The organism is Phytopseudomonas argentinensis (genome assembly GCF_900113905.1).
Lineage (GTDB): Bacteria > Pseudomonadota > Gammaproteobacteria > Pseudomonadales > Pseudomonadaceae > Aquipseudomonas > Aquipseudomonas argentinensis.
On record NZ_FORC01000006.1, the window covers coordinates 113,130 to 169,045 of the forward strand.

Consider the following 55,916-nt stretch of genomic DNA (forward strand, 5'->3'; position numbering starts at 1 on the left):
CGGTTGGCGCATCAGGCCTTGAGCGGGTCGTGGCCCCAGTTCATCAGCGACTGGCGCCAGCGGCTGTCCTTCACCTCACCGTCCGGGCGCTGCTTGAGATGGCGGTGCACGTAGCCGATCACCTTGCGCATCGCCTGGTAGTCGTCGGTTTCCAGCTCGGCCACGCGTTTACCCTTGATCTCCAGAATGCGCTCGCCCATCTGATGGCCGACCGACTGGCCATCGCCGGCGGACTCGACCTTGCGCCCGCCCTTGGTCATGCCCACGCGCTTGCTGTCGGCAGCCTGCAACCAGCGGCGCAGGCGCGACGGCGGCATGTTCACCGCGGCCTTGAAATCGCTGCGAATGGCTTTCTTCTGCGCCTCGCTCAACTCGCTCATTTGCCGCCCTCCTTTTCCAGCGCGGTAACCAGCTCTTCCTTCTTCATCCGCGAGCGGCCGCGAATGCTCCTGCTCGCCGCGCGCTTCATCAGTTCGGCCTTGGTCAGCCCGCTCGGGGCCGGCGTGCGGTGCTTGGCGGCCTTCTCGGCGACGTCCTCTGGCTGCCTGGAGTGCTGGCGCCCGGCGCGGCTGTCCGCGCGTTTCTTGCGGGTGCTGCGCGCGTACTCCTTGTCGCTCAGTTCATCGCGGGCGTTCCTGGGCAGGTAGCGTTCGCCGGTTTCGCCGGAGGGCTTGCCGGACTGGGTGCCCCAGTCTTGCTCGGTCCACTGCTGCAGGCCGTTGTCCTGGCGCTTGCCGCCTTGGTAGCCGCCGCCCTCCTGCTGGTACAGCTGTACGGCCAGCTGCGCCTTGCGCGCCGACCACTGGCCGGGCTTACCACCCTTGTCGCCCTTGGTGACGCGCTGTTTCACCTTGTTCCACAGTTTGGGGTGGGTCTTCTTCGCGGTGCTGCTCATAGAGCGTCCTCGCCGGTGGCTGTCCTGATAGATGACCGCGCCAGCGCGAACGCTGTTGCCCAAGGCGGACAAACGGAACGCCAGCGACCATGCAGTGCTCTCAAGACACACCAGGTAACAAGTAACGCCAGGCGTGTAGCCGATCCACCGGACTCGGCGACTAGTCTCTTCTGCTTAGCCCTTTTCGCAACGGAGCACGCCATGCCCAGCCGTCGCCATTTCCTGCAGGGCAGCGCTGCCCTGATGACCCTTGCGGCTGGCAGTCAGCTGCTGCCTGGTTTCGCCTTTGCCGCCAACCCTGCTGCCGTGCTGCAGCGCAAGATTCCGTCGAGCGGCGAGAGCCTGCCGGTGATTGGCCTGGGCACCTCGCAGACCTTCAATGCCAGCCTCGACAACGCCAGCCTGAACCCCCTGGACGAGGTGATGCGCGCCTTCATCAATGGCGGCGGCACGCTGATCGACACCGCGCCCAGCTACGGCAGCGCCGAGGCGGTGACCGGCGAGCTGCTCAAGCGCACCAGGACCCAGGGCAAGGCGTTTCTCGCCTCCAAGCTGTCGAGCACCGGCCGTGAGCGCGGCCTGGCGCAGTTCGAGGCCAGCCTCGAGGCGTTGCAGGCCGACAGGATGGATCTCCTGCAGGTGCACAACCTGCAGGACACCACCACCCAGCTGGCCCTGGCCCGCGAGCTGCGCGAACAGGGCAAGGTGCGCTACATCGGCATCACCCATTACATCGAGTCGGCACACGACGATCTGCTGGCGGTGCTCGCCAAGGAAAAGGTCGACTTCGTGCAATTCAACTATTCGGTGGGCGAGCGCAACGCCGAGAAGCGCCTGCTGCCCTATTGTCACGACAATGGCATCGCCACGCTGATCAACCGCCCGTTTCAGCGCGCGCAGTTACTCAGCCGGGTGAAGGGCAAGCCGCTGCCGGAGTGGGCCACCGAGATTGACGCCACCTCCTGGGCGCAGCTGCTGCTCAAGTTCATCCTCGCCGACGAGGCCGTGACGGCGGTGATTCCGGCCACCTCCAACCCGCGCTATGTGATCGACAACCTCAAGGCGGGCCAGGGTCGCCTGCCGGATGCCGCGCAGCGCGAACGCATCGTGCAGGCGTTCAGCTAGGCCCGGTCAAGGCCGGGCGACAGATATTTTCCAAGGCCAGCGCTTGTCACGCCCGCCACGGTGGAGTATCTGTTCACCCGCTGTGCCCTCTGAACCACCACGGAAGTCCTCGATGTCCCCTGACGCGCTCGCACCCGCTGCCACTTCCGGCAAACCGACCGGCCGTATCCGGCAGAAGAACGAAGAAGCGATCATCGCCGCCGCCGAGAACGAGTTCGCCCGCCACGGTTTCAAGGGCACCAGCATGAACGCTATCGCCCAGGCGGTGGGGCTGCCCAAGGCCAACCTGCATTACTACTTCAGCAGCAAGCAGGGCCTGTACCTGGCGGTGCTGAACAATATCCTCGCCCTGTGGGACAGCGCCTTCGACAACCTGCGTGTCGACGACGACCCGGCCGAGGCCCTGGAGCGCTACATCCGCGCCAAGATGGAGTATTCGCGCCGCTACCCCAAGGCCTCGCGGATCTTCGCCATGGAGGTCATCAGTGGCGGTGCGTTTCTTTCCCAGCATGTCGGCAAGGATCACCAGAGCTGGTTTCGCGAGCGCGCGGCAGTGTTCGAAAGCTGGATCGCCGCCGGCAAGATGGATGCGGTCGACCCCGCGAACCTGGTCTTCCTGATCTGGAGCGGCACCCAGTACCACGCCGATTTCGCCGCGGAGATCTGTCGGGTCAGCGCTCGCTCGCGCCTGACCAAGGCGGATTACCAGGCCGCCGCCGACAACATGGTGCGCATCATCCTCAAGGGCTGTGGGTTGAAGCCGAGCGTCTGATGCCTTACCTGCTACTCGCCCCCTGCGACTACCGCGAGGAGATCCGCAAGAGCCGCTTTCTCGCCCAGGCTCGCGCCATCACCAGCGCGGCGGATGCCCAGGCCTTTATCGAAGAGGTCAGCGACCCAGGCGCCACGCACAACTGCTGGGCCTGGAAGATCGGCCAGCAGTACCGTTTCAGCGACGACGGCGAGCCCGGCGGCACCGCCGGCCGGCCGATCCTCGCCGCCATCGACGCCCAGGGGTTCGACGGCGTGGCCGTGGTGGTGACGCGCTGGTACGGTGGCATCCAGCTCGGCACCGGCGGCCTGGCGCGTGCCTACGGCGGCAGCGCCAACAAATGCCTGCAGCAGGCCGAGCGCCAGGAGCAGGTGCCGCGCACCGCCTGCGCCTGTCATTGCGGCTTCGCCGAACTGGCCCTGCTCAAGTCACGCCTGGCCGATTTCGACGCCGTGCTGGAACAGGAAAGCTTCGACGCCGAGGGCGCCGAACTGCAGCTGGCCGTGCCACAGCCGCATATCCCGGCGCTGCAGCGCCTGCTCGCGGACATCAGCCGCGGGCGCAGCATCTTGCGTGTCATCGAATGACCGTCACCCCGCCGACCTGCCATGGAGCCCCTATGAAGCCGCACCTGCTGATTCTCAACCCGCTCAGCGAAAGCAGCCTGGCGCGTATCGCCGAGCAGTATCAGGTGACCCATGCAGCCAATGCTGCGGCACGCGAAGCGGCCATCGCCAGGCACGGCGACAGCGTGCAGGCGGTGCTGACCATAGGCACCATTGGCCTTACCGCCGAGGAAATCGCTCGCCTGCCAAAACTGAGCTTCGTTGGCACCCTGGGAGTCGGTTACGAGAAGGTCGATATCGACGCAGCCCGCGCGCGCGGCATCGCCCTGAGCAACGGCGCCGGCAGCAACGCCGTGTGCGTCGCCGACCATGCCATGGCGCTGCTACTGGCAGCGATACGCGATGTGCGCCGCCTCGACAACGCCTGCCGCGCCGGCATCTGGCGCGATGCCCTGCCGATGACCGAGGGGGTCAGCGGCAAGCGCCTGGGCATCCTCGGCCTCGGCGCCATCGGTCAACAGCTGGCCCGCCGTGCCGCGGCCTTCGACATGCCGGTGGGCTATCACAGCCGCTCACCGAAAGCGGGCAGCCCGCACCGCTACTTCGCCAGCGTGCTGGAACTGGCGCACTGGTGCGACTGCCTGGTGGTCGCCATTCCCGGCGGCGCCGCGACCCATCACCTGGTGAACGCCAAGGTACTCGGTGCCCTGGGGCCCCAGGGTTATCTGGTCAACGTGGCGCGCGGCAGCGTGGTGGACACCGCGGCGCTGGGCACGGCGCTACGCGACAAGCGCATCCGCGCCGCGGCACTGGACGTGTACGAAAGCGAACCACTGCCACCCACCGAGCTGCTCGACCTCGACAACCTGACCATTACCCCGCATGTGGGCGGCAATTCGCCCCAGGCCCTGGAACAGTCACTGACGCAGTTTCTCGACAATATCGGCCGGCATTTCCGCGGCGAGCCGCTGCTGACGCCGATTTGAAGCTGGGCTTTTGTGGGAGAGACAGCGCCACGATTCGCTTTAGCCTCGACGGGGCTGGCAAGGCGTAAAAGCTCGGGGCTAAAGCCCCTCCCACGAGATCGCGAAATGCCGCTTTGTCTTTTTTGAAGTCAAAGCGTTGAAGACGAGCCGAAAGATCGTAGGGTGGATGAAGCTTCACCTAGCCACCGTTCCAATTACCGCATTGGTGGACAAAAAGAGCGTTGTCCACCCTACGCGTCCGACCGGCCATCTCTGCAGGCCGTAGGATGGGTGCAACCCATCACCTAAAATGCCCAGCCCCTAGGGCTGCTCGGGCTGCGTGGGTGCAACCCATCAACAACCACCCACGCCCGATCAAAGCGCCCTACCCGCCCCCAGTTACCTGCAACCCAATCCCCAGCGCCTTGGCCAGCGACAGCGGCAACAGCAGGGTATCGAGCAAGGCGCTGGCTGGCAGGTCGACGGCAGCATAGCGCGGCGCCTCGGCGCCAAAGCGTTCGACCGGGCAGCAACCGCCCTGCAGCGCGTACCAGTCAAGCCGCGTGCCGGCGTACACCACCGGCGCGCCGGGCTTGTTGGCGTCCAGCGTGCGCGCGGTGGCGCAGCCGCCCAGTTGCAGGCAGGCGAGCACCAGCAGCCAGCGCACGCGCCTAGTCATCGCCACTGTTTAGATGATGCTCGCCCCAGCGCGGCAGCATGTCCTGGGGAATGTTCAGGCAGTTGAGGATGCGCGCGACGATGAAGTCGACCAGGTCATCCACCGTCTGTGGCTGGTGATAGAAGCCCGGCGAGGCCGGCAGGATGGTCACGCCCAGGTTGGACAGCTTGAGCATGTGCTCCAGGTGAATGCTCGAATAGGGCGCCTCGCGCGGCACCACAATCAGTTGGCGGCGCTCCTTGAGGGCCACGTCGGCGGCGCGCTCGATCAGATTGTTGCAGGCACCGGTGGCAATCGATGACAGGGTGCCGGTGCTGCATGGCACCACCACCATGGCCGACGGCGCACCGGAGCCGGAAGCCACCGGGGCCATCCAGTCTTCCTTGCCGTAGACGCGAATCTGCCCGTCGGTGGCGCCGGTGTATTCGGTGAGAAACGCCTGCATGGCCTGGGGTTTGGCCGGCAGGCTGACGTCGGTTTCGGTAGCCATCACCAACTGCGCGGCCTTGGAGATCAGGAAGTGCACTTCCCGGTCCTCGCGCACCAGGCAGTCGAGCAGGCGCAGGCCGTACTGGGCGCCCGAGGCGCCGGTCATGGCAAGGGTGATGCGCTCCGGTCCGGCCATGCTCATGCCTCCAGCGCCTTGGCCAGCTTGCCGTGCAAACCGCCAAAACCACCGTTACTCATGATCACCACCTGGGTGCCGGGGCGTACCCGCGCCTTCACGCCATCGATGATGGCTTCCAGGGAATCGCACACCTGGGTGGGGTTGGTGGCGCCGGCAACCGTGGCCGCCAGGTCCCAGCCCAGGTTCGGCGGCGCGTACCAGAACACCGCATCGGCCTGCACCGCCGACTCGGCCAGGCCATCGCGATGAGCACCGAGCTTCATGGAATTGGAGCGCGGCTCGATCACCGCGATGATCTGCTCGTCGCCGACCCGCTTGCGCAGGCCGTCGAGGGTGGTGGCGATGGCCGTCGGGTGGTGGGCGAAGTCGTCATAGACGGTCACGCCGTTTACCTCGGCGACCTTCTCCATGCGCCGCTTGGCGTTGATGAATTTGCCCAGCGCCTCGATGCCCAGCGCCGGCACCACGCCGACATGGCGCGCGGCCGCCAGCACGGCCAGGGCGTTGGCGACGTTGTGCTGGCCGGTCAGTTGCCAGTCCACCACACCCTCGACCTTGCCGTCGAAACTCACTTCGAAGCGCGAACCGTCGGCGGCCAGCAGGCGGGCCTGCCATTGGCCGCCTTCACCGGTGGTCTGCACAGGCGTCCAGCAGCCCATCTGGATCACCCGCGCCAGCGCGCTTTCGCTGGCCGGGTGGATGACCAGGCCTTCACTGGGGATGATCCGCACCAGGTGATGGAACTGCCGTTCGATGGCGGCCAAATCCGGGAAGATGTCCGCGTGGTCGAACTCGAGGTTGTTGAGGATGGCAGTGCGCGGGCGGTAGTGAACGAACTTGCTGCGCTTGTCGAAAAAGGCGCTGTCGTATTCGTCGGCCTCGACCACGAAGAATGGCGTATCGCCCAGCCGGGCTGAAATCCCGAAGTTCTGCGGCACGCCGCCGATCAAGAAGCCCGGCGCCATGCCGGCGTGCTCCAGTACCCAGGCCAGCATGCTCGAGCTGCTGGTCTTGCCGTGGGTGCCGGCTACGGCCATCACCCAGCGGCCCTGCAGCACGTGATCGGCCAGCCACTGGGGACCGGAGACATAGGGCAGACCCTTGTTGAGCACGTATTCCACCGCCGGGTTGCCACGGCTCATGGCGTTGCCGACCACCACCAGATCCGGCGCCGGCTGCAGGTGCGCGGGGTCGTAGCCCTGCATCAACTCGATACCCTGGGCTTCGAGCTGGGTGCTCATCGGCGGGTAGACATTGGCATCGGAGCCGGTGACGCGGTGGCCCAGGTCCTTGGCCAGCACCGCGAGCGAGCCCATGAAGGTGCCGCAGATGCCGAGAATGTGGATATGCATGAAAACCTCGAGAACAGGCGCGCCTGGAGGCGGCGAGCCGCGTTAAAACATGGCCGCAGATTAGCACAGCGGCGCCCTCGGCCTGGAGCGCCAGCACGCAGCGCCAGCAACTTCAGTGGACAGCGGGTAACAGCTGCACACTTGCGACAACGACCCGGCCTGCTTAAGGTGACGCCCACCCTGCAACCGAGCCCTAGCCATGTGGTCGTTTAGCGCCTGGCGCCGCAAGCGCATTCTCTCTCGCAACCCGGTCAGCGCCACTCGCTGGGCCAGCGTGCGCCAACGCCTGCCGATTCTCGACGGCCTCAGCAGCGAAGACGAGCAACGGCTGCGTGAACGCGCCGTGCTGTTTCTGCACAACAAACACCTGACCACCCTGCCCGGCCTGGAACTCGATGGCGAAGATCGCCTGGCCCTGGCCGCGCTCGCCGAACTGCCGCTGCTCGGCCTGGCCGACCTGAACTGGTATGGGGGCTTCCACGAGGTGATTCTCTACCCCGACGACTTCGTCAGCCCCCAGCGCCATCGCGACTCCGGCGGCATCGAGCACGAATGGGACGGCGAGCACAGCGGCGAAGCCTGGCAGCAGGGCCCGGTGATTCTCGCCTGGCCGGGCGTGCAGGCCAGTGGCGGCTGGGAAGGCTACAACCTGGTGATCCACGAACTGGCCCACAAGCTGGACATGCTCGGCGGCGACGCCAACGGCCTGCCACCCCTGCACAGCAACATGGACGTCACCCAGTGGGCCAGCGCCATGCAGGACGCCTTCGACAGCCTCAATGCCGCGCTGGATATCGACGAAGAAGCGCAGACCGCCATCGACCCCTATGCCGCGGAAAACCCCGCCGAGTTCTTCGCAGTCACCAGCGAATATTTCTTCAACGCGCCGGATCTGCTCGACGAGGCCTTTCCCGCGGTCTACGAGCAATTGCGCCTGTTCTACCGGCAAGACCCATTGGCACGTTTGCGCCGCCTGCAGGTCGAACACCCGGACTATCAGCAAGCCACGCCCGCGACTGCCGATACGCCAGATGGCTGTAATGGCAACGACGCGGGAATCCACCTATAATCGCGCCACTTTTTTTGGCCCACATCAGGGAGTCACCCATGAGCTACAGCAAGGTTCCGGCCGGTAAAGACCTGCCGAACGACATCTACGTCGCTATCGAAATCCCGGCCAACCACGCGCCGATCAAATACGAAATCGATCACGACACCGACTGCCTGTTCGTCGACCGTTTCATGGCCACCCCGATGTTCTACCCGGCCAACTACGGTTTCATCCCGCACACCCTGGCCGACGACGGCGACCCCCTCGACGTGCTGGTCGTGACCCCGTACCCGGTCGCCCCAGGCTCGGTCATCCGCGCTCGCCCGGTTGGCGTGCTGCACATGACCGACGAAGCCGGTGGCGACGCCAAGCTGATCGCGGTTCCCCACGACAAGCTGACCACCATCTACAAAGACGTTCAGGAATACACCGACCTGCCCCCGCTGCTGATCGAGCAGATCAAGCACTTCTTCGAGAACTACAAGGATCTCGAGAAGGGCAAGTGGGTCAAGGTCGAAGGCTGGGGCAACGCTGACGCGGCCCGCGCCGAGATCACCAAGGCGGCTGCTGCTTATCAAAAGTAAGCACAACCTGCCTTACGAAAGCCGGCCACAAGCCGGCTTTTTATTGCCCGAAAAAACCATAAACCCTCTCCCCCTGTGGGGCGTTATGGGTCGACGCCGCCTACGTACAACGGAGCAGGTTCCCGTCCATTCAGGGCCTGGGATTGGATGGCTTGAGGGTCAAGGTTCCGTCTTCAGGGCCTCCAGTGCTCGAGCCAGGCTGGCGCGGGACAGTTCACCAAGGTGGCTGCCCAACAGGCGGCCTTCGGCGTCGTAGAACAGGGTGGTGGGCAAGGCCCGCGAGCCGACCAGTTGCCCCAGGGCCCCGTCACTGTCGAGCAGCACGTTGTCCAGTTGCAGCGCCTGGCTGGCGAGATAGGCACTGACCTCGCCTGCGCCCTCGCCCTGGTTGGCGAAAACGAAGGTCACACCTGGATGCGCACGCTGCGCCTCGGCCAGCACCGGCATCTCGCGTCGGCAGGGCGGGCACCAGGTGGCCCAGAGGTTGATCACCATGGGCTGGCCGAGCTGCTCGCCCAGTTCCACCGGTTGCCCCTGGACATCGCGCAGGGCCAGCTCCGGCAGGCGGGTATCCTGCTCCAGGCTATGCAGCACCAGGCTGCTCATGCCCCACACCAGCAGGCCCGCCGCCACGCCACCGGCCAGGGCTCGGCGCATCGCCGCCTGGCGCCACAGGTACCAGGCGCCCAGCAACCCTGCCGCCAGTAAACCGCCCCAGGCGCTGAAGCCGCCGTCACGAATATCGATCACCCGCCAGGGCGCGTCCTGGTAATGCTCGAAATAGCGGACGACGAAGGCCAGCCGCGCGCCCAATAGCGCCGCCAGCAGCAGGCGGAAGATCAGCTTCTCCGGATTGACCTGGTGCCTGCGCCCCAGCCACCAGCCGACCAGGGTGGCCAGCAACAGGCTCACCAACAGCAGCACATGGCCCACGCCAAGCGCCAGCGGCCCTATATCTATCGTCAACATCAACCATGCTCCATAGTGATATTCCAGACCCACAGGCACTGCTACCGAGCTCACCTACGCGAAACGAGCTGCCTGCGCCCGGCCTGCGCCGCAACGCCTGCGCTGAGCAGCCTGGAGGCCGCCGCAGGATCGGTTGCGCGGCCGCCAGTGCTCAGCCGATCAGGGCTGATCGAGTCCCTGTTCCCTGAGCCGTCGATACAGGGTCCGTTCACTGATACGCAGATACTTCGCCAATTCGCTGCGCGTGCCCTTGAATGCCGCCACTGTCTGCGCCAAGGGTCGTTGATCGCCTGCCGCTAACGGCACTCCAGGCAGGGCGGCGGGCGCGGTTATCGCCGGCGGTAGATGGCTGTTGCGAATGACCCCGTCATCGGCGAACAGGCTGGCGCGGTCCAGGACGTTGCGCAACTCGCGGATATTGCCCGGCCATCCATAGCGCTCCAGGCTAGCCAGGGCCTCGGTATCGATGACCAGGCGCCGCTCACCACGCTGCAGGAAGGAGTTGGCCAACAGGCCGATATCCTCCACCCGGTCGCGCAAGGGCGGCAGCTGAATCGGAAAGGTGCTGAGGCGGTAGTAGAGATCCTGCCTGAACGCGCCGCTGCCCATCATCGTTTCCAGCGGTTTGTGGGTAGCGGCTACCAGCCTGAAGTTCGCATAGAGGGTTTCCACGCTGCCGACGCGGCGATAGGTTCCCGATTCGATCAGGCGCAACAGCTTTACCTGCATGGCCAGGGGCACGTCACCGATTTCGTCGAGGAACAGGGTGCCGCCCTGGGCGATGTCCACCAGGCCCGGCTTGCGGGCCACAGCGCCGGTGAAGGCACCCTTTTCGTGACCGAACAATTCACTCTCGAACAGCGTCTCGGTCAACCCCGAGCAGTCGACCACCACGAACGGCCCCTCGGCCCGTTCGCTGTTCTCGTGGACGGCACGGGCGAACAACTCCTTGCCGGTACCCGACTCCCCCAGCAAGAGCACCGGCAGCAGGGTGGTGGCCACGCGCTTGAGTTCCGACAAGGCCAGGTTGAACGCGGGAGAACACCCCACCAAACCGTCGTTGCTGGGCCGCGCCGAGGCGCTGCGCACCAGGGTCAGGCGCTCCACGTAGGCCCTGATGGCGCCTCCCTCGTCGAAGATCGGTCGCAGTTCGACGTCGACGTGTTCAGGGCCCCGGGGCGTGTGATGGACATGCAGTACCCGGTCCGGGCCATTGAGTTCCTGCGCCTTGCGCATGGGGCAGTGCTCACCGGCCTGATCGCAGGGGACGGAATAGCGGTGCGAGACCGCATAGCATTTGCGCCCCAAAACAGAGGTGTCGGGGCTGGCGAACTGACGTTGATAGGCCGGGTTGGCGGCGAGGATGTTGTAATCGGTATCGAGCACGATCATCGGCTGCGGCTCGTGTTCGAGAAACGAAACCAATGACCGCACATGATCCGAACTGGCGCCTGGATCGCTGGGTTTAGCTGACATGCTGTCTATCGCTGATGCTAGGGAGTGCCAGCATCCTGCGTGGCACTGCCAACACTGTCAATTGGCAGTGCCTGACATGACAGATGGCATGCCCCGCCAGGCCCTATCGCCTCTGCATCCATTCCGAAGCCTCAAGAAGCTCTAGGAATTCCTTTTAAATCAGATAGCTGGAGCGATTCCATGGCAGCCGTCGGCTTGGCATAGCTGTTGCTGTTGTCCTGCTCACCATGCCAGGAGCCAGGACATGCTTAGAAAACTCCAAGTCGAAGCCTTCCACGACAGTGCCACCGGTACCGTCAGCTATATTGCCCTCGATCTCGGCACCAACCGCTGCGCCTTGATCGACAGCGTGCTCGATTACGACGCCAAGACCGGCCGGACCAGCACGGAGTCCGCGGACAGGCTGATTGCTCGGGTGGCCGAACTCGGGGCGCACGTCGAGTGGATACTGGAAACCCATGTTCATGCGGATCACCTGACTGCAGCGCCCTACCTGCAGGCGCAGGTGGGCGGCAAGATCGGCATCGGCAGTCATATCGCCAGGGTCCAGGATGTGTTCGGCAGCCTGTACAACGCCGGTGCCGACATGCCCCGCGACGGCAGCCAATTTGATCACCTGTTCATCGACGACGAGGCGTTCAGCATTGGCTCCCTGGCCTGCCGTGCCCTGCATACCCCGGGGCATACCCCCGCTTGCATGGCCTACGTAATAGGCGATGGGCAGGACACAGCCGCGTTCGTGGGCGATACCCTGTTCATGCCCGACTTCGGCACGGCACGCTGCGACTTTCCCGGCGGCGATGCACGCACCCTGTTCAGATCGATAGGCAAGGTGCTGAGCCTGCCTGCCGACACCTTGATCTACGTCTGCCACGACTACCCGCCGGAAGGGCGAGAGGTGCAGTACGTCAGCACGGTGGCCGAACAGCGCGCGCTCAATATCCACGTACGCGATGGCATCAGCGAAGAACAATTCGTGGCCATGCGCACCTCCCGCGATGCCACCCTGGCCATGCCCACGCTGATCCTGCCTTCGGTGCAGGTCAACATGCGCGCCGGGCATCTGCCAGCCCCCGAAACCAACGGCGTGCGCTACCTGAAGATACCGCTCAACCTGATTTGAGCGCCCCTATAAAAATTATCCGTGCACATCTTCTTCCCGAGGTCTTTATGGACATTCGCAGCCTTGCACCTGGCCTGTCAGTCACCGGACAACTCCACCCGGATGACGTGGTAGCTCTCAAGAACGCCGGCTACCGGGCCATCATCTGTAACCGGCCCGATGGCGAAAGCGGCGACCAGCCGTTGTTTGCCGACATCGAGCGGGCCGCCCAGCAACACGGCATGCAGGCCCATTACCTGCCTGTCGACACGGGCAAGGTCAGCGATGAGCAGGCCGAGCTGTTCGGCAAGCTGCTCGAGACGCTGCCCCACCCCCTGATTGCCTATTGCCGTTCCGGCATGCGCTCGACCACCCTGTGGGCGCTGTCGCAGGCAGGGGCACAACCACTGGAGCAGATCGTCGATGCGGCAAGGGAAGCCGGCTTCGATATGGCCTCGGTAGCCCGCAGGATTGCCAATCAGGGGCGAACGCCCGTGAACGTGGCGGAGGCCGCGCATCAGGTGGTCATCGTCGGCGGCGGTGCGGCGGGTATTGCGACGGCATCGAGCCTGCTGGCCCGCGAGCCCGGGCTGGATATCGCCATCATCGACCCCGCTGATGTGCACTACTACCAACCTGGCTGGACGCTGGTCGGCGCCGGGGTCTTCGAGGCGCCGCAAACCGCCCACAGCATGGGCGCGACAATGCCTCGCGGCGTGCACTGGATCAAGTCGGCAGTGGCTGCCTTCGAGCCGGAGCGCAATGCGCTGATCCTCGATGGCTGCCGGGTGGTCAGGTACCAGCAGCTTATCGTCTGTCCCGGCCTCAAGCTCGATTGGCAGGCCATCGAGGGCCTGAGCGAGACCCTGGGCCGTAATGGTGTGACCTCCAACTACCTGTATCACCTGGCGCCCTATACCTGGCAGCTGGTGCAGCAGCTTCGCGGTGGGCGGGCGATCTTCACCCAGCCACCGATGCCGATCAAATGTGCCGGCGCGCCCCAGAAGGCCATGTACCTGTCGGCCGACCACTGGCGCCGTAGCGAGGTGCTGGGCGACACGCAAATCGAGTTCTACAGCGCCGGTGCCGTGCTGTTCGGCGTTGCCGACTACGTACCGGCGCTTATGGAATATGTCGAGGCTTACCGGATCGACCTGAACTTCGGCCATACGCTTACCCGGGTCGATGGCGCAGCGCGTACCGCCACCTTCAGGTGCGTGGCGGCCGATGGCAGTACCGGCAGCGTTACCCGCCCGTTCGACATGCTCCATGTGGTGCCACCGCAGGTCTCTCCCGACTTCGTGCGTGCCAGCGCCCTGGCCGACGCCGCCGGTTGGATCGATGTAGATCCCGCGACGCTGCGCCACAAGAGCTGGGAAAACATTCACGCCCTGGGCGATGCCGCCAACACCAGCAATGCGAAAACCGCCGCCGCCGCACGCAAACAGGCGCCGGTGGTTGCCCACAACGTGCTGGCCGCGCTGGGCAGAGCCAAGGGCACGGCGCTGTATCACGGCTATGGTTCCTGCCCGTTGACGGTCGAGCGCGGCAGGATCGTGCTGGCCGAATTCAGCTATGGCGGCAAGGTGACCCCCAGCTTCCCATCCTGGCTCATCGATGGCACCAGACCCTCCCGCCTGGCCTGGCTGCTCAAGGAACGGATTCTGCCGCCGCTGTACTGGAAAGGCATGCTCAAGGGCCGCGAGTGGCTGGCCAAGCCGGAGCTGGCGGACCTATGAGTGGCCCTCTAACGGCGAGGGCGCGGCAATGATCACGATCATCCTGCTTGGCCTGCTGGTCGGCGTGATCCTGGCCCTGACCGGTGCGGGCGGCGGCATACTGGCGGTGCCACTGCTGGTTTTCGTGATGGGCCTGGACATTGCCGAGGCAGGCCCGATCGGCTTGCTGGCAGTTGGCCTGGCGGCCAGCCTCGGAGCAGCGATGGGCCTGCGGGATGGCATCGTTCGCTACAAGGCCGCCCTGCTGGTGGCCGTTGCCGGGATTTTCTGCTCGCCGATCGGTCTGTGGGTGGCGCAGCGCCTGCCCAACCGCCCGCTGATGGGGATCTTCGCGCTGGTGCTCCTGTACATCGCCTGGCTGACCTGGCGCCGCACCCAGGCCTTGCCGCAAGGCCGGTCAGCCTTTATGGCCAAGCCACCGCCCTGCCAACTGGACGTCAATCGCGGCAAGCTTAACTGGACCGGGCCCTGTGCCTGGGCCCTTACCTTATCGGGCCTGGTAGCCGGTGCACTGTCCGGCTTGTTGGGGGTCGGTGGCGGCTTCGTGCTGGTGCCCGCCCTGCAGCGCTACACCAACCTGACTGCGCAATCGGTGCTGGCCACCTCGCTGGCGGTGATCGCGCTGATTTCCGCCGCCGGCGTCGCGGCAAGCTCGGTTGCCGGCCATCTGGACTGGCGACTGGCGACGCCGTTTTGCCTGGGCGCCCTGGCCGGCATGCTCGGCGGGCGAATAGTCGCGGGCAAGCTCTCCGGCACAGCCTTGCAACGCGGCTTTGCACTGGTATCGGCGGCGGTGGCCGCCGCGCTGTTGATCAAGGCTATGCTTTAGGGCTTATCCTGGATTTTCCCGGCGGGTACCAGGCTCACCTGCAAAAGGCGCATCGGCTGGCCTTGCGACCAGCCCTGCACGGGCACGGCCCGATCAGCAGCCCGGGGCCAAAGCAGCGCTGTCAGTCACGCGCCAAGGTGCGCTCGAAAAACGCCAGCAACTGCTGCCAGCCCTGTTCGGCAGCGGCTTCGTCGTACACCGGGAAGTCGGGCTTCATCCAGCCGTGCTTGGCCGGGTAGGTTTCCGAGCGGAAGGTCACGCCGGCGTCAGTCAGGGCCTTCTCGAAACGCTCGGCCATTTCCGGCGGGTAGCTGCCGTCGTTTTCCGCCGCGGCGATATAAAGCTCGGCCTGCAGGGCGGATGCAGCGCGATGCGGACTGTCATCTGCATCGGTGGCCAGGTTGCCGCCATGGAAACTGGCCACGGCCGCGAAGCGTTCGGGCCGCTTTCCTGCTGCCGAGATCGCCATGCCGCCGCCCATGCAGAAGCCCACCGCGCCGATACGCTTGCCGTGCACGTCGCTGCGCCCGTCGAGGTAGGCGATATAGGCATCGATATCCGCGGCTGCCTTGGCATTGCCGGTGGTGGCCATCAGCGGCCCGAGGATGACGCGAAAGTCGCCCTTGAACACTTCCTTGGGATCGAATGGCCCGTAGGCGCCATAGCGGTAATAGAGATCCGGCAGCAGCACCACGTAGCCGGCATTGGCAAGCCGCTCGGCCATGCCCAGTTCGGCGGGGCGAATGCCGCCGGCATCCATGTAGAAGATGACCGCCGGGCCGCCCTGCCCGTCAGCCGGCGTGAACAGGTGGGCCGGGCACTGGCCGTCCGGCGTGGTGATGACGATTTGCTCGTGAGCCATTATTGATCCTCCGATTGGATGCTTGCCGCCAGCACTGGGTGCTGGCGGCATGACTAGGTATTGGTCAACAGAATGGCCATCGAGTGCCGCAGACTCCGCAACCTCGACAGCGCCCACAAAAAAGCCAGGGTATCGACCCTGGCTCCTCTGCACCGCCTGCTTCACACCGCCTTGAGCCGTAGCTCCTTGGGCATGGAGAAGGTCACGTTCTCCGGGCGGCCATCGAGTTCCTGGACGTTGCTGGCGCCCCACTCGCCCAGCTTGTCGATCACCCCGCGCACCAGTACTTCCGGGGCCGAAGCGCCGGCGGTGATGCCGATGCCCTTGGCGCCGTCGAACCACTCGCGCTTGAGATCCTCGGCGCCGTCGATCAGGTACGCCGGAGTACCCATGCGCTCGGCCAGCTCGCGCAGGCGGTTGGAGTTGGAGCTGTTGGGACTGCCCACCACCAGCAGCACATCGCACTCGTCGGCCAGTTGCTTGACCGCATCCTGGCGGTTCTGGGTGGCATAGCAGATATCGTCCTTGCGCGGCCCGCCGATAGCGGGGAAGCGTGCGCGCAGGGCATCGATGACCTTGCTGGTGTCGTCCATCGACAGCGTGGTCTGGGTCACGAAGGCCAGGTTATCGGGATCGCGCACCTGCAGCTTGGCAACGTCCTCTTCGTCTTCGACCAGGTAGATGGCGCCGCCATTGCTGGCGTCGTACTGGCCCATGGTGCCTTCGACTTCCGGGTGGCCTTCATGGCCGATAAGGATGCACTCGCGGCCATCGCGGCTGTAGCGCACCACTTCCAGGTGCACCTTGGTGACCAGCGGGCAGGTGGCGTCGAACACCTTCAGGCCGCGGTTGGTGGCTTCGTTGCGCACCGCCTGGGAAACGCCGTGGGCGCTGAAGATGACGATCACGTCATCGGGCACCTGATCGAGCTCCTCGACGAAGATCGCCCCGCGCGAACGCAGGTCTTCGACCACGAACTTGTTGTGCACCACTTCATGGCGCACGTAGATCGGCGGGCCGAACACCTCGAGGGCGCGGTTGACGATCTCGATGGCGCGGTCGACACCGGCGCAGAAACCGCGGGGATTGGCGAGTTTGATTTGCATGGCACGCTCGGCACGGAAAGCTTGAGTGGAGAGTCTATCCCACGAGCCGCAATGAGCTCATGGGGTAGACAGCGCGTTCACGAGTAATGTCCGCCTGCGACTGACGCCCGGTCAGATCGCCTGAACGTCGATGATCTCGACATCGAAGGTCAGCGTCTTGCCGGCCAGCGGGTGGTTGAAGTCGATGGTCACCTGGGCGTCATCGAACTCTTTGACCACGCCTGGCAGTTCGGTATTGGCAGCGTCGTTGAAGATCACCAGCAGCCCTTCGGACAGCTCCATGTCCTGAAACTGCGAGCGCGGCATCACCTGCACGTTCTGCGGGTTGTGCTGGCCGAAGCCCTGCTCGGGCTGCACGGTCAGGCTGCGCTTGTCACCGGCCTTGAAGCCGTACAGCGCCGCCTCGAAACCCGGCAACAGGTTACCGTCGCCAACCTTGAAGGTGGCCGGCTGTTTGTCGAAGGTGCTGTCGACCACATCGCCGTTATCCAGCTTCAGCGCGAAATGCAGGGTCACCTGCCGATCCGGGCCGATACGTACATCAGTCACGTGCCACCTCTTCTTCGGGCTTCTTGCTCTTGAACATGTCCAGCGCCAGCAGCACGGCGCCCACGGTAATGGCGCTGTCGGCGATATTGAAGGCCGGGAAATACCAGCTGCTCTGCCAGTGCACCAGGATGAAGTCGACCACATGGCCGAAGATCACCCGGTCCACCAGGTTGCCCAGGGCGCCGCCGAGCACCAGGGCCAGGCCGACGGCCAGCCAGGTTTCGTCAGGTTTGAGGCGCTTCATCCACACTACCAGCACCACGCTGACCACCACGGCGATCAGGGTGAACAGCCAGCGCTGCCAGCCGGACGCGCCGGCCAGAAAGCTGAAGGCCGCGCCGGTGTTGTAGGCCAGGGTCCAGTCCAGCACCTGGGGAATCACGGTGATGCGCTCGTACATCTGCAGGTTGTTGTCGAACCAGAACTTGGTGATCTGGTCGATCACGAACACCACGACGCTGAGCCAAACCCAGCCGAGTTTGCCGAAACGCGCGCTCATGGTTGCATCCCCGCGCTGCGGGCCAGGGCGTTACGCATGGTGGCGCACCTCGCCCGAACCTTCGATGTTGCTGATGCAGCGGCCACACAGCTCCGGATGCTCGGCGTGAGTACCGACGTCGGCGCGCAGGTGCCAGCAGCGGCCACACTTGGCGTGGGCGGATTTGACGATCTTCAGCTTCAGGCCTTCGACCTCGGTGACCACGGCATCGGCCGGCGCCTCGCTCAGCGGCGCGGTGGCAGCAGCGGAGGTGATCAGCGCGAAGCGCAGTTCGTTGCCGAGCTTGGCCAGGTCATCACGCAGGGCGTCGTCACCGAACAGGGTGACCTCGGCCTGCAGGCTGGCGCCGATGGCCTTGCTCGCGCGCAGGTTCTCCAGCTCCTTGTTGACCGCGCCCTTGACCGCCATGACGCGCTCCCAGTAAGCGTTGTCCAGTTCGAAGCCTTCCGGCAGACGGGCCAGGTTCTCGTACCAGGTGGCCAGCATCACCGACTCGGCGCGCTCGCCCGGCAGGAACTGCCAGATTTCCTCGGCGGTGAACGAGAGGATCGGCGCGACCCAGCGCACCAGTGCCTCGCAGATGTGGAACAGCGCGCTTTGGCAGGAGCGGCGGGCGATGCTGTCCGGCGCGGTGGTGTACTGGCGGTCCTTGATGATGTCCAGGTAGAAGCCGCCCAGCTCCTGCACGCAGAAGTTGTGCACCTTGGAGTAGACGTTCCAGAAACGGTATTCGCCGTAGGCCTCGGTCAGCTCGTCCTGCAGGCGCGCGGTGGCGTCCACCGCCCAGCGGTCGAGGTCGAGCATCTGCTCGGCCGGCAGCAGGTCGGTGGCCGGGTTGAAACCATTGAGATTGGCCAGCATGAAGCGCGCAGTATTGCGGATGCGCCGGTAGGCGTCGGCACTGCGCTGCAGGATCTGGTCGGATACCGCCATCTCGCCGGAATAGTCGGTGGAGGCCACCCACAGGCGCAGGATATCGGCGCCCATGCTGTCGATGACCTTCTGCGGCGCGACCACGTTGCCGAGGGACTTGGACTGCTTGCGGCCCTGCTCGTCGACGGTGAAACCGTGGGTCAGCAGTTCCTTGTACGGCGCGTGGCCGTCGATGGCGCAGCCGGTCAGCAGGGAGGAGTGGAACCAGCCGCGGTGCTGGTCGGAGCCTTCCAGGTACAGGTCAGCCACCGGGCCGCTGCTGTGCGCCAGCTCGGCATGGGAGCCTCGCAGCACGTGCCAGTGGGTGGTGCCGGAGTCGAACCACACGTCCAGGGTGTCACGGCTCTTGTCGTACTGGTCGGCCTCGGCGCCCAGCAGCTCGGCGGCGTCCAGCTTGAACCAGGCTTCGATGCCCTGCTGTTCGACACGCTTGGCCACTTCTTCCATCAGCTCGACGGTGCGCGGGTGCAGCTCGCCGCTCTCCTTATGGGTGAAGAACGGGATCGGCACGCCCCAGTTGCGCTGACGCGAGATGCACCAGTCCGGGCGCCCGGCGATCATGCTATGCAGGCGCGCCTGGCCCCAGGCCGGCACGAACTTGGTGTCTTCGATGGCCGCCAGGGAGCGTTCACGCAGGGTGCCGCCCTCCTTCGGCTTGGTGTCCATGCCGACGAACCACTGCGCGGTGGCGCGGTAGATCAGCGGCGTCTTGTGGCGCCAGCAATGCATGTAGCTGTGGCTGATGGTGGCGTGCTTGAGCAGCGCGCCCACCTCTTCGAGCTTGGCGACGATGGCCGGGTTGGCCTTCCAGATGAACTGGCCGCCGAACAGCGGCAGCGAGTCGGCATACACGCCGTTGCTCTGCACCGGGTTGAGAATCTCGTCGTTGCTCATGCCGTACGCCTTACAGGTACGGAAGTCGTCTTCACCGTAGGCCGGCGCAGAGTGAACGATACCGGTGCCGGCACCCAGTTCGACGTAGTCGGCCAGGTAGATCGGCGACAGACGCTCGTACAGCGGGTGGCGGAAATTGATCAGCTCCAGCGCGGCGCCCGGTGCGGTGGCAACCACCTGGCCTTCGAGGGCGAAGCGTTGCAGGCAGCTTTCGACCATTTCCTCGGCCAGCAGCAGCAGGCGGTCGCCGACGTCCACCAGCGCGTAGGTGAATTCCGGGTGCACGTTCAGCGCCTGGTTGGCCGGGATGGTCCAGGGTGTGGTGGTCCAGATGACGATGGCGGCCGGCTTGCCCAGGTTGGCCAGGCCGAAGGCGGCGGCCAGCTTGTCTGCATCCTCGACGGGGAAGGCCACGTCGATGGCTTCGGATTTCTTGTCCTGGTACTCGACCTCGGCCTCGGCCAGGGCCGAGCCGCAATCGAAGCAGAAGTTGACCGGCTTGAGGCCCTTGAACACGAAACCCTTCTTGACCATTTCTGCCAGGGCACGGATCTCGCCGGCCTCGTTGGCGAAGTTCATGGTCAGGTACGGGTTGTTCCAGTCACCCAGCACCCCGAGGCGGATGAAGTTGGCCTTCTGCTCCTCGACCTGCTCGGCCGCATAGGTGCGGCAACGCTCGCGGGTCAGGTCCGCTGGCTGGTTCTTGCCAAAGGTGGTCTCGACCTTGTGCTCGATCGGCAGGCCGTGGCAGTCCCAGCCTGGCACGTAGGGGGCATCGAAGCCGGCCAGGGTCTTGGAACGGGTGATGATGTCCTTGAGGATCTTGTTCAGCGCGTGACCGATATGGATGCTGCCGTTGGCATAGGGCGGGCCGTCGTGCAGCACGAATTTCGGGCGGCCTTCACCGGCCTTGCGCAGTTTTTCGTACAGACCAATATCAATCCAGCGCTGCAGGGTCTGCGGCTCGCGTTGCGGCAGGCCAGCCTTCATCGGGAAGGGAGTATCGGGCAGGTTCAGCGTGGCTTTGTAATCGGTCATGTCGGGCTCTTCATCAGCGGTTGGCGCTGCCAGTGGTCGCGGGCAGCGGCAATGTCGGCCGCAATGGCCGTCTTCAGTGCCTCGAGCGAGGCGAAACGCTGCTCATCGCGCAGCTTGTGGTGGAAAGCCACCGTCAAACGCCGGCCATACAGGTCACCGGCAAAATCCAGCAGGTGCACCTCGAGGTGGGCGCTGCCATCGCCGGCCACGCTGGGGCGCACGCCGATATTGGCGACGCCCGGCCATGGCTGGCCGTCTATTTCCACGCTGACCAGGTACACCCCGGTCAGCGGTACACGTTTGCGCTTGAGCTGCACGTTGGCGGTCGGCGCATTGAGCTGGCGGCCCAGCTTCTGGCCATGCAGCACCCGCCCGACGATGCGAAACGGCCGACCCAGCATGCGTTCGGCAACCGTGAAATCGCCGCTGGCCAAGGCCTCACGCACCCGCGTGCTGCTGACCCGCTGCCCGTCGATCTCCACGGTCTTGGCCGCTTCGACACTGAAGCCTACGCGCTGCGCGGCCTCGGCCAGAAAGGCGAAGTCGCCGGCACGGTCGCAACCGAAACGGAAATCGTCGCCCACTTCCAGGTGCAGCACACCAAGGCCGTCGATCAGCGCACGCTGCACGAATTCGGCGGCGCTGAGTTCACGCAGGCGCGGGTTGAAGGTCAGGCACAGCACCCGGTCGACGCCTTCGGCGGCCAGCAGGGCGAGCTTGTCACGCAGGCGGCTCAGGCGTGCCGGGGCGCCCTCGGGGTCGAAGTACTCACGTGGTTGTGGCTCGAACAGCACCACGCAGCTGGGCACACCCAGTTCCGCCGCGCGCTCACGCAAACGCGCCAGAATCGCCTGGTGGCCACGGTGAACGCCGTCGAAATTTCCGATGGTGGCGACACAGCCCCGATGCTGGGGCCGCAGATTATGAAGGCCTCGAACCAGCTGCATAACGCGCTTCTTGCTCACAAAGTGGCCAATTATACGCACAGCGGCAGGCGCCGGGTAGCGGATCCGGCGCTCTCTTGCCGGCGCCGGCCGTCAGCACCAATGGTGCTCAGCCCACCGAGCGCCGGGAAAAGTCGCGCAACCGGAAACCGAGAATGCCCAGCACCGCGAAATAGCTCAGCGCGCCGGCCACCACCAGCGCCCCCAGGCGCAGCAGGCGCGCCAGCATGTTGCCGTCGCTCCAGGCCGGCATCAGCCAGAGCATGCCGACCAGCACCACCACCATCACCAGCAGCGCCGCCAGCAGCTTGCTGGCGAACATCGCCCAGCCCGGCTGCGGCTGATAGAAGCCGCGGGCGCGCAGCTTCCAGAACAGCAGGCCGGCATTCAGGCAGGCCGCCAGGCCGATGGACAACGCCAGACCGGCATGGGCCAGGGGGATGACGAAGATGAACAGCAGGTTCATCACCTGGGTCATCAGCAGGGTGAACATGGCGATGCGCACCGGCGTGCGGATGTCCTGGCGCGCATAGAAGGCCGGCGCCAGCACCTTGACCAGCAGCATGCCCATGAGGCCCAGCGAGTAGGCCAGCAAGGCGCGCTGGGTCATCTCGGCATCGGTAGCGGTGAAGTTGCCGTACTGGAACAGCGACACCACCAGCGGCTCGGCCAGCAGCGCCAGGGCCAGGGCACAGGGCAACGCCAGCAGGATGCACAGGCGCAGGCCCCAGTCGAGCAGCTTCGAGTAGGCGGCCGGGTCCTCGGCGGCGTGGGTCTTGGCCAGCGACGGCAGCAGGATGGTGCCCAGGGCAACGCCCAGCACGCCGGACGGCAGCTCCATCAGGCGGTCGGCGTAGTACATCCACGACACCGAGCCGGCGACCAGAAAGGAGGCGAAGATGGTGTTGATGATCAGCGAGATCTGCGCCACCGACACACCGAGGATCGCCGGGCCCATCTGCCGCAGCACGCGCCATACGCCGCTGTCGCGCATATTGAGGCGTGGCAGCACCAGCAGGCCGATCTTGCGCAGGTGCGGCAGCTGGTAGAGCAGTTGCAGCAGACCGCCGACCAGCACCGCCCAGCCCATGGCCATGATCGGCGGGTCGAAGTACGGGGTCAGGAACAGCGCAAAGACGATCATGCTGACGTTCAGCAGCGTCGGAACGAAGGCAGGTACCGCGAAGCGGTTCCAGGTATTGAGCAGGGCGCTGGCAAAGGACGACAGGGAAATCAGCAGAATATAAGGAAAGGTCACCCGCAGCAGATCGCTGGTCAGCTCGAAGCGCTCGGGGTTGTCGCTGAAGCCCGGCGCCGAGGCCCAGACGATCCAGGGTGCAGCCAGCACGCCGAGCAGCGTCACCAGGGCAAGGATCAGGGTCAGTTGGCCAGCCACGTAGGCGACGAAGGTGCGGGTCGCCTCCTCGCCCTTCTGCGTCTTGTACTCTGCCAGGATCGGTACGAAGGCTTGGGAGAATGCGCCTTCGGCAAAGATGCGGCGCAGCAGGTTGGGCAGTTTGAAGGCCACCACGAAGGCGTCCGAGGCGATACCCGCACCGAAGATCCGGGCCATGATGGTGTCGCGCACGAAACCCAGAACCCGCGACAGCATGGTGATGGAGCTGACCGCAGCCAGCGACTTGAGAAGATTCATTCGGCAGAGAGGCTCAATCGGCGATTACATGATCTGGCGCGACGCTCGTCACGCGCCAGCAACAGACCCCGACATCGCACGAAGGTGCGGTGTCGCAAGTGGGGCCGGAAGTGTAGAATCGCCGGCCCGATAAAGCATCCTTTCTTGCAGGACGCCCCGCGACGACTGACAGAGGTTCGACCTTGACAAGTGCTTCGCTCGCCTGCATGATTCGCGGCCTTATTTGTCTGTAACCCCTTAGTTTTCGAGGAGCTTGACGGTGGCCAATACACCTTCTGCCAAAAAACGCGCAAAACAGGCTGAGAAGCGTCGTAGCCATAACGCCAGCCTGCGCTCCATGGTTCGTACCTACATCAAGAACGTAGTCAAGGCTATCGACGCCAAAGACCACGAAAAAGCACAAGCTGCTTACGTTCTGGCTGTGCCTGTTATCGACCGTATGGCCGACAAAGGCATCATCCACAAGAACAAGGCCGCTCGTCACAAGAGCCGCCTGAACGGTCACGTCAAAGCACTCAGCCAAGCTGCTGCTTAAGCGTCCCGTTTCATGAAAAACCGACCTCAGGGTCGGTTTTTTATTGCCTGAAGAAAAGTACCGCCTCTTCCAGAGCGACGAGACTGACGCACAACGATCCCAGCATCTGACCCCAAGGGCGCCGCGTCATGAAAAATGGAGACGACCGCTCGACCAGCAAGCAGCCAAGGGACAGGGAGCTGCCGGCGCAACCAATCCCGGCGCTACCCGAATAGCCATGCGCCGAACGCGCGTGAAATTCGAGCACCGGCGGCGAGTGCCGCCGACTCAGCCGCCCTTCGGCCAGGGCAGGATCGGAATGGCGGTCACCGCATTCTGCGGACTGCCCTCGATGATGCGGTCGCTGTAGACCAGGTACACCAGGGTATTGCGCTTCTGGTCGAAGAAGCGCACGACCTGCATGGTCTTGAACACCAGCGAGGTACGCTCACGGAAGACTTCATCGCCATCCTTGAGCTCACCAGAAAAGCTGATCGGCCCCACCTGGCGACAGGCAATCGACGCCTCGGCACGATCCTCGGCCAGACCAAGCCCGCCCTTCACGCCACCGGTCTTGGCCCGCGACAGGTAGCAGGTCACACCCGCCACCTTGGGATCGTCGAATGCCTCGACGACGATCTTGTCGTTAGGCCCCAGCCATTTGAAGACCGTGGAAACCTGGCCGATTTCCTCGGCCACAGCACCAAGAGGCAGCGCCATCAACGCCGCAACAGCCAACACAAGCCTACGCATTGCCACCTCCCGGAGGACTCACTGGACCAAAATCAGATTGTCGCGATGCACCAGCTCCGGCTCATCGACATAGCCGAGCAGGCGCTCGATCTCGTCCGAAGGACGGCCGATGATCTTCTGCGCTTCCAGGGCACTGTAGTTGACCAGGCCACGGGCGACTTCGCGGCCATCCGGCGCCACGCAGACCACCATCTCGCCACGGCGGAAGCTGCCCTGCACGGCCTTGACGCCAACCGGCAGCAGGCTCTTGCGGTCGGAGACCAGCGCCTTGACCGCGCCATCGTCCAGCACCAGGGTGCCGCGGGTCTGCAGGTGCCCGGCCAGCCACTGCTTGCGCGCCGCCAGCATGCCACGCTCGGGTACCAGCAGGGTGCCAAGCAGCTCGCCGGCCTTGAGACGCGCCAGCACCTGTTCGATGGCGCCGCCGACGATCACCGTGTGCGCACCGGAACGGGCCGCCAGGCGCGCCGCGCGTAGCTTGGTCTGCATGCCGCCGCGCCCCAGGGCACCACCCACACCACCGGCCACGGCATCCAGCGCGGGGTCATCGGCACGGGCTTCGTGGATCAGCTGAGCATCGGGATTGTTGCGCGGGTCGGCATCGAACATACCGTCGCGGTCGGTGAGGATCACCAGCAGATCGGCCTCCACCAGGTTGGCCACCAGCGCGGCCAGGGTGTCGTTGTCACCGAAACGGATGCCGTCGGTGACCACGGTGTCGTTCTCGTTGATCACCGGCACCACATCCAGCTCGACCAGGGTGCGCAGGGTGCTGCGCGCATTGAGGTAGCGCTTGCGATCGGACAGGTCGTCATGGGTCAGCAGAATCTGCGCAGTACGCCGCCCATGCTCGCCAAAGCTCGACTCCCAGGCCTGCACCAGGCCCATCTGGCCGATCGCGGCAGCGGCCTGCAGCTCATGGATGGCGCTCGGTCGCGCCGTCCAGCCGAGACGACTCATCCCCGCTGCCACCGCGCCGGACGACACCAGCACCAACTCGACGCCCTGAGCCCGCAAGGCCACCATCTGCTCGACCCACACCGCCATGGCGCCGCGATCCAGGCCCTTGCCATCGGCGGTCAGCAAGGCACTGCCGATCTTCACCACCCAGCGCTGCGCACCACTCACCTTGTCACGCATGTTTTCCAACCCCAGCCAGAAGCACATTTTCGCAAGCCATCGCCGGCGGCAACGGCCAAACCTACAAAAACGCCGCTAAAAAGCGGCGTCTGTCGTCCAATCAATCCCGGACGTAAATGATTTCCGGGCCGTCCTCTTCATCTTCCTCGTCCCAGAAGCTGTCATCTTCATCGACTTCGCCGGCCGGCCGGACACCGGAGCGACGCAGCGCACGCTTGTCATCCAGGGCCTGCAACTGGGCACGTGCTTCATCTTCGATACGCTGATCGAGCTCGGCAAGCTCGGCGGCGTATTCGGGGTTCTCCTGAATGCGCTCGGCACGCGCCTCGAGGAAGTCCATGATGTCGTAGCACAGCTGCTCGGTGCCTTCGCGCGCCAGGGCGGAGACCACATACACCGGCCCCTCCCACTCCAACCGCGCAACGATCTCGGCGACCCGCTGCTCCTTCTCCTCATCGAGGATCTGGTCAGCCTTGTTGAGCACCAGCCAGCGCTCGCGCTCGGCCAGCGCCGGGCTGAACTTGGTCAGCTCGGCGACGATGGTGGCCGCAGCCTCGGCCGGGTCGGTCAGATCCAGCGGCGCCATGTCGACGAGGTGCAGCAGCAAGCGGGTACGCGCCAGGTGCTTGAGGAAGCGAATCCCCAAGCCGGCACCCTCGGAAGCGCCCTCGATCAAGCCGGGAATGTCGGCGACCACGAAACTCTTGTAGCGGTCGACACTGACCACGCCCAGGTTCGGTACCAGGGTGGTGAACGGGTAATCGGCGACTTTCGGCTTGGCCGCCGACACCGAGCGAATGAAGGTGCTCTTGCCCGCGTTCGGCAGGCCGAGCAGGCCGACATCGGCCAGCACCTTCAACTCCAGCTTGAGGTCACGCGCCTCACCCGGCTTGCCGGGCGTGGTCTGGCGCGGGGCGCGGTTGGTGCTGGACTTGAAGCGGGTGTTGCCCAGGCCATGCCAGCCGCCCTGGGCGACCATCAGGCGCTGTCCGGCCTTGGTCAGGTCGCCAATCACTTCCTGTGTACCGGCATCGATCACCGTGGTGCCTATCGGCACCGGCAGGATCAGGTCCTCACCCTTGGCGCCGGTGCAATCGGTGCTGCCGCCCTTCTCGCCATTGGGCGCCTGGAAGCGGCGGGTATAGCGGTAGTCCACCAGGGTATTGAGGTTGGCCATGGCCTCGATATAGATCGAGCCACCATCACCACCATCACCACCGTTGGGGCCGCCGTTCTCGATGAACTTCTCACGACGGAAGCTCATCATGCCGTTGCCACCATCACCGGCCTTTACAGAAATCGATACTTCATCGACGAATTTCATGGCTACACCTCCCGCCTAAAACGCGGGTCACTGAAACAGGAAACACCGGGTGCTTGCGAAATTGCCCTGAAACCGCCCGCGTAAACCCAGGACAGTTTGGCAAGAACCCACAGGATGCGCGCATGCGCGGCCGGAATCCGACGAAGCTGAGCGCAACAGGATACAGAAACAAAAAAGCCCCGTCGCAGGACGGGGCTTTTCCAGCAACTTCGCGATTAGGCCGCGACGACGCTTACGTAACGGCGGTTGAACGCGCCTTTTACTTCGAACTTGATCACGCCTTCGATTTTCGCGAACAGGGTGTGATCCTTGCCCATGCCAACGCCGTAGCCAGCGTGGAACTGGGTGCCGCGCTGACGCACGATGATGTTGCCAGGAACGATTTTCTGGCCGCCATACATCTTCACGCCAAGGCGTTTGGCTTCTGAGTCGCGACCGTTGCGGGTACTACCGCCAGCTTTTTTGTGTGCCATGAGTTCAATACTCCTATAAAGGGCTCAAGCGAAATGAATCAGGCCTGAATACCGGTGATTTTGATCTCGGTGAACCACTGACGGTGGCCCTGACGCTTCATGTGGTGCTTACGACGACGGAACTTGATGATGGTGACCTTATCGTGACGACCTTGCGAAACGACTTCAGCCGATACCTTGGCGCCTTCGACGACAGGAGCGCCGATGGTGACGTCATCACCGTTGCCAACCAGCAACACACGGTCGAAAGTCAGAGCTTCGCCAGTGGCCAGCTCCAGTTTCTCGACCTTGAGGAATTCGCCTTCGGTGACTTTGTATTGCTTGCCACCAGTAACAATTACTGCGTACATGGTAAATCTCCGTTGATCCTGCTCACCCAGCGCTTTATAGGAATAGTGTCGGCTGGCATGGCTGCTCGGGGCCGGATGGACACCCTTGCAATTGCGTAAGGCAGGGAAATACCCAGGGGGAAGTTCAGGGTGCGCGATTGTACGCAAGCCATTGAAACAGCGCAAGCGCCGCCTGCCATTGCCTTGACAGCCCCCACCCTGCCCCCTAGCATGCCGCGCAAACTAGGGTCTATTACCGTCAATAGGCCTACTAGAGGAGCATATGTCGCTGATGCAACCCCAGGCTTTCTACAGTGTGGTAGCGGATGATTTCACCGCTGTTGACGGCATTATCCGTCAGCAACTGGTGTCCCGCGTCCCGCTGGTCGAGAAGATCGGCGACTACATCATCTCCGCCGGTGGCAAGCGCCTGCGTCCGCTGCTGGTGCTGCTCAGTGGCAAGGCCCTGGGCCTGAACGACGAACGCCTGCGCCTGCTGGCCGCCACCATCGAGTTCCTGCACACCGCCACCCTGCTGCACGACGACGTGGTCGACATGTCCGACATGCGCCGCGGTCGCAGCACCGCCAATGCGCAATGGGGCAACGCGCCCAGTGTATTGGTCGGCGACTTCCTTTATTCACGCTCGTTCGAAATGATGGTCGAACTGGGCTCCATGCCGGTGATGCAGATCCTCTCCAAGGCCACCCGGGTGATCGCCGAGGGCGAGGTGCTGCAGCTGTCGAAGGTTCGTGACGCCAGCACCAGCGAAGAAACCTACATGGAAGTCATCCGCGGCAAGACCGCCATGCTGTTCGAGGCCTCGACCCAGAGCGCCGCCGCCCTGGCCGAGGCGACTGCCGAGCAGAACGAAGCGCTGCGCCTGTTCGGCGACCATCTGGGCGTTGCCTTCCAACTGGTCGATGACCTGCTCGATTACAAGGGTGATGCCGCCACCCTGGGCAAGAATGTCGGTGACGACCTGGCCGAAGGCAAGCCGACCCTGCCGCTGATCTACACCATGCGCGAAGGCAGCGCCGAGCAAGCCGCCCTGGTGCGCAAGGCCATCCAGAAAGGCGGCCTGGAAGACCTGGAAAGCATCCGCGAAGCGGTGCAGGCCGCCGGCGCCCTGGACTACACCGCCAACCTGGCACGCGAGTACGCCGAACGTGCCATCGCCTGCCTGGAAGTGCTGCCTGCCAGCGCCTATCGCGACGCACTGGTCGAACTGAGCCACTTCGCCGTGGCCCGTACGCACTGATTCAACACAAGCGCGCGTGACCCGAAGCCCGTCCCCGCGACGGGCTTTTTCATGCCCGTCATTTATCCAAGCCGAGGGTAACGCCGACCGTTCGACGAAAGGCGCGATTAACACTTGCTATTAACGTAATAAGAATTATTCTCATATCTACCAATCACTCAGGGAGATGCGAGCATGACTTATCTGATAGACGCCTGGCTGGACCGCCCCCATCCCTACTTGCGCATCCTGCACCGCGAGACTGGCGAAGTCTGCGCCGTACTCGAGGAAGAAGCACTGGATGAGCTGCGAAAACAGGGCGATCTGGATCTGCATGAACTGAGCTCGAGCGAGCCGCTGATCCTCAAGGAACTGGTGCGCAGCCTGTTCCTGTACTGCTATGCCCGGGCCTTGCGCCCGTGACATTGAGGCGGCATCTAAAGGCTCGCGAGCTAGAGCATTGCAAGGCAAAAATCGCCGAGGAAGCGGCCGGGGTCGCGACCGACTGTACTTTTGTACATGAGCATTACTCGCTCCGCTCGCCCTTCAGGCCGCGCTAAAGCGCGTTAGCCGCAAGCGGCTTTCCTCGACGATTTTTAACGCCGCAAGGCCGACGCGCAGCAGCCTTTAGCGATTACAGGATGTCGAGCAGCTCGACATCAAACACCAGCACGCTGTGCGGCGGGATGCTGCCAACGCCCTGGGCGCCGTAGGCCAGCTCGCTCGGCACGTACAGTCGCCACTTGCTGCCGGTGCCCATCAGTTGCAGGGCCTCGGTCCAGCCGGCGATCACGCCACCGACCGGAAATTCCGCCGGCTGGCCACGCTCGTAGGAGCTGTCGAACACGCTGCCATCGACCAGGGTGCCGTGGTAGTGGGTGCGCACGCTGTCGTCGCGCGACGGCTTGGCGCCCTCGCCTGCGGTCAGCACTTCGTACTGCAGACCGGAGGCCAGCACGGTGACGCCCTCACGCTTGGCGTTCTCGGCCAGGAAGGCCAAGCCGGCACCAGCGGCAGCATCGGCCTTGGCCTTGGCTTCGGCCTGCATGACATCACGGATGACCTTGAAGCTGGCCGACAGCTCGGCTTCGCTGACCCGGCTCTGCTGGCCGGCGAAGGCATCGGCCAGGCCGGCCAGCACGGCATCCAGGCTCACGCCCGGCGGCGGGTTGTCACGCAGTTGGCCACCCAGTTGACGGCCAATGCCGTAGCTGACGCGCGCTTCGTCAGTGGAAAGATCGAGTTCGGACATGTCGCCGCTCCGCTAGCAGGAAAAAAGGCCGGCTAGCCTATCATGCTTCCTGCCCGGCCCCGTGGCTTACCAGCGGCTGCGCAAGGCGACCGGCACACGCAGGGCGTCTCGCGTGCCGCCTGGCAAGCCGCACATCTCGTCGTAGGCCGAGGCATGCACCAGAAACAGCGGTATCTGGGGCAGCTCTTCGAGCAGGTCGCGAGCATGCTCAACCGAGCGCAGGTGCAGGTTGCGCCCTGCCTCATCGCGCAGGTAGGCGCGTTGCTCTGCACCGAGAATCTGCAGCAGGTAGATGCCGCCTTCCAGGGAAATCAGTTCGAGCTCGCTCACCGCGCCAGCGCGCGCCGCTTGCAGCAATTCAGGCAGGGTCATGGCATGTCCTCGCAGGCAAGAGGCACCACTATACGATTGTCGGGCTGCGGATAACAAAACGCCCGGCGCGCAATCCGCGGGCCGGGCGTCTGTTTATTGGCAGCGCGGATCAGTGCTTGGTCAGCTTGTCCAGGTAGCCCATGGCGAAGGCCGACACCACGAAGGTCATGTGGATGATCACGTACCACATCAGGTGCTCGGGGTCATGGTTGCGCGCATCCATGAACACCCGCAGCAGGTGGATCGAGGAAATCGCCACGATGGACGCCGCCACCTTCATCTTCAGCGAGCTGGAATCCATCTTGCCGAGCCAGGCGAGCTTTTCCTTGTGGTCGTCGATATCCAGCTGGGAAACGAAGTTCTCGTAGCCGGACATCATCACCATCACCAGCAGGCCGCCGACCAGCGCCATGTCGACCAGCGACAGCAGCACCAGGATCAGCTCCGCCTCGGCCATGGCGAAGATATTGGGCAGGATATGGAAGATTTCCTGGAAGAACTTCAGCGCCAGCGCCAGCAGGCCAAGCGACAGGCCGAAATAGATGGGGGCCAGCAGCCAGCGCGAAGCATACATCGCATTCTCGATAAAGCGTTCCATGGACTCTCACAGGTAATTGACAGGCGAGCGAGTATACCCAGCGGCCGGACACAGACAAGCCATGCGCCATCGCCGAGCCGCCGTGCGGCGAGCGCAGAAGGCCCGTCGCAGCATGAAAAGCATTTGTGGATAAGATTTGCAGCCTGGCGCCTCAACTGACTGACTGGTCGCCCCACGAACGGCTCACCCGTCTGTCGCTCAACTATCAGGCAAGGACAGGGAAATACCTCGGGGGGCTGCCCGTGTACCGTTCAACCGACGCAGCTGCGCCTGGGCGTGCAGGCGCCAGATCAGTGGTTGATGACAGATGCGGTAGCCCTGGCCGGAGAGGCTTTCGGCGATATCGTCGAGCACCTGCTCGACCACCAGAGGCCCGTGGAATGGGCCTTGTGCCTTGACGGCGGACGGTTGGCGGGCGTCCAGGCCGGCGACGCAGATCAAGGTCCACAGCCCCTGATCCCCCACCAGGGGCAGCACCGTACACTCGATGCGGGTGGTCACGCCAAGACACTCTCGGGTCAGGCAGAGGCTACGCGACATGGCGGCAATCCTCGCAGAGACAGACCTGCAGCCTACACCCGTAGCGCCTGCCGGCAAAGCCGGCTTATACACCAGAGCTGTGGATAACCTTGTGCATGACAGGTGCGCAAGCACCTGTATGCAGCCTGCTGAACGGCAGCGCGCGAGCCGATCAACGATTGATCAGCCCGCCCTGCCCACTACTCAGCTATGGGCTTTTTCACCCGGGGTGTTTTCGGCAGGGCGACGGTGAGCGCTTCCTTGGCCTGCTCGGGCTTATCCTCTTCGCCCATGCCGATCTCGGCGATCTCGCGCAGGCGCTCGACCACCCGCGCATTGACGCTGCCAGCAGGAAAATGCCCCTTGGCGTCCGGGGTGCCAGCGTCCTGCCCGACCAACAGGCTGAGCGCCTCGTCCACATGGCGCACGGCATACACATGGAACTGCCCGGCGCGCACGGCCTGCAGCACACGCTCGTCGAGCATCAGGGTGGAGACGTTGGAGTGCGGGATGATCGCCCCCTGCTCGCCGGTCAGCCCGCGGGCTTCGCAGAGGCGGAAGAAGCCCTCGATCTTCTCGTTGACCCCGCCGACCGCCTGCACCTCGCCGAACTGGTTGATCGACCCGGTGATCGCGAAGCACTGCTTGAGCGGCGTGCGCGACAGCGCCGAGATCAATGTGCACACCTCGCCGAGCGAGGCGCTGTCACCATCCACGTAACCGTAGGACTGCTCCAGGGCGATGCTCGCGGAAATCTCCAGGGGGAATTCCTGGGCATAGCGGCTGCCGAGAAAGCCGGTGAGGATCATCACGCCCTTGGAGTGGATCGGCTGGCCGAGGTTGACCTCACGCTCGATGTCGACGATGCCCGAGCCGCCCGGATAGACGGTGGCGGAAATCCGCGCCGGCACGCCGAAGGCCGAATCGCCCACCTCCAGCACGGTCAGGCCGTTGCACTTGCCGATGGCCGCACCAGCGGTGTCGATAAGGATGATGCCGGCCAGCATGTCGTCGATGATCCGCGCCGAGACGCGCCCGGTGCGGGTGGCCTTGGCTTTCAGCGCACGCTCGATATGGTCGGCATCGGTGACCGCTTCACCGGCCAGGTTGCGGATGAAATCCGCTTCGCTGACCAGCTGGAACAGGTCGCCGATGCGCGCCGACAGACGCCCCTGGTGCTCCGCCAGGCGCGCACTGTAGGTGGCCAGGCGCGCCACCGCCGCGGCGGTGAGCGGCGCCATGCCCTCCTCGCTGGTGCGGGTCTTCATCAGTTGGGCGAACTGTTCCAGGCTGTCGTCGGCCAGGGGAATGTCCTCGTCGAAGTCGACCAGCACGCGAAACATCTCCTGGAAGTCCGGATCGGCGTCCTGCAGTGCGTAGTACAGCTGGCGCGAACCAATGATCACCACCTTGAGCTGCAGTGGCACGGTTTCCGGGTTCAGGGTCACGGTGGCGATGCGACCCAGGTCGGCCAGCGGGGATTCCATCTTCAGCTTGCGCGACTGCAGGGCGCGCTTGAGCGCTTCCCAGACGAACGGCTCGCTGAGGAACTTCTCCGCCTCGAGAATCAGGAAGCCGCCATTGGCGCGGTGCAAAGCGCCGGGGCGCAGTTGGCGGTAGCTGGTGTAGAGGGCGCCCTGGTCGGTGTTGTATTCGATGCGGCCGAACAGGTTGTCGTAGGTCGGATGAGGCTCGAACACCACCGGCGCGCCGCCATCGACGTGGTGGCCGACGATCAGGCTCGGGTAGTACAGCTCTTCGAGCAACTTGCGGGTCTGGGCGTCGGGCTTTTCCACCTCGATCAACAGGTCGATCACGCTTTTCAGCAGATCCACCTGCATGGCCTGCAGGTAGGCGCACACCCCGGCGTTCTCGGCATACTTTTCCGACAGCGGCGCCAGCAATGGCTGCAGGGCGACGGTGATGGTTTCCTCGTTGAGCTGGCGCAACTGGTTGCTCGATTCGCGCTTCCACTGCGGCAGGCTGGCCAGTTCCTCGTTGAGGCGCTCCTCCAGGGCGGCGATGTCGGCATGGAAGCGCTCGCGGTCGGCCTCCGGCAACTGGGCGAATTCGGCCTCGTCCAGTGCCTTGCCATCGAGCATCGGCGTGAAGGCGATATTGGTGCTGTCGCGGTACAGGGCGATGCCGCGCTCCAGCGATAGCTTCTCGATCACGTCCAGGGCCTGGTCGTAGCGCTTGTTGAAAGCGCGGTCGATGGCGCTCTTCTTCTGCTGGAACGACGGGTGCTCGAAGACCGCCGGGAAGGTTGCCAGCAGGTTGTCGATCAGGGTGTTGATGTCGGCGATGAACTCGCTGGCGGTGCCGGCTGCCAGCTCCACTGCGCGCGGCTCGCGGGGCTCGTCGAAGTGGTTGACGTAGACCCGGTCCGGCGGCGTTTCCAGGCGCTTGCCCTCGGCCTGCAGGTAGCGTTTGACGAAGGAGAAACGGCCAGTGCCCGGCTCGCCCATGACGAACACGTTGTAGCCGGGGCGCGGCATCGCCACGCCGAACTGCAGCGCCTGTACGGCGCGCTCCTGGCCGAGCACACCGCGAAAGGGCTCCAGGTCATCGGTGGTGGAGAAGGCGAACTGCTGGGGCGAGAAGGGACGGGTGAGTGCATCGGGCGCCAGGCGCAGGCCGGCTGCAACGGGATCGGGCATCGGGGATCCTTAAATACCGCGGAGAAGTGCCTGCATTCTCGCGCTGCCCACTTCCCCCTGGCAAGGCACCAATGGCGGCGTACACCAAACCCACGACGCAGAAAGCAAAACGCCCGCAACGGGTGCGGGCGCTCGGCGTGCAGCAGGGCTTACAGGTAGAAGGATTTCAGCGGCGGGAAGCCGTTGAACTCGACCGCACTGTAGCTGGTGGTGTAGGCCCCGGTGGACAGCCAGTACAGGCGATCACCGCTGGCCAGGTTCAACGGCAGGCCGTACTTGTAGTGCTCGTACATGATGTCGGCGCTGTCGCAGGTCGGCCCGGCGATCACCACCTCTTCCATCTCGCCTTTCTTCTCGGTCCAGATGGGGAACTTGATGGCCTCGTCCATGGTTTCGATCAGACCGCTGAACTTGCCCACGTCGGTGTACACCCAGCGCTCGACGGCGGTACGCGACTTGCGCGCCACCAGCACCACTTCGCTGACCAGGATGCCGGCGTTGGCAATCAGCGAACGGCCCGGCTCGAGGATGATCTCCGGCAGCTCGTCGCCGAAGTCGTCCTTGAGGAAGCGGATGATTTCCTCGGCGTAGGTTTCCAGGCTGTTGGTGCGGGTGATGTAGTTAGCCGGGAAGCCACCGCCCATGTTGATCATCTGCAGGATGATGCCGTCTTCTTCCTTGAGGCGCTCGAAGATCACCTTGACCTTGGCGATGGCGGCGTCCCACACGTCGATGTCGCGCTGCTGCGAACCGACGTGGAAGGAGATGCCGTAGGGCACCAGGCCCAGCTGCTTGGCGAGGATCAGCAGGTCCATGGCCATGTCGGTCTGGCAGCCGAACTTGCGGCTCAGCGGCCAGTCGGCCGAGGTCGAGCCTTCGGTGAGGATGCGTACGTAGATCTTCGAGCCCGGCGCGGCCTTGGCGATGTTGCGCAGGTCGGCCTCGGAGTCGGTGGCGAACAGGCGCACGCCTTTCTCGTAGAAGTAACGAACGTCGCGGGCCTTCTTGATGGTGTTGCCGTAGCTGATGCGCTCGGGGCCGACGCCGCAGCTCATGACCTTGTCGAGCTCGTAGATCGAGGCGATGTCGAAGTTCGAGCCCTTGTCGCGCAGCAACTCGATGATCTCGATGGCCGGGTTGGCCTTGACGGCGTAGTACACCTTGGCGAATTCGAAACCGGCGCGCAGGTCATCGTAGGCCTGGCTGATGATCGCGGTGTCGATCACCACGAACGGGGTTTCCTGCTGGTCGGCGAAGGCCTTCATTTTGTTGAAGGTTTCGCGCGGATAGTAATCTTCGACCTTGATCGACATGCGGGTCTCCAAATGGCTAAACCATGAACACTAGGATTCGGGCAGTTGAACCGGGCACAGGTTCAACGTTGGGGGCGACCGATCATGCAATCGGCCGGAAAGCCTGTTGCCAGGCCAGGAACGTCTGATCAGTTTCCCCACTTTGGTTCGCCTACTTCCCAAGGCATGTCGCCGAGAATTGCCTGACCGGAAAAACCGGCCGGGCAACCTCTCGTCGTCAGTACTTGAGCCGAATGGATCGTTGCCAGCATGGACGTTCGGGCGCGGACTTTAAGACCATGACTCGCTCAGATCAATCAAAAACTGCCCTTGGCGAGCACTGATTTCGCGGACGTTTCGGATTCCGCACGAACCGCCGTGAAATGCTGCACAGCTGCGGTTTGCACGCGCACGCCCCAGGCCAGGACAAAAGCCTGGCACAGGTTGCTTTGCATGATGATGACGCAAGCTTTGACGAGCCCACGACGGGGCCCGGAGAGCGGCTGGCGCCTACGGCGCCAGCTATGGAGAGGCCGACTGCGGCGAGAGGTCTAGCGGAAGCGCTCGACCTCGCGGTGCAGGTCGGCGGCCAGCGTTTCCAGCTCCTTGGAGGTATGCGCCAGGTTGGCGATCACCTCACGCTGCTCGTCGTTGGCCTGGGCGATGCTCTGCAGGTTGCTGCTCAGCACCGTGGCGGTGCTGCTCTGCTCGCTGGTGGCGGTGGTGATGGCGGCGAACTGCTCGCCGGCGGCGCTGGTCTGCTCGGCGATCTGGGTCAAGGCGGCGGCAACCTTGGCGTTGAGCTCCAGGCCGTTCTGCATCAGTTGGCGGCCCTGCTCCATGGTGCTGATGGCGCTGCTGGTTTCACCCTGGATGCTGCCGATCATGGTGGAGATTTCGGTGGTGGCCTCGCGGGTACGTCCGGCCAGGCTGCGCACTTCATCGGCGACCACGGCGAAGCCACGGCCCTGCTCACCGGCACGGGCAGCCTCGATGGCGGCGTTGAGCGCCAGCAGGTTGGTCTGGTCGGCGATCGAGGTGATCACGCTGAGGATGCCGCCGATTTCCTGGGAGCGCTGGCCGAGGCTGTCGATGACCTTGGCGGCGCTGTTCACCGACTGAGAAATCTGCTCCAGAGCGGCGGACGCCTCTTCCATCGAGGTGCGGCCGATACGCGTCTGGCTGGCGTTCTCGCTGGCCATGCGTTCGGTGCTGCGCATGTTGTCGGCGATGTTCAGCGAAGTGGCACTGAACTCCTCCACCGCGCCGGCCATGCTGCTGATCTCTCCGGACTGCTGCTCGATGCCTTCATAGGCACCACGCGACAGCCCGGACAGCGCCTCGGCACGTTGACTGACGTTGCCCGCGGCGCCGCGAATGCGCGCGACCATGGTCGACAGCGCCTCACTCATCTGGTTGAAGCTGCGCGACAGTTCGCCGATCTCGTCATGGCTGCTGACCTGCAGGCGCACGCTCAGATCGCCGGCGCCCAGGGCCTGGGCCTGTTCGACCAGATCGCCAAGCGGGCGCAGCTTGCGGCGCAGCAGCCAGATCACCGCCAGCACTGCCAGCACCAGGGTCACCAGGCTGCCGATGGCCAGCTGGCTACCGACCCGCCAGGTCACGGCCTGGATCTCCTTTTCCGGCATGCTCGCCACCACCGTCCACGGGCCACCGGCGAACGGCACGGCAACGCTGTAGAAATCCTCGCTGCCGTCGCTCCAGAAACCGCCCTTGCCTGGCATGCCCAGCACATTGGTCATGTTGTCCGTCAATTGCTCGGGGCGCTGCGCACCATAAGGCGCTACCAGCCACTTGTTCTGGTCGTCGAGCAGCGCCAGAGAGCCGGTGCTGCCGATGCGGAAACGCTGCAGGTTGGCGAACTGGGCATTCTGCGCGTCGGTGTAGTCGAAGCCGACGAACAGTACGGCGATGACCCGCCCGTTCTGGTCGCGCACCGGTGTGTACTGGGTCATATAGAAGCGCTCGAAGAGCAGCGCCCGGCCCACGTAGTTATTGCCGGCGAGCAGCCGTGCGTAGGCCGGGTGGTTGCGATCCAGCACGGTGCCGATGGCGCGCCCCCCGTCCTGCTTGGTCAGCGAGGTGGTGACGCGCACGAAGTCATCGCCATCGCGCACGAAGATGGTCGCCACGCCAGCGGTAAGCTGGCGAAACTCGTCGACTTCGGCGAACTCGTTGTTCAACCGCGTGCTGCCCAGATAAAGCGCGGGCGCCTGCAGTGAGCCGACGGCAACGCGTTCGTCCGGGCTGACCCGCAGGCCGCCACTGAAGCGCCGCTCGAACAGCCCTGCCAGGCGCTGGGTGCTTTCGCGCAGGCTGTCATGAAAGGTACTCAGCTGGTCAGCCAGCAGACGCGCTTCGCTGCCCAGGTGTTCTTCACGGGTGACCAGGTTGGCGCTGCTCAGCGAGCGCAGGGCGAATATGGTACTGACACTGATCAGCAGTACCAGCATGGCGGCAAGGGCCGTCGCCAGCTGCCAGGCAATACGGGAACGAGGGGGGGTCATGGGGTATCTCCATATCTCCACATGTCCTTATATGGAATCATTGATAAGCCGCCTTTTTCGGCGAGCGCGGAGAATACTTGAGAGTTTTAGTGCGTCAATGGCCACCGCGACGCGGTCACCACATTTTTTACGCGGAGTAATGAAAAAACCTCGCCGTTGAGACTTTTCAGCGCTTTTCTAGCGCCGCAGCTGCACGTCGGGCAACTGCATGCCGGCCACTTCGGCGAGCAGGAACTCGGCCAGCCGCTCGAAGCGTTCCTGGCCAAGGCGAGCCTTTGGCCACACCAGATAATAGCTATCACCACTGGATACGGCGCTCGGCCAGGGCAGCGCCAGGCGGCCCAGGTGCACATCTTCGGCGACCATCGCCAGGTCGCCGATCGACACACCGTAGCCGCGTGCTGCGGCGACGATGCCCAGTTCCAGGGTGTCGAACACCTGGCCGCCCTTGAGCGACACCTGGTCAGCCAGGCCCATGGCCTGCAGCCAGCGGCGCCAGTCGCGGCGATCGGGCGTCGGATGCACCAGCTCGGCCTGCTGCAGACGGCTGACGTCCCAGGGCTGCTCGCCGAGCACCGCGGGCGCGCAAACCGGGATCAACCACTCCTCGAACAGCCGCACGCAGTGCCATTCGTCACTGAAGGTGCCGGCGCCGAGCAGCACCGCACAATCGAAAGGCTCATGCAGAAAATCCACCCGGTCGACGTCCATCCAGGCACTGGTGAGCTGCACCTCGAGGTCGGCATGCCGGGCCCGAAACAGCGACAGCCGGGCGAGCAGCCAGCGCATGGTCAGGGTCGAGGGTGCCTTGAGGCGCAGGATGCTGTCCTCCACCCGCAGGGTCGCGCAGGCCCGCTCCAGGGACTCGAAGCCATCGCGCACCCCCGGCAGCAGCAGGCGTGCCGGCTCGGTCAACTGCAGCGCCCGCCCGCGGCGTTCGAACAGCCGGCAGGCGAAGTGCGCCTCCAGGGTACGTATATGCCGGCTGACGGCGCTCTGGGTGATCGCCAGCTCATCGGCCGCCCGGGTGAACGAGCCATGCCGGGCCGCTGCTTCGAAAGCGCGCAGGGCATACAGCGCGGGCAGGCGCCGACTCATTGACCTGAACCATGAGTTTTGCTCATGCCTGGCATGGCTATTTTCCTTTTGTGAACGCTTATTACAAACCGCAGAATACCTGCTATTGCTCATCTCCCGACAGTCTGGGGATGCTTACCCTGCCGGCGTTTTACTCATCATGAAAAATCCCCTTGGTCACGAACTGGGTGCCCTGCTGCGCCTGGCCGGCCCGCTGATCTCCGCGCAGCTGGCCCATGCGCTGATGATCTTCACCGACACGCTGATGATGGCCATGCTCGGCCCCGGGCAGCTGGCCGGCGGCGCGCTGGGCGCTACCTGCTACTTCATCTTCTCGATCTTCTGCACCGGGGTGATCGCCGCCGTGGGTAGCCTGGTCGCCATCCGCCATGGCGGCGGTGACCCGGCCGGCGTCACCCGCCTGCTCCGCAATGGCCTGTGGCTGGCCATGCTGCTGGGCGTCATCAGTGCGCTGTGCCTCAATGGCCTGGGCCCACTGTTGCCGCACCTGGGCCAGGACCCGGCCGCGGCCAGCCAGGCCATGGCGTTCCTGCGCCCGCTGTCGCTGGGCCTACCCGCCTACCTGTGCTTCATGGCCCTGCGCGGCTTTACCAGCGCCATCGGCCATCCCGGCCCGGTGATGACCATCAGCATCATCGGCACCATTGCCAACTTCGTCATCAACTATGCGCTGATCAAGGGCTGGCTGGGCGTAGACCTGGGCCTGAGCGGCATCGGCCTGACCACCGCGCTGGTCAGCAGTGCCACGGCGCTGGCCCTGGCGCTGTATATCCTGGTTTCGCCGACCTACCAACGCTACAAGCTGCGCGGCGGCCTGGGTCGCCCGCAGCGCGCCGAACTCCGCGCCCTGCTGCGCCTTGGCCTGCCCATTGGTGGCACCTATGCGGCCGAGCAAGGGTTGTTCACTTTTGCCACCCTGTGCATGGGCGCGCTGGGCAGCGTGCAACTGGCGGCGCACCAGATCGCCATGCAGTCGGTGGCCCTGGCCTTTATCGTGCCCCAGGGCCTGTCCTATGCGGTGACCTTTCGCGTCGGCATGCACTACGGCGCAAACCGCCTGAACCTGTCGCGCCTGGCCGGCCACCTGGGCATGGGCCTGGGCGCCGCGCTGATGCTGCTGTTCGCCCTGCTGTTCTGGCTGCTGCCGGAGTGGATCATCGGCCTGTTCCTCGACCGTAACGACCCGGCGTTCGCCGATATCATCACCCTGGCGGTGAGCCTGCTGGCGATTGCCGCCTGGTTCGAGCTGTTCGACGGCTTGCAGAGCATCGCCATGGGCGCGATTCGTGGCCTCAACGACGGCCGCATCACCCTGGTGATCGGCCTGACCGGTTACTGGTGCGTGGGCGCGCCGCTGGCCTGGTTGCTGGCCTTCCCGCTCGGCTGGGGCGCCCATGGCGTCTGGTGGGGCCTGGCTGCAGGACTGGCGGTGACGGCAACCGGCCTGGTGCTGGGCTTTCAATGGAAGACCGCGCGCCTGCAACGGCCAAAGGCTGGCGAGACAGAGGCCTGCCTGTCGTAGCCTGGCGTCGCCTCAGGCGTCCCGCTGCCGTGAACCGGGCGGAGATGACTGCGCCCGGGCCAGCACAGCCTCGAGCTCGGCGCGCGACACTGCGCGGCTGATCAGGTAACCCTGCACCTGGTCGCAGCCGAATTCGCGCAGCAGGTGCAGCTGTTCTAGGTTCTCCACACCTTCGGCGACCACCTGCAGGTCGAGGTTGTGGGCCAGGCTGATCATCGCCTGCACCAGTTGCTGGCTCTGCGGACGCAGTTCCATGCCGCTGACGAAGCTGCGATCGATCTTCAGCAGGGCGATGGGCAGGTTGCTCAGGTGTTCGAACGACGAGAAGCCGGTGCCGAAGTCGTCCAGGGAGAAGCGCACGCCCAGGTGGCCCAGGCGGCGCATGGTCTGCAGCACGTAGTCACTGCGGCGCATCACCGCGGTTTCGGTCAGTTCGAACTCCAGCCAGTGGCTGTCGACGCCACAGCTGCCGATCAGCCGCTCCAGGGTCGGCAGCAGCTGGCTGTCCTGGAACTGGCGGAACGACAGGTTGACCGCCATGTGCAGCGGCGGGTGGCCGCGCTCGAGCAGCCACTGCATGTCACGCATGGCGCGGTCGATGACCCAGTAGCCAAGCGGCACGATCAGCCCACACTCCTCGGCCAGCGGCACGAACTCGCCGGGCAGCAGCAGCCCGTGCGTCTCGTGCTGCCAGCGCACCAGCGCCTCCAGGCCGACGATGGCGCCACTGTGCAGGCACAGCCGTGGCTGATAGTGCAGCTGCAACTCGTCCCGGCGCAGTGCCCGGCGCAGCTCGCGCTGCAGGTCGACCTGGCTGCGCATGCCGTGATCCAGGCGTTCGTCGTACAGGTGATAGGTACAGCCATGGCGGCTTTTCGCCTGCTGCATGGCGATATGGGCGTGCCACATCAGGGTATCGGCGGTGCTCGTCGGCTTGGCCAGGGCCACGCCGAGGCTGCAACCGAGCAGCAGGCTCTCGCCCTCGAGCCAGTAGGGCTCGCCCAAGGCCTCGAGCAGGTGCTGCACCCGGGTAAGCAGTTGCTCGACATCCTCATGGCAGTCGACCAGCAGGGCAAATTCGTCGCCGCCCAGCCGCGCCATCTGCTCGCCGCGGCTCAGGTATTGCTTGAGACGGGCCACCACTTGCTGGATCAACTGGTCGCCGGCGCGGTGGCCGAGGGCATCGTTGGCCTGGCGGAAGTTGTCCAGATCCAGCTGGATCAGCGCCAGGCCACGCCGGCCCTGCTCATCGAGCCGCGCCGCCAGCAAGGTATGGAAGCCCTGGCGATTGGCCACGCCGGTCAGCGCATCCTGCTCGGCCAGGCGCTGCAGGGTCAGGCGCAGCTGCCCCTGCTCGCGCACGTAACGCAGGCTGCGGCGCAGCACATGCGGGCTCAGTTGGTCACGCACCAGCCAGTCGCAGACCTGCGCCGGCGCATCGCTCGGCTCGCTTTCCAACAACAGGATGATCGGCGAGGTGCAGCGCCTGGAGTCGGCCAGATGCGCTGGCGTGGTGAGCAGTACGGCGTCCTCGGCATCGTCGAGCAATCGTTGGGCATCCCCCCAACTGGCGCAGCTCAGCGGTATCGGCCCGCCCAGCGCTTCCAGCCCCTCGCGCAGCAACTCGCCCCACTGCGGCGTCTCCGCCAGCAGTACCAGGCGCAACGGCTCGACGACTGCGCTCAAGAAAGATCCCCCGATGCACGAAAAAGACAAGCGCTTGCCGCGCTTTTAGGAGCGCCATATCCGGCGTCAAATCAACCACTTCCGTGTAAATCGCCGGACATCCTGCGACAAAACCCCGGTAACCGACAAGCCCCGAGCGCGTAATGGGTGTGCAGGCGCTGGCCCGCCACGCGGTTGTCGGCTGCCGCAGCAAAGCCACCAAATGGGCGACGACTTTGAGCTAAAATGCGCGGCCATTTTCCTCTGCGATAGACACGATGTCCCGACTCAACCCCCGGCAACAGGAAGCCGTGAACTACGTCGGCGGCCCTCTTTTGGTGCTCGCCGGCGCAGGCTCCGGCAAGACCAGCGTGATCACCCGCAAGATCGCCCACTTGGTGCAGAACTGCGGCATCCGCGCCCAGCACATCGTTGCCATGACCTTCACCAACAAGGCCGCCCGCGAGATGAAGGAGCGCGTCGGCACGCTGCTCAAGGGCCCCGAGGCCCGCGGCCTGACGGTGTCGACCTTCCATAACCTGGGCATGAACATCATCCGCAAGGAATACGCGCCCCTGGGCTACAAACCCGGCTTCTCGATCTTCGATGACGGCGACATCAAGGCGCTGCTCACCGACATCATGCAAAAGGAGTATGCCGGCGACGATGGCGCAGACGAGGTCAAGAACTACATCGACAGCTGGAAGAACGACCTGATCCTGCCCGACGAGGCCCTGGCAGGCGCCCGTAACCCCAAGGAGCAGACCGCCGCCATCGTCTACCTGCACTACCAGCGCACGCTCAAGGCGTACAACGCGGTGGACTTCAACGACCTGATCCTGCTGCCGGTGAAGCTGTTCCAGGAGCATCAGGACATTCTGGAAAAGTGGCAGAACCGCATCCGCTACCTGCTGGTCGACGAATACCAGGACACCAACTCCAGCCAGTACCTGCTGGTGAAACTGCTGGTAGGCATGCGCAACCAGATCACCGTGGTCGGCGACGACGACCAGTCGATCTACGCCTGGCGCGGTGCGCGGCCGGAGAACCTCAACCTGCTCAAGGAGGATTACCCGTCGCTGAAGGTGGTGATGCTCGAGCAGAACTACCGCTCCACCAGCCGCATCCTCAAGTGCGCCAACACTCTGATCGCCAACAACCCCCACGCCTTCGAGAAGCAGCTGTGGAGCGAGATGGGCATGGGCGACGAGATCCGTGTGATCCGCACCCGCAACGAAGACGCCGAGTGCGAGCGCGTGGCATTGGAAATCCTCACCGAGCACCTGCGCACCCAGCGCCCATACAGCGACTTCGCCATCCTCTATCGCGGCAACTACCAGGCCAAGCTGATGGAGCTCAAGCTGCAGCACCACCAGATTCCCTATCGCCTGTCCGGTGGCACCAGCTTCTTCGCCCGCCAGGAGGTGAAGGACCTGATGAGTTACTTCCGCCTGCTGGTCAACCCGGACGACGACAACGCCTTCCTGCGGGTGATCAACGTGCCGCGCCGCGAGATCGGCTCCACCACCCTGGAAAAGCTTGGCAACTACGCCAACGAGCGCAAGATCAGCATGTACGCTGCCAGTGACGAGATCGGCCTCGGCGAGCACCTGGACAGCCGCTACACCGAGCGCCTGGCGCGCTTCAAGCGCTGGATGGACGGGGTGCGCGAGCAGTGCGTGATCAACGAGCCGATCGCCGCGATCCGCAGCATGGTAATGGATATCGACTACGAGAACTGGCTGCGCCAGAACGCCTCCAGCGACAAGGTCGCCGAGGCGCGCATGGGCAACGTTTGGTTCCTGGTCGACGCCCTGAAGAACACCCTCGACAAGGATGAAGAGGGCGACATGACCATCGAGGACGCCATCGGCAAGCTGGTGCTGCGCGACATGCTCGAACGCCAGCAAGAAGAGGAAGAAGGCGCCGACGGTGTGCAGATGATGACCATGCACGCCTCCAAGGGCCTGGAGTTTCCGTCGGTGTACATCATCGGTTTCGAGGAGGAGATCCTCCCCCACCGCTCCAGTATCGAGTCCGACACCATCGAGGAGGAGCGGCGCCTGGCCTACGTGGGCATTACCCGCGCCAAGCGCAACCTGGCCCTGACCTTCGCGGCCAAGCGCAAGCAGTACGGCGAGATCATCGAATGCACGCCAAGCCGCTTCCTCGACGAGCTGCCGCCGGAGGACCTGGTCTGGGAAGGCCAGGAAGAGGCTCCCGTGGAGGTAAAGGCCGCCCGTGGCAACGACGCCCTGGCCAGCATGCGGGCAATGCTCAAGCGCTGAAAGCATGAACCGGTCGCCAGGGTCGAATGTAGCGACACCCGGGAAATCGACCTGGGTATCGCATAGCTCAACCCAGCCAACCTTTTCACCGAGCCCACCATTCCGACGGGCACCAGTGCAACATTTCGTAGTCAGAGTGAGAGGCCGGCTCCAGCAGCCGGCCTCGTCATCGTCAGCTCCCTTTGCAAAGAGGCCCGGCACCATGCGCACGCTCACTCTCGACCTCGACACCCTCACCCAACTGATCAACGGTCGCGAAACCCTCGAGCACTGGCTCGACATGGAGGCCGGCACGGTGCTGACCCTGTCGCCGGACGATGACGGCAGCGACGAGCGCCAGCAGGTGCAACTGCACCCTGAGCGCTACGCCCATGTGCCGAATCTCGATGTCGCTCAGCGGGTGGCAATGCGTGAATCCTTCCTGTTCACCCTCAACGATCTCAACGCTCACCCGCTGCTCAGCGCCGCGCTGACGGGCCGCAAGCCGCTGCGCGCCTTCGATTACGAGATCGATTACTTCCCTGCCCTGCGTCAGCAGTGGCATGACTACGAGCACAAGCAACTGCGCGAATACGCCCTCAACTGGCTGTTCGAACTGGGCCTGGAGCCCGCGCCGGACAAGCTGCCGCTGGATACGCGCGGCATTCCCCGGGACATTCTGCGCCGCCTGACGCGCAGCGCCTGAGCGCCCGGCGGGGCCAGGCAATGGACGAGCGGATGGCGCGCATTGTGTTTTCGCTACAAATGATCAGCATTTTGAGCGAAAATCCGCCGCTTTGCTCTAGAGCCCAGAGGATCGATCGTGGAGTCGTTGAAACAGAAGATATGCAGTGAAGGTACCGTCCTCTCCGAGCAGGTGCTCAAGGTCGATGCCTTTCTCAATCACCAGATCGACCCACAGTTGATGCAGGAGATCGGCCACGAGTTCGCCGAGCGTTTCAAGGGTCAGGGCATCACCAAGATCGTCACCATCGAGGCCTCCGGCATCGCCCCGGCGGTGATGGCCGGCCTGGAACTGGGCGTGCCGGTGATCTTCGCACGCAAATACCAGTCGCTGACCCTCACCGACAACCTGTATATCTCCAAGGTGTTCTCGTTCACCAAGCAGACCGAGAGCACCCTGGCGATTTCCTCCAAGCACCTGAACGCCAATGACCACGTGTTGCTGGTCGACGACTTCCTCGCCAACGGTCATGCCGCCAAGGCGCTTATCGACCTGGTCGGCCAGGCCGGCGCCAGCATCGCCGGCATCGGCGTGGTGATCGAGAAGTCGTTCCAGAGTGGCCGCGCCGCGCTGGACGCCCAGGGTTATCGCATCGAGTCCCTGGCGCGCATCAAGTCCCTGGAAGGCGGCAAGGTCACCTTTCTCGAGTAGCTTGCAGCCCTGCCAACAGCAGACGCTGGTACAGCTCTTCGCGCAATCCGTCGGGCTGCTCCAGGCCCATGCGCTGCAGGGCGGCAGGAAACGCTTCGGCAGGTGGCGCATCGAGCGCCGCCTTGCCCAGTTCCAGCACCTCGCTCAAGCGAAACTTGCCCTTCAGCCAGGTCAGGGCGCGCAACAGCGCCTGCTCCTCGGCACTGAAGTCGCTGCCCAGCGGATACTCGGCGAACATCGCCCGATGGCGTCTGGCAAGCTGCTCAAGGCGCTCGGGGGTGTTGTCGGTGTAACGGGCGTCGAGGCGGAAATCCCTGGGCAGTTTGCCGGCCTCGATGGCCTGCTGCATCAGCTCTTTCTGGAAGCGTGAATCGGCCACCGCCAGCAGCGCCTCGATCACCTGGGCATCGGTTTTGCCCCGCAGGTCGGCGATGCCGTATTCGGTGATCACCACGTCGCGCAGATGGCGCGGGATGGTCACATGGCCGTATTCCCAGACGATATTGGAGCTGACTTCGCCGGCCGATTCGCGCCAGCTGCGCAGCAGCAGGATCGAGCGGGCGCCAGGCAGCGCATGGCCCTGGGCGACGAAGTTGTACTGCCCGCCTACACCGCTGAGCACCCGGCCGTCCTCGAGCTGGTCGGCCACCGCCGCGCCGAGCAGGGTGACGGTGAACGCGCTGTTGATAAAGCGCGCATCCACGCGCTGCAGACGCTTGAGCGATTCCTGGCCGTACAGCTCGTTGATGAAACCGATGCCGGTCATGCCAAAGCGACTGCGCTGCTTGGCGGTCATGGCGTTGAGCCGCTCATAGAAGGATTGCGGGCCGAGAAAGAAGCCGCCATGCACCACCACGCCGTGCCCGGCAGGCGTCAGATAATCGCGCAGTGCCGCCTGGCTGAGCGGGTCGGACAGATCGGTGGAGCACTGCTGATCGGTCGGTAGCAGCAGGTTCTCGCCCTGCAGCTTGAGGTTGGCGTCCAGCAGCCCGCCCTCCTGCAGCCAGGCCAGCGTGCCCTCGTCCAGGCGCGTCGGCAGCCCGGCTTCGAGCAGCGCCTGCACGCTGCGCGGCTGGCCGCTGGCATCAAGTGCGCCCGCACTGGCCAGGCGTTGCACGCGCACATCGGGATACACGACGCGGCGAATCACTCCGGCGTCGGCCAGGGCCAGCAAGCCGTTGACGAACATCTCGCTGCAGCCGTACAGCCCTGTTTGAAATGGCTCCAGCCCGCCCAGCAGGGCACTCAGGGGGTGTTGCCCGCCGCTCTGCAGGTCATCGAGCACGGCGCGGTACGCCGGATTATCCCCATGGCGCTGCAACAGCGCGGCGCTGACCGCATCGCCCATGGCGCCGATACCGATCTGCAGGCTGCCGCCGTCACGCACCAGGGTGCTGGCATACAGGCCGATGCAATGGTCCTGCACGGTGACCGGCATGTTCGGGGTGGAAAACAGCGTGCTGGCTTCGCTTTCCTGCAACTGGATATCGAAGACCTCCCGGGCCAGCTCGGCATCGCCCGCCATATAGGGCAACTGCTCATGCACCTGGGCCACACAGAGGATGGTTTCGCCGCGCGCGCGCCGCTCCTCCAGCATCGGCAGCAGGTCGAGGGTGATGTCCGGGTTGCAGCTGAGGCTGAAGTGCTGGGGCCGCGCCGGGTCGACCGCGACCAGCTGGGCCACCACGTTGACGCCCTTGGCGTTCAGGTCGCGAGCGGCATGGCTGTAGTTGCTGCTGGTGTAATCCTGCTGGGTCGGTGCACTGTCGAGCAGGCTACCGGGCTGCAGAAAGAACTGCTCGATGCGCACGTTGGCCGGCAACTGGTCGGCCTGCAGGTCGGCGAGGAAATCCAGCTCCGGGTAGTCGCCATAGACGCGCTCGACGAAGGGTTCGAGAAAGCGCTGCTGCAATTCCTGCCCGGCTCGCGGCCGCCCCAGGCACAAGGCGGTGTAGATGGTCAGCTGCCGTTCGGGCATCTGACGCAGCCGCGCGTACAGCGCGTTGACCCAGCGATTGGGCTTGCCCAGACCAAGGGGCAGACCGAGATGAATCGGCCCCTCGATGGCGTCCAGCACGTGGTCGACAGCTTGCTCGAGGGTACGGGATTGGGGCATGCGGTTCTCCAGGCCAACGGTCGGGATCGTCCGCGTTGGACTCCCCCGCAGCGCCTTTTGCTGCATGTTGTCATCACCCTGAAACAACAAAGCCGCCTTTCGGCGGCTCTGTCAGATGTTGAGAACGCGATTCTACAGACCGGACATCTTCTGGATGGCGGCGCGCAATTCGTCGTCCGAGCAATCGCCGCAGGTGCCCTTGGGCGGCATGGCGTTGATGCCATTGATGGCCGCGGCGAGAATGCCGTCCAGGCCGCCCTGGTGGTCGGCGCGGTCCTTCCAGGCTGCGGTATCGCCGATCTTCGGCGCGCCCATTAGGCCGCTGGAGTGACACGCGGTACAGTGCTTGGCAATGATGTCGTCGGCGCTGCGAGTGGCACCGCCAGCTGCGACCGCAACGGCCTCGATGCCTTCGCACGTCTGCCCGGCGATGCACACCTGCCCGACGGGCTTGATCCGCTCGGCAATCGCCTCGTCGGTGTTCGCCTGGGCCGTCACGGCCCATAGCGCCAGGGCGATGGCCGGCGCTAGCAGCATGCTTCTCATTGGGTTCACTCAGATGCCCTCATGGGTGGCTAATCACGCTCGCGGCCAGGGTCTCGCAAGCCGGCAAAGTATACCGGCTGGCCCCTACGGCGGGATCGGCCAACCCATGACGCAGATCAACGGTGGCGCAGATTGCCGGGCCGGTTCAGAAGTTGGCGGGCGTGGTGGCACTGATCAACCGCGCCGGCTGATCGAAGGGATTGCGGAAGCGGTGCGGCTTGCTGCTCTCGAAGTAGTAGCTGTCACCGCTCTCGAGGATGAACACCTCGTCCCCCACGGTCAGCTCCAGACGGCCCTCGACCAGCATGCCGGTTTCCTCGCCCTCGTGGGCGTACATCTCCAGGCCGGTATCGCTATGCGGCGGATAGGTTTCGTCGAGAAAGCAAATGGCCCGGCTGGGGTGCGCCTTGCCGATCAGCTTCATGGTGATCGCGCCGCTGTGGATATCGGTCAGCTCACTGGCGCGGTAGACCACCTGCACCTGATTGTCCTGCTCGGCCTCCAGGGAAAAGAACTCCACCAGTGACATGGGGATGCCGGCCAACACCTTCTTCAGTGAACTGATCGAGGGGCTCACGCTGTTCTTCTCGATCATCGAGATGGTGCTGTTGGTAACCCCCGCCCGCTTGGCGAGTTCGCGCTGGGAAAGCCCCTTTTGCTTGCGGATCGATTGCAGGCGAAGACCGACGTCCAATGTTGGATACCCCCAGTGAAGCCATGAAAAGTGCTCTTATCATGGCGACAGTGTTCAGTATTTACAACAGCCCGAACACTTCGGGTCGCACTGTGCCTAGGCTTCGCTGTAGATCAGCGGTACGCGCCGAACGTTGCAGAACAGCTGGTAGGGAATGGTGCCGGCGGCCACGGCAACATCGCTGGCCAGCACGCCGCGGCCCCAGAACTCGACGCGGCTGCCCAGGCCGGTGCCCGGCAGATCGCTGAGGTCGACGGTGAGCATGTCCATGGACACACGGCCAATGATGCGCGACGGCTGGCCGTCGACCAGCACCGGCGTGCCGGTCGGCGCATGGCGCGGGTAGCCGTCGGCATAGCCCATGGCGACCACGCCGACCCGTGTGGGGCGCTCGCTGACGAAGCGCGCGCCGTAGCCGACCGGCTCGCCGGCCGGCAGATCACGCACGCTGATGACCCTGGACTCCAGGGTCATTACCGGCTGCAGCCGCGCAGCGACTTCCTGGGCCTGCTCGAACGGCGTGGCGCCGTAGAGCATGATGCCGGGCCGTGACCAGTCGCTGGGTATGTTCGACCAGCCCAGCAGGGCCGGTGAATTGCGCAGGCTGACCTCGGCGGCCAGGCCTTCGCGGGCCTGCTGGAACACCGCCAGTTGTTCGTCGCTGCGGCTGCTGTCGAGTTCGTCGGCCCGGGAGAAGTGGCTCATCAGCACGATCTTCGCCACCTTGCCGCTGGCCAGCAGGCGCCGGTAGGCCGCCTGATAGTCGGCCGGGTGGAAACCGACGCGGTGCATGCCGCTGTCCAGCTTGAGCCAGACGTTCAGCGGGCGCTTCAGGTCCGCCTGCTCGATGGCTTCCAACTGCCACCCGGCGTGCACCACGCACCACAGGTCATGCTCATCGATCAGCGCCAGCTCGCTGGCCTCGAAGAAACCCTCGAGCAGCAGGATCGGTGCGCTGATGCCGGCCGCACGCAGCTGCAGCGCCTCTTCGATACAGGCCACCGCGAAACCGTCGGCAGTCTCCTCCAGCGCCTGGGCACAACGCACTGCGCCATGCCCATAGGCATCGGCCTTGACCACCGCCAGCGCCCGGGCGCCAGCCAGTTCACGGGCCAGTTGGTAGTTGTGACGCAGGGCTTGCAGGTCGATCAGGGCACGGGCGGGACGCATGGTTATCTCGAAGGGCGGGAAATCACAGAGCAAGATGAACGGTCAGTGGAGTGCTTTTGTGGGAGCGGGCATGGACGAAGCGCCCCTCCGGCTTCCACAAGTCGGCCAGTTCTCAGGCCAGGCGTGCTGCGAGCCTCAGGGCAACGCAGCGATCACTGTCATTTCCACCAGCACATCCGGCGAATACAGCTTGGCCTCGACGCAGGCGCGGGCGGGCGAATGGCCAGCGGGAACCCAGGCGTCCCAGACCTTGTTCAGGCCTTCGCGGTCATCGATGTCCTTGAGGAAGATGGTGATCGACAGAATGCGTGTCTTGTCGGTACCGGCTTCGGCCAGGAAGGCATCGATGCTGTCCAGGGTCGCCTTGGTCTGCGCTTCGATGCCGTCACTGTGGTTCTCATCCAGCTGGCCGGCCAGGTAGACGGTGCCGTTGTGAATGACGATTTCGCTCAGGCGCGGCTCAGTTCGCAGGCGCTGTATGGACATGGTTGTTCAACTCCTTGGGGTTACCGTAGCGGGAAATATCCAGGCCTTCGCTGCTGATCTGCGGGCGCTTCTTGGCGATCAGGTCTGCCAGCAGGCGACCGGAGCCGCAGGCCATGGTCCAGCCTAGGGTACCGTGTCCGGTGTTCAGAAACAGGTTTCGATAGGGGGTGGCGCCGACGATGGGTGTGCCATCGGGGGTCGCCGGGCGCAAACCGGTCCAGAAATCCGCCTGGCTCAGGTCACCTCCCTGGGGATACAGATCACCGACGATCATCTCCAGGGTTTCGCGACGACGCGGATTGAGGCTCAGGTCGAAGCCGGCGATCTCGGCCATGCCGCCCACGCGGATACGCTGGTCGAAGCGGGTGATGGCGACCTTGTAGGTTTCGTCGAGAATGGTCGAGGTCGGCGCCATGTCCGGGTTGGTGATCGGCACGGTCAGCGAATAACCCTTGAGCGGATAGACCGGCGCACGAATGCCCAGCGGCTTGAGCAGTTGCGGGCTGTAGCTGCCCAGGGCGAGTACGTAGCGGTCGGCGGTTTCCAGCTTGCCGTCGATCCACACGCCGTTGATGCGGTCACCGGCGACATCCAGGCGCTGGATGTTCTGCCCGAAGCGGAACTGGACGCCCAGCGCGGTGGCCATTTCGGCCAACTTGCGGGTGAACAGCTGGCAGTCGCCGGTCTGGTCATTGGGCAGGCGCAGGGCGCCGGCGAGCTTGTCGGTGACACCCGCCAGGGCTGGTTCGACCTTGGCGATACCGGCACGGTCGAGCAGCTCATAGGGCACGCCGGACTGCTCCAGCACCGAGATATCCTTGGCGGCGTTGTCCAGTTGCGCCTGGGTGCGGAACAGCTGGGTAGTGCCGAGCTGGCGCTCTTCGTAACCGATGCCGGTTTCCGCGCGCAACTCGTCCAGGCAGTCACGGCTGTACTCGGACAGGCGCACCATGCGCTCCTTGTTCACCGCATAGCGCGCAGCGGTGCAGTTGCGCAGCATCTGCGCCATCCACAGGTACTGGTCGATATCCCCGGTCATCTTGATGGCCAGCGGTGCGTGCTTTTGCAGCAACCACTTGATGGCCTTCAGCGGGATACCCGGCGCCGCCCAGGGCGAGGCATAGCCTGGCGACACCTGACCGGCGTTGGCGAAGCTGGTCTCCATGGCGGGACCGTTCTGACGATCCACCGCCACCACTTCGAAACCCTGGCGGGCCAGGTAATACGCACTGGCCGTACCGATCACACCGCTACCGAGCACCAGAACCCGCATGTTGTTCTCCTCGCCGCGACGATGCACTGGCGTTTTACGATTTGAGAAGTCGATGCGTACAGTATAGAAAGTGGAAGGCAGTGCTTTTCACTGTATACACGCCTATATTTGAAGAGAATTCTGGCCTTACGAGCCTTTAACGGAGGGTGCCGAGCATGCGTACGCAACACCAGAGCCGCCGCGAGCTGGACAAGATCGATCGCAATATCTTGCGCATCCTCCAGGAGGACGGGCGCATCTCCTTTACCGAACTGGGTGAGCGGGTCGGCCTGTCGACCACCCCGTGCACCGAGCGGGTTCGCCGCCTGGAGCGCGAAGGCATCATCATGGGCTACCACGCCCGCCTCAACCCACAGAATCTCAAGGCCAGCCTGCTGGTATTCGTGGAGATCAGCCTGGACTACAAGTCCGGCGACACCTTCGAGGACTTCCGCCGTGCGGTGCTCAAGCTGCCCCATGTGCTGGAGTGCCACCTGGTGTCCGGCGACTTCGACTACCTGGTGAAGGCGCGCATCAACGAGATGGCCAGCTACCGCAAGCTGCTCGGCGACATCCTGCTCAAGCTGCCCCACGTGCGCGAGTCAAAGAGCTATATCGTGATGGAAGAAGTGAAGGAGAGCCTGGCACTGCCGGTACCGGAGTAATTCTCTAGGGTCTGTTGCCGTTTCACGCACGGCCGCGCCGGAGCCCCTTTTGTCGCGAGGCAAGGCACGAGCCGCGAAGTTTAGCGAGCTAAATGAGCCGGCGAGAAACGCCGCATCGCGCCAAAAGGGGCCCGGCCCTACGGGCTGTGCGGGAAATCTCGCCATGCGTCGTTGGAGGACTTGGCAAGGGAAACGCGGACGGCTAGTCCATTACCTGCGTCCTCCGCCTAGCGGATCGCCGCCCGGCCTGGCGAGATTTCTCGCGACAACGCGGCTCGCGCTGAAACGGCAACAGACCCTAGACGAGCACCTGGCGGGTGCTGGCGATCAACTGGTGCACCTGGCGCTCCACATGGGCTTCGATGGGCTGCTCGGGGCCGCGACCATGGGGGCACGGTAGCCTAGGCGTGGTGCCGAACAGCCGGCAGATCAACGGGCGCTGGTCGTACACCTGGCAACCGTTCGGGCCCAGGTGCACGCAGTTGTAATCGGCCAGGGCGGCGTCCTGCTCGGCGCGGGTCTTGCGCGGCAGGCGCGACATTTCCTCCGAAGACGCGGTCACCGGGCCGCAGCAATCGTGGCAGCCGGGCACGCAATCGAAGCGCGGAATCTGGCGGCGCAGCAGGTCGATCTTGCGGCTGGTACAACTCATGGTCAGGGCTCGGCAACGGCAGACGAGCATGGTACAGGCCGGCCCGAACGCCGCAAAGGCTCGGTCGCCCGCACGGGCGCTGGTTGGCTCGCAGCAAACTCTGGGCTTATGCTTCGTCGATTTTTACCCATACCGAACTCAGGATTTCGCACATGACCGCCCGTGCCCACCCGCCGGTTCATAGCGCCGAGCATGCGCCCTCCTACTACGCCGCCAGCGTCAACCAGCCGCTCGACTTCCCGGCCTTGCAAGGTGAGCAGCACGCCGATGTGTGCATCGTCGGCGGCGGCTTCTCGGGCCTCAACACCGCCATCGAACTGGCCCAGAAAGGCCTGTCGGTGGTGCTGATCGAAGCCCATCGCATCGGCTGGGGCGCCAGCGGGCGTAACGGCGGGCAGCTGATTCGCGGCGTCGGCCATGGCGTCGAGCAGTTCGAAGCGGTGATCGGCAAGGAGGGGGTGCGCGAGCTGAAACTGATGGGCCTGGAGGCAGTGGAAATCGTCCGCCGGCGGGTCGCGCAATTCGAGATCGCCTGCGACCTGACCTGGGGTTACTGCGACCTGGCCAACAAGCCCCGCGACCTGGCCGGCTTCGCCGAGGATGCCGCCGAGCTGCAGGGCCTCGGTTATCGCCACGAGCTGCGCCTGCTGCAACCGGAACAGATGCACGAGGTGGTCGGCTCACAACGCTATGTTGGCGGCATGATCGACATGGGTTCGGGGCATTTGCACCCGCTCAATCTGGCGCTGGGCGAGGCTGCTGCTGCACAGAGCCTGGGGGTACGCCTGTTCGAGCATTCGCCCGCCACACGAATTGACTACGGCAGCGAAATCCGCGTGCACACCGCCCAGGGCGTGGTGCGCGCCGGGCAGCTGGTGCTGGCCTGTAATGCCTACATCCGCGACCTCAATCCGACCCTGGGCGGCAAGGTGCTGCCGGCCGGCAGCTACATCATCGCTACCGAGCCGTTGAGCGAGGAGCAGGCCAGCGCGCTGATTCCGCAGAACATGGCGCTCTGCGATCAGCGGGTGGCGGTCGACTACTATCGCCTGTCCGCCGACCGCCGCCTGCTGTTCGGCGGCGCCTGTCGTTACTCCGGCACCGACCCGGCGGATATCGCCGCGTACATGCGCCCGAAGATGCTCGCCGTGTTCCCGCAGCTGCAGCACGTGCGCATCGACTACCAGTGGGGCGGGATGATCGGCATCGGTGCCAACCGCCTGCCGCAGATCGGCCGGCTCAAGGATCAACCCAACGTGTTCTATGCCCAGGCCTATGCCGGTCACGGCGTGAACGCCACGCACCTGGCCGGCAAGCTGCTCGCCGAGGCGATCGCCGGGCAGGCCGGCGGCGGCTTCGAGCTGTTCGCCAGGGTGCCGCATATGACCTTCCCCGGCGGTCGCCACCTGCGCTCGCCGCTACTGGCGCTGGGCATGCTCTGGCACCGCCTCAAGGAACTGACCTGACACGCCGGTAGCCTGCGGTTGAACGCTGTGCCATCCAGACAGTTGCTTCTGAGTACCGCTGCGTTCATGCCGGGCTACAGGAAACCCTTCTAGAGTTTCCAGAACGGTAGCGTGGCTTCACGCCGTGCCTGCTCGCGGCTCAGGCCGATGTCCTGCAGCTGGGCATCGCTGAGCCTGAGCAAATCGCGCCGGGTGGTCAGACGGCGGATGAAGCACTGCCAGCGCTGACGCATCCCCCGGGGTGCCGGCACGCCCGACAGGCGCAGCCCTGCACCGTTCTCCAGCTCGCGGCCTTTCAAGGTCAATCGCACGTCGCTCAACCCGTTCATGTCGCTCTCCTGCGTCTTTGGGTATGGGAGATCATGATGGCGACTGCGGAAAAAGCATGACAGATGCAAAGAATCGGAATTAAATCCATACAGATCACCCCTACGCCGAACTGAATGGTCACAATCGGGGCCATCTGTATGGTTCAGTCAAGGCATTTGCAGACAGGTGCGCGAACATGACCCTCTATACCAACCTGGCCGACCTGCTTGGTGAACGCATCGAGCAGGGCCTGTACCGGCCGGGTGACCGGCTGCCTTCGGTGCGCGCCCTGAGCCAGGAACATGGGGTCAGCCTGAGCACCGTGCAGCAGGCCTATCGGCACCTGGAAGATCGCGGCCTGGCCCTGCCAAAAGCCAAATCCGGCTATTTCGTGCCGCCAGGTCGCG

The 55,916-nt window shown here is 64.5% G+C and carries 55 protein-coding genes (1 of these 55 only partly in view); 19 read left to right on the forward strand and 36 right to left on the reverse strand.

Annotated elements, in window-relative coordinates:
• Positions 1–11: 11 nt before the first annotated feature.
• A complete protein-coding gene (locus BM154_RS22015) occupies positions 12–380 on the reverse strand; it encodes a DUF3140 domain-containing protein (protein ID WP_074889567.1) in 369 nt (122 codons plus the stop codon).
• Positions 377–895 carry a hypothetical protein gene (locus BM154_RS22020; RefSeq protein WP_074889570.1) on the reverse strand — a complete coding sequence of 173 codons (519 nt, stop codon included), beginning with the start codon at positions 893–895 and terminating at the stop codon, positions 377–379. Before BM154_RS22020 ends, BM154_RS22015 begins: the two co-directional genes overlap by 4 nt.
• A 201-nt stretch (positions 896–1,096) precedes the next feature.
• Between BM154_RS22020 and BM154_RS22025 the strand changes: the two genes are divergently transcribed.
• The 4 genes from BM154_RS22025 (at position 1,097) to BM154_RS22040 (ending at position 4,344) form a co-directional block, all read left to right on the forward strand.
• Complete coding sequence (locus BM154_RS22025) at positions 1,097–2,020, forward strand: aldo/keto reductase (RefSeq protein ID WP_074889572.1); 924 nt, start codon at positions 1,097–1,099, stop codon at positions 2,018–2,020.
• A gap of 112 nt (positions 2,021–2,132) precedes the next feature.
• Entirely contained in the window at positions 2,133–2,792 is a 660-nt protein-coding gene (locus BM154_RS22030) for a TetR/AcrR family transcriptional regulator (protein ID WP_074889575.1), read from the forward strand.
• Positions 2,792–3,379, forward strand: a complete 588-nt coding sequence (locus tag BM154_RS22035; protein ID WP_074889577.1) for an IMPACT family protein — start codon at positions 2,792–2,794, stop codon at positions 3,377–3,379. The genes BM154_RS22030 and BM154_RS22035 overlap by 1 nt, the downstream gene beginning before the upstream one ends.
• A 32-nt stretch (positions 3,380–3,411) precedes the next feature.
• Positions 3,412–4,344: a 2-hydroxyacid dehydrogenase gene (locus tag BM154_RS22040; protein WP_074889580.1), complete on the forward strand. Its 933-nt coding sequence runs from the start codon at positions 3,412–3,414 to the stop codon at positions 4,342–4,344.
• A 364-nt stretch (positions 4,345–4,708) separates the two neighbouring features.
• On the opposite strand, the gene BM154_RS22045 is transcribed toward BM154_RS22040, so the two are convergent.
• From BM154_RS22045 to mpl, 3 genes are read right to left on the reverse strand one after another with little or no spacing between them, the layout of a single operon-like run.
• Positions 4,709–5,002, reverse strand: coding sequence for a YceK/YidQ family lipoprotein (locus BM154_RS22045; protein ID WP_074889583.1), 294 nt, complete (start codon positions 5,000–5,002; stop codon positions 4,709–4,711).
• Positions 4,995–5,627 (reverse strand): flavin prenyltransferase UbiX, encoded by a 633-nt coding sequence (gene ubiX, locus BM154_RS22050; protein WP_074889586.1) that lies wholly within the window; start codon positions 5,625–5,627, stop codon positions 4,995–4,997. The genes BM154_RS22045 and ubiX overlap by 8 nt, the downstream gene beginning before the upstream one ends.
• A 2-nt stretch (positions 5,628–5,629) precedes the next feature.
• Positions 5,630–6,982, reverse strand: coding sequence for a UDP-N-acetylmuramate:L-alanyl-gamma-D-glutamyl-meso-diaminopimelate ligase (mpl, locus tag BM154_RS22055; RefSeq protein WP_074889589.1), 1,353 nt, complete (start codon positions 6,980–6,982; stop codon positions 5,630–5,632).
• Between the two features lie 199 nt (positions 6,983–7,181).
• Here mpl and BM154_RS22060 point away from each other — a divergent pair, with 199 nt between their 5' ends.
• Entirely contained in the window at positions 7,182–8,051 is an 870-nt protein-coding gene (locus BM154_RS22060; RefSeq protein WP_074889592.1) for a M90 family metallopeptidase, read from the forward strand.
• Between the two features lie 38 nt (positions 8,052–8,089).
• The gene (gene ppa, locus BM154_RS22065; protein WP_070887203.1) at positions 8,090–8,617 is read left to right on the forward strand and encodes an inorganic diphosphatase; all 528 of its coding nucleotides are present in this window, start codon (positions 8,090–8,092) and stop codon (positions 8,615–8,617) included.
• A 159-nt stretch (positions 8,618–8,776) separates the two neighbouring features.
• Here the strand turns inward: ppa and BM154_RS22070 are convergent, their stop codons facing one another.
• Positions 8,777–9,586: a TlpA family protein disulfide reductase gene (locus BM154_RS22070; protein ID WP_074889594.1), complete on the reverse strand. Its 810-nt coding sequence runs from the start codon at positions 9,584–9,586 to the stop codon at positions 8,777–8,779.
• 159 nt (positions 9,587–9,745) lie between these two features.
• Positions 9,746–11,062, reverse strand: coding sequence for a sigma-54 interaction domain-containing protein (locus BM154_RS22075; protein ID WP_074889597.1), 1,317 nt, complete (start codon positions 11,060–11,062; stop codon positions 9,746–9,748).
• Between the two features lie 244 nt (positions 11,063–11,306).
• On the opposite strand from BM154_RS22075, the gene BM154_RS22080 reads away from it, so the two are divergent.
• Genes BM154_RS22080 through BM154_RS22090 form a run of 3 tightly spaced genes read left to right on the forward strand, consistent with a single transcriptional unit; the run spans position 11,307 to position 14,732 of the window.
• A complete protein-coding gene (locus tag BM154_RS22080; RefSeq protein WP_074889600.1) occupies positions 11,307–12,185 on the forward strand; it encodes an MBL fold metallo-hydrolase in 879 nt (292 codons plus the stop codon).
• Positions 12,186–12,232: 47 nt separating this feature from the next.
• Positions 12,233–13,903 carry a bifunctional protein tyrosine phosphatase family protein/NAD(P)/FAD-dependent oxidoreductase gene (locus BM154_RS22085; protein WP_074889602.1) on the forward strand — a complete coding sequence of 557 codons (1,671 nt, stop codon included), beginning with the start codon at positions 12,233–12,235 and terminating at the stop codon, positions 13,901–13,903.
• A 28-nt stretch (positions 13,904–13,931) separates the two neighbouring features.
• Positions 13,932–14,732: a sulfite exporter TauE/SafE family protein gene (locus BM154_RS22090; RefSeq protein WP_074889605.1), complete on the forward strand. Its 801-nt coding sequence runs from the start codon at positions 13,932–13,934 to the stop codon at positions 14,730–14,732.
• 121 nt (positions 14,733–14,853) lie between these two features.
• Here BM154_RS22090 and BM154_RS22095 read toward each other — a convergent pair whose 3' ends face one another.
• The 7 genes from BM154_RS22095 to murJ all read right to left on the reverse strand — a co-directional run bounded on the left by BM154_RS22095 (position 14,854) and on the right by murJ (position 23,211).
• On the reverse strand, positions 14,854–15,594 hold the full coding sequence (locus BM154_RS22095) for a dienelactone hydrolase family protein (RefSeq protein ID WP_074889608.1): 741 nt from the start codon (positions 15,592–15,594) through the stop codon (positions 14,854–14,856).
• A 161-nt stretch (positions 15,595–15,755) separates the two neighbouring features.
• Entirely contained in the window at positions 15,756–16,700 is a 945-nt protein-coding gene (ispH, locus tag BM154_RS22100; RefSeq protein ID WP_074889611.1) for a 4-hydroxy-3-methylbut-2-enyl diphosphate reductase, read from the reverse strand.
• A gap of 111 nt (positions 16,701–16,811) precedes the next feature.
• A complete protein-coding gene (gene fkpB / locus BM154_RS22105) occupies positions 16,812–17,249 on the reverse strand; it encodes an FKBP-type peptidyl-prolyl cis-trans isomerase (protein WP_074889613.1) in 438 nt (145 codons plus the stop codon).
• Entirely contained in the window at positions 17,242–17,748 is a 507-nt protein-coding gene (gene lspA, locus BM154_RS22110) for a signal peptidase II (RefSeq protein ID WP_074889615.1), read from the reverse strand. Before lspA ends, fkpB begins: the two co-directional genes overlap by 8 nt.
• 30 nt (positions 17,749–17,778) lie before the next feature.
• Complete coding sequence (ileS, locus tag BM154_RS22115) at positions 17,779–20,613, reverse strand: isoleucine--tRNA ligase (RefSeq protein ID WP_074889618.1); 2,835 nt, start codon at positions 20,611–20,613, stop codon at positions 17,779–17,781.
• On the reverse strand, positions 20,610–21,560 hold the full coding sequence (gene ribF, locus BM154_RS22120; protein WP_074889620.1) for a bifunctional riboflavin kinase/FAD synthetase: 951 nt from the start codon (positions 21,558–21,560) through the stop codon (positions 20,610–20,612). The genes ileS and ribF overlap by 4 nt, the downstream gene beginning before the upstream one ends.
• Before the next feature lie 106 nt (positions 21,561–21,666).
• Complete coding sequence (gene murJ / locus BM154_RS22125; RefSeq protein WP_074889623.1) at positions 21,667–23,211, reverse strand: murein biosynthesis integral membrane protein MurJ; 1,545 nt, start codon at positions 23,209–23,211, stop codon at positions 21,667–21,669.
• A gap of 259 nt (positions 23,212–23,470) precedes the next feature.
• On the opposite strand from murJ, the gene rpsT reads away from it, so the two are divergent.
• Complete coding sequence (gene rpsT / locus BM154_RS22130; protein WP_042556309.1) at positions 23,471–23,746, forward strand: 30S ribosomal protein S20; 276 nt, start codon at positions 23,471–23,473, stop codon at positions 23,744–23,746.
• A 267-nt stretch (positions 23,747–24,013) separates the two neighbouring features.
• Here rpsT and BM154_RS22135 read toward each other — a convergent pair whose 3' ends face one another.
• From BM154_RS22135 to rplU, 5 genes are all read right to left on the reverse strand, one after another.
• Positions 24,014–24,478, reverse strand: coding sequence for a CreA family protein (locus tag BM154_RS22135; protein ID WP_074889625.1), 465 nt, complete (start codon positions 24,476–24,478; stop codon positions 24,014–24,016).
• Positions 24,479–24,496: 18 nt separating this feature from the next.
• Positions 24,497–25,618 (reverse strand): glutamate 5-kinase, encoded by a 1,122-nt coding sequence (gene proB / locus BM154_RS22140; protein WP_074889716.1) that lies wholly within the window; start codon positions 25,616–25,618, stop codon positions 24,497–24,499.
• A 100-nt stretch (positions 25,619–25,718) separates the two neighbouring features.
• Positions 25,719–26,942, reverse strand: a complete 1,224-nt coding sequence (gene cgtA, locus BM154_RS22145; RefSeq protein WP_074889628.1) for an Obg family GTPase CgtA — start codon at positions 26,940–26,942, stop codon at positions 25,719–25,721.
• A gap of 215 nt (positions 26,943–27,157) precedes the next feature.
• Positions 27,158–27,415: a 50S ribosomal protein L27 gene (rpmA, locus tag BM154_RS22150; RefSeq protein ID WP_074889631.1), complete on the reverse strand. Its 258-nt coding sequence runs from the start codon at positions 27,413–27,415 to the stop codon at positions 27,158–27,160.
• A gap of 38 nt (positions 27,416–27,453) precedes the next feature.
• Positions 27,454–27,765, reverse strand: a complete 312-nt coding sequence (rplU, locus tag BM154_RS22155; RefSeq protein ID WP_073267966.1) for a 50S ribosomal protein L21 — start codon at positions 27,763–27,765, stop codon at positions 27,454–27,456.
• 271 nt (positions 27,766–28,036) lie between these two features.
• Between rplU and BM154_RS22160 the strand changes: the two genes are divergently transcribed.
• A complete protein-coding gene (locus tag BM154_RS22160) occupies positions 28,037–29,005 on the forward strand; it encodes a polyprenyl synthetase family protein (protein WP_074889719.1) in 969 nt (322 codons plus the stop codon).
• 174 nt (positions 29,006–29,179) lie between these two features.
• On the forward strand, positions 29,180–29,407 hold the full coding sequence (locus tag BM154_RS22165; RefSeq protein WP_070887188.1) for a PA4570 family protein: 228 nt from the start codon (positions 29,180–29,182) through the stop codon (positions 29,405–29,407).
• Between the two features lie 211 nt (positions 29,408–29,618).
• Here BM154_RS22165 and bamJ read toward each other — a convergent pair whose 3' ends face one another.
• The 8 genes from bamJ to BM154_RS22205 form a co-directional block, all read right to left on the reverse strand.
• The gene (gene bamJ, locus BM154_RS22170; RefSeq protein ID WP_074889634.1) at positions 29,619–30,236 is read right to left on the reverse strand and encodes a BamJ family beta-barrel-assembly machinery protein; all 618 of its coding nucleotides are present in this window, start codon (positions 30,234–30,236) and stop codon (positions 29,619–29,621) included.
• A gap of 66 nt (positions 30,237–30,302) precedes the next feature.
• Positions 30,303–30,608, reverse strand: coding sequence for a DUF6482 family protein (locus BM154_RS22175; protein WP_074889638.1), 306 nt, complete (start codon positions 30,606–30,608; stop codon positions 30,303–30,305).
• A 109-nt stretch (positions 30,609–30,717) separates the two neighbouring features.
• Entirely contained in the window at positions 30,718–31,206 is a 489-nt protein-coding gene (locus BM154_RS22180; RefSeq protein ID WP_074889641.1) for a TIGR00645 family protein, read from the reverse strand.
• A 198-nt stretch (positions 31,207–31,404) separates the two neighbouring features.
• The gene (locus BM154_RS22185; RefSeq protein ID WP_074889644.1) at positions 31,405–31,746 is read right to left on the reverse strand and encodes a PA4575 family protein; all 342 of its coding nucleotides are present in this window, start codon (positions 31,744–31,746) and stop codon (positions 31,405–31,407) included.
• Positions 31,747–31,925: 179 nt separating this feature from the next.
• Positions 31,926–34,385 carry a Lon protease family protein gene (locus BM154_RS22190; protein WP_074889647.1) on the reverse strand — a complete coding sequence of 820 codons (2,460 nt, stop codon included), beginning with the start codon at positions 34,383–34,385 and terminating at the stop codon, positions 31,926–31,928.
• 149 nt (positions 34,386–34,534) lie between these two features.
• On the reverse strand, positions 34,535–35,698 hold the full coding sequence (locus BM154_RS22195) for a type III PLP-dependent enzyme (protein ID WP_074889650.1): 1,164 nt from the start codon (positions 35,696–35,698) through the stop codon (positions 34,535–34,537).
• Positions 35,699–36,228: 530 nt separating this feature from the next.
• Positions 36,229–38,205, reverse strand: a complete 1,977-nt coding sequence (locus tag BM154_RS22200; protein WP_074889652.1) for a methyl-accepting chemotaxis protein — start codon at positions 38,203–38,205, stop codon at positions 36,229–36,231.
• A gap of 177 nt (positions 38,206–38,382) precedes the next feature.
• Positions 38,383–39,303, reverse strand: coding sequence for a LysR substrate-binding domain-containing protein (locus BM154_RS22205; RefSeq protein ID WP_074889655.1), 921 nt, complete (start codon positions 39,301–39,303; stop codon positions 38,383–38,385).
• Between the two features lie 139 nt (positions 39,304–39,442).
• Here BM154_RS22205 and BM154_RS22210 point away from each other — a divergent pair, with 139 nt between their 5' ends.
• Positions 39,443–40,825: a NorM family multidrug efflux MATE transporter gene (locus tag BM154_RS22210; protein WP_074889657.1), complete on the forward strand. Its 1,383-nt coding sequence runs from the start codon at positions 39,443–39,445 to the stop codon at positions 40,823–40,825.
• Positions 40,826–40,837: 12 nt separating this feature from the next.
• Here the strand turns inward: BM154_RS22210 and BM154_RS22215 are convergent, their stop codons facing one another.
• On the reverse strand, positions 40,838–42,511 hold the full coding sequence (locus BM154_RS22215; protein WP_074889660.1) for a putative bifunctional diguanylate cyclase/phosphodiesterase: 1,674 nt from the start codon (positions 42,509–42,511) through the stop codon (positions 40,838–40,840).
• Between the two features lie 257 nt (positions 42,512–42,768).
• Here BM154_RS22215 and rep point away from each other — a divergent pair, with 257 nt between their 5' ends.
• From rep to BM154_RS22230, 3 genes are all read left to right on the forward strand, one after another.
• A complete protein-coding gene (gene rep, locus BM154_RS22220) occupies positions 42,769–44,778 on the forward strand; it encodes a DNA helicase Rep (RefSeq protein ID WP_074889663.1) in 2,010 nt (669 codons plus the stop codon).
• A 202-nt stretch (positions 44,779–44,980) separates the two neighbouring features.
• Positions 44,981–45,463 (forward strand): UPF0158 family protein, encoded by a 483-nt coding sequence (locus tag BM154_RS22225; RefSeq protein WP_074889665.1) that lies wholly within the window; start codon positions 44,981–44,983, stop codon positions 45,461–45,463.
• Between the two features lie 117 nt (positions 45,464–45,580).
• Complete coding sequence (locus tag BM154_RS22230; protein ID WP_074889668.1) at positions 45,581–46,153, forward strand: xanthine phosphoribosyltransferase; 573 nt, start codon at positions 45,581–45,583, stop codon at positions 46,151–46,153.
• On the opposite strand, the gene BM154_RS22235 is transcribed toward BM154_RS22230, so the two are convergent.
• The 6 genes from BM154_RS22235 to dadA all read right to left on the reverse strand — a co-directional run bounded on the left by BM154_RS22235 (position 46,137) and on the right by dadA (position 52,438).
• Complete coding sequence (locus tag BM154_RS22235; RefSeq protein WP_074889671.1) at positions 46,137–48,269, reverse strand: acetyl-CoA hydrolase/transferase C-terminal domain-containing protein; 2,133 nt, start codon at positions 48,267–48,269, stop codon at positions 46,137–46,139. The two genes, BM154_RS22230 and BM154_RS22235, sit on opposite strands and share 17 nt — an antisense overlap.
• A 132-nt stretch (positions 48,270–48,401) precedes the next feature.
• The gene (locus tag BM154_RS22240; protein WP_074889674.1) at positions 48,402–48,824 is read right to left on the reverse strand and encodes a c-type cytochrome; all 423 of its coding nucleotides are present in this window, start codon (positions 48,822–48,824) and stop codon (positions 48,402–48,404) included.
• Between the two features lie 136 nt (positions 48,825–48,960).
• Complete coding sequence (locus tag BM154_RS22245; RefSeq protein WP_074889677.1) at positions 48,961–49,509, reverse strand: cupin domain-containing protein; 549 nt, start codon at positions 49,507–49,509, stop codon at positions 48,961–48,963.
• Between the two features lie 96 nt (positions 49,510–49,605).
• On the reverse strand, positions 49,606–50,679 hold the full coding sequence (gene alr, locus BM154_RS22250) for an alanine racemase (protein ID WP_074889679.1): 1,074 nt from the start codon (positions 50,677–50,679) through the stop codon (positions 49,606–49,608).
• Positions 50,680–50,814: 135 nt separating this feature from the next.
• Positions 50,815–51,165: a RidA family protein gene (locus BM154_RS22255; protein ID WP_074889682.1), complete on the reverse strand. Its 351-nt coding sequence runs from the start codon at positions 51,163–51,165 to the stop codon at positions 50,815–50,817.
• A complete protein-coding gene (gene dadA / locus BM154_RS22260) occupies positions 51,140–52,438 on the reverse strand; it encodes a D-amino acid dehydrogenase (RefSeq protein WP_074889685.1) in 1,299 nt (432 codons plus the stop codon). The genes BM154_RS22255 and dadA overlap by 26 nt, the downstream gene beginning before the upstream one ends.
• Before the next feature lie 155 nt (positions 52,439–52,593).
• On the opposite strand from dadA, the gene dadR reads away from it, so the two are divergent.
• On the forward strand, positions 52,594–53,082 hold the full coding sequence (dadR, locus tag BM154_RS22265; protein ID WP_013789818.1) for a transcriptional regulator DadR: 489 nt from the start codon (positions 52,594–52,596) through the stop codon (positions 53,080–53,082).
• A 298-nt stretch (positions 53,083–53,380) separates the two neighbouring features.
• Here the strand turns inward: dadR and BM154_RS22270 are convergent, their stop codons facing one another.
• Positions 53,381–53,734 carry a YkgJ family cysteine cluster protein gene (locus BM154_RS22270; protein WP_074889688.1) on the reverse strand — a complete coding sequence of 118 codons (354 nt, stop codon included), beginning with the start codon at positions 53,732–53,734 and terminating at the stop codon, positions 53,381–53,383.
• Positions 53,735–53,886: 152 nt separating this feature from the next.
• Between BM154_RS22270 and BM154_RS22275 the strand changes: the two genes are divergently transcribed.
• The gene (locus BM154_RS22275) at positions 53,887–55,200 is read left to right on the forward strand and encodes an NAD(P)/FAD-dependent oxidoreductase (RefSeq protein ID WP_074889691.1); all 1,314 of its coding nucleotides are present in this window, start codon (positions 53,887–53,889) and stop codon (positions 55,198–55,200) included.
• A gap of 89 nt (positions 55,201–55,289) precedes the next feature.
• Here BM154_RS22275 and BM154_RS22280 read toward each other — a convergent pair whose 3' ends face one another.
• Entirely contained in the window at positions 55,290–55,529 is a 240-nt protein-coding gene (locus BM154_RS22280; RefSeq protein ID WP_074889694.1) for a DUF1127 domain-containing protein, read from the reverse strand.
• Between the two features lie 176 nt (positions 55,530–55,705).
• Between BM154_RS22280 and BM154_RS22285 the strand changes: the two genes are divergently transcribed.
• On the forward strand, positions 55,706–55,916 hold the 5' end (the start) of the coding sequence (locus tag BM154_RS22285) for an aminotransferase-like domain-containing protein (RefSeq protein WP_074889696.1). The gene runs 1,223 nt beyond the window's last position; the window shows 211 of its 1,434 coding nt (coding positions 1–211); the start codon lies at positions 55,706–55,708; the stop codon falls past the right edge of the window.

What these genes read in the sequence shown, in the direction of transcription:
- mpl (WP_074889589.1), bottom strand. Translation starts at nt 6,982, where the DNA reads ATGCATATCCACATTCTCGGCATCTGCGGCACCTTCATGGGCTCGCTC.
- BM154_RS22060 (WP_074889592.1), top strand. Translation starts at nt 7,182, where the DNA reads ATGTGGTCGTTTAGCGCCTGGCGCCGCAAGCGCATTCTCTCTCGCAAC.
- rplU (WP_073267966.1), bottom strand. Translation starts at nt 27,765, where the DNA reads ATGTACGCAGTAATTGTTACTGGTGGCAAGCAATACAAAGTCACCGAA.
- BM154_RS22185 (WP_074889644.1), bottom strand. Translation starts at nt 31,746, where the DNA reads ATGTCGCGTAGCCTCTGCCTGACCCGAGAGTGTCTTGGCGTGACCACC.
- BM154_RS22070 (WP_074889594.1), bottom strand. Translation starts at nt 9,586, where the DNA reads ATGTTGACGATAGATATAGGGCCGCTGGCGCTTGGCGTGGGCCATGTG.
- BM154_RS22030 (WP_074889575.1), top strand. Translation starts at nt 2,133, where the DNA reads ATGTCCCCTGACGCGCTCGCACCCGCTGCCACTTCCGGCAAACCGACC.
- BM154_RS22095 (WP_074889608.1), bottom strand. Translation starts at nt 15,594, where the DNA reads ATGGCTCACGAGCAAATCGTCATCACCACGCCGGACGGCCAGTGCCCG.
- BM154_RS22255 (WP_074889682.1), bottom strand. Translation starts at nt 51,165, where the DNA reads ATGTCCATACAGCGCCTGCGAACTGAGCCGCGCCTGAGCGAAATCGTC.
- BM154_RS22195 (WP_074889650.1), bottom strand. Translation starts at nt 35,698, where the DNA reads ATGTCGATCAAGGTCGAAGATTACTATCCGCGCGAAACCTTCAACAAA.
- BM154_RS22190 (WP_074889647.1), bottom strand. Translation starts at nt 34,385, where the DNA reads ATGCCCGATCCCGTTGCAGCCGGCCTGCGCCTGGCGCCCGATGCACTC.
- ppa (WP_070887203.1), top strand. Translation starts at nt 8,090, where the DNA reads ATGAGCTACAGCAAGGTTCCGGCCGGTAAAGACCTGCCGAACGACATC.
- BM154_RS22020 (WP_074889570.1), bottom strand. Translation starts at nt 895, where the DNA reads ATGAGCAGCACCGCGAAGAAGACCCACCCCAAACTGTGGAACAAGGTG.
- BM154_RS22090 (WP_074889605.1), top strand. Translation starts at nt 13,932, where the DNA reads ATGATCACGATCATCCTGCTTGGCCTGCTGGTCGGCGTGATCCTGGCC.
- cgtA (WP_074889628.1), bottom strand. Translation starts at nt 26,942, where the DNA reads ATGAAATTCGTCGATGAAGTATCGATTTCTGTAAAGGCCGGTGATGGT.
- BM154_RS22205 (WP_074889655.1), bottom strand. Translation starts at nt 39,303, where the DNA reads ATGAGTCGGCGCCTGCCCGCGCTGTATGCCCTGCGCGCTTTCGAAGCA.
- BM154_RS22045 (WP_074889583.1), bottom strand. Translation starts at nt 5,002, where the DNA reads ATGACTAGGCGCGTGCGCTGGCTGCTGGTGCTCGCCTGCCTGCAACTG.
- ribF (WP_074889620.1), bottom strand. Translation starts at nt 21,560, where the DNA reads ATGCAGCTGGTTCGAGGCCTTCATAATCTGCGGCCCCAGCATCGGGGC.
- bamJ (WP_074889634.1), bottom strand. Translation starts at nt 30,236, where the DNA reads ATGTCCGAACTCGATCTTTCCACTGACGAAGCGCGCGTCAGCTACGGC.
- ubiX (WP_074889586.1), bottom strand. Translation starts at nt 5,627, where the DNA reads ATGGCCGGACCGGAGCGCATCACCCTTGCCATGACCGGCGCCTCGGGC.
- BM154_RS22200 (WP_074889652.1), bottom strand. Translation starts at nt 38,205, where the DNA reads ATGACCCCCCCTCGTTCCCGTATTGCCTGGCAGCTGGCGACGGCCCTT.
- BM154_RS22270 (WP_074889688.1), bottom strand. Translation starts at nt 53,734, where the DNA reads ATGAGTTGTACCAGCCGCAAGATCGACCTGCTGCGCCGCCAGATTCCG.
- BM154_RS22210 (WP_074889657.1), top strand. Translation starts at nt 39,443, where the DNA reads ATGAAAAATCCCCTTGGTCACGAACTGGGTGCCCTGCTGCGCCTGGCC.
- BM154_RS22165 (WP_070887188.1), top strand. Translation starts at nt 29,180, where the DNA reads ATGACTTATCTGATAGACGCCTGGCTGGACCGCCCCCATCCCTACTTG.
- BM154_RS22180 (WP_074889641.1), bottom strand. Translation starts at nt 31,206, where the DNA reads ATGGAACGCTTTATCGAGAATGCGATGTATGCTTCGCGCTGGCTGCTG.
- ispH (WP_074889611.1), bottom strand. Translation starts at nt 16,700, where the DNA reads ATGCAAATCAAACTCGCCAATCCCCGCGGTTTCTGCGCCGGTGTCGAC.
- BM154_RS22135 (WP_074889625.1), bottom strand. Translation starts at nt 24,478, where the DNA reads ATGCGTAGGCTTGTGTTGGCTGTTGCGGCGTTGATGGCGCTGCCTCTT.
- dadA (WP_074889685.1), bottom strand. Translation starts at nt 52,438, where the DNA reads ATGCGGGTTCTGGTGCTCGGTAGCGGTGTGATCGGTACGGCCAGTGCG.
- BM154_RS22275 (WP_074889691.1), top strand. Translation starts at nt 53,887, where the DNA reads ATGACCGCCCGTGCCCACCCGCCGGTTCATAGCGCCGAGCATGCGCCC.
- alr (WP_074889679.1), bottom strand. Translation starts at nt 50,679, where the DNA reads ATGCGTCCCGCCCGTGCCCTGATCGACCTGCAAGCCCTGCGTCACAAC.
- BM154_RS22080 (WP_074889600.1), top strand. Translation starts at nt 11,307, where the DNA reads ATGCTTAGAAAACTCCAAGTCGAAGCCTTCCACGACAGTGCCACCGGT.
- BM154_RS22280 (WP_074889694.1), bottom strand. Translation starts at nt 55,529, where the DNA reads ATGAACGGGTTGAGCGACGTGCGATTGACCTTGAAAGGCCGCGAGCTG.
- BM154_RS22040 (WP_074889580.1), top strand. Translation starts at nt 3,412, where the DNA reads ATGAAGCCGCACCTGCTGATTCTCAACCCGCTCAGCGAAAGCAGCCTG.
- BM154_RS22160 (WP_074889719.1), top strand. Translation starts at nt 28,037, where the DNA reads ATGCAACCCCAGGCTTTCTACAGTGTGGTAGCGGATGATTTCACCGCT.
- murJ (WP_074889623.1), bottom strand. Translation starts at nt 23,211, where the DNA reads ATGAATCTTCTCAAGTCGCTGGCTGCGGTCAGCTCCATCACCATGCTG.
- BM154_RS22235 (WP_074889671.1), bottom strand. Translation starts at nt 48,269, where the DNA reads ATGCCCCAATCCCGTACCCTCGAGCAAGCTGTCGACCACGTGCTGGAC.
- proB (WP_074889716.1), bottom strand. Translation starts at nt 25,618, where the DNA reads ATGCGTGACAAGGTGAGTGGTGCGCAGCGCTGGGTGGTGAAGATCGGC.
- ileS (WP_074889618.1), bottom strand. Translation starts at nt 20,613, where the DNA reads ATGACCGATTACAAAGCCACGCTGAACCTGCCCGATACTCCCTTCCCG.
- BM154_RS22035 (WP_074889577.1), top strand. Translation starts at nt 2,792, where the DNA reads ATGCCTTACCTGCTACTCGCCCCCTGCGACTACCGCGAGGAGATCCGC.
- rpmA (WP_074889631.1), bottom strand. Translation starts at nt 27,415, where the DNA reads ATGGCACACAAAAAAGCTGGCGGTAGTACCCGCAACGGTCGCGACTCA.
- BM154_RS22085 (WP_074889602.1), top strand. Translation starts at nt 12,233, where the DNA reads ATGGACATTCGCAGCCTTGCACCTGGCCTGTCAGTCACCGGACAACTC.
- BM154_RS22015 (WP_074889567.1), bottom strand. Translation starts at nt 380, where the DNA reads ATGAGCGAGTTGAGCGAGGCGCAGAAGAAAGCCATTCGCAGCGATTTC.
- BM154_RS22025 (WP_074889572.1), top strand. Translation starts at nt 1,097, where the DNA reads ATGCCCAGCCGTCGCCATTTCCTGCAGGGCAGCGCTGCCCTGATGACC.
- BM154_RS22175 (WP_074889638.1), bottom strand. Translation starts at nt 30,608, where the DNA reads ATGACCCTGCCTGAATTGCTGCAAGCGGCGCGCGCTGGCGCGGTGAGC.
- lspA (WP_074889615.1), bottom strand. Translation starts at nt 17,748, where the DNA reads ATGAGCGCGCGTTTCGGCAAACTCGGCTGGGTTTGGCTCAGCGTCGTG.
- dadR (WP_013789818.1), top strand. Translation starts at nt 52,594, where the DNA reads ATGCGTACGCAACACCAGAGCCGCCGCGAGCTGGACAAGATCGATCGC.
- rep (WP_074889663.1), top strand. Translation starts at nt 42,769, where the DNA reads ATGTCCCGACTCAACCCCCGGCAACAGGAAGCCGTGAACTACGTCGGC.
- BM154_RS22225 (WP_074889665.1), top strand. Translation starts at nt 44,981, where the DNA reads ATGCGCACGCTCACTCTCGACCTCGACACCCTCACCCAACTGATCAAC.
- BM154_RS22075 (WP_074889597.1), bottom strand. Translation starts at nt 11,062, where the DNA reads ATGTCAGCTAAACCCAGCGATCCAGGCGCCAGTTCGGATCATGTGCGG.